The organism is Ruegeria sp. CF3 (assembly GCF_056537365.1).
Map to the genome: position 1 here is coordinate 169,841 of NZ_JBQFRK010000006.1, position 52,220 is coordinate 222,060.

Annotated in this window: 70 protein-coding genes (2 of these 70 running past the window's edge); 39 read left to right on the plus strand and 31 right to left on the minus strand. The window is 59.9% G+C overall.

Annotated features, from left to right (window positions below):
* Together ACR0KC_RS18455 and ACR0KC_RS18460 are read left to right on the plus strand one after the other, a co-directional pair.
* Window positions 1-1,396 carry the 3' portion of an MFS transporter gene (locus ACR0KC_RS18455; RefSeq protein ID WP_170392671.1) on the plus strand. The gene continues 194 nt to the left of window position 1, outside the view, so the window shows 1,396 of its 1,590 coding nt (coding positions 195-1,590); its start codon lies beyond the left edge, outside the window; the stop codon is at window positions 1,394-1,396.
* A 51-nt stretch (window positions 1,397-1,447) separates the two neighbouring features.
* Window positions 1,448-2,125: an SOS response-associated peptidase gene (locus tag ACR0KC_RS18460; RefSeq protein ID WP_480772114.1), complete on the plus strand. Its 678-nt coding sequence runs from the start codon at window positions 1,448-1,450 to the stop codon at window positions 2,123-2,125.
* Between the two features lie 85 nt (window positions 2,126-2,210).
* On the opposite strand, the gene rpmE is transcribed toward ACR0KC_RS18460, so the two are convergent.
* Window positions 2,211-2,432, minus strand: coding sequence for a 50S ribosomal protein L31 (gene rpmE, locus ACR0KC_RS18465; protein ID WP_170392669.1), 222 nt, complete (start codon window positions 2,430-2,432; stop codon window positions 2,211-2,213).
* A gap of 11 nt (window positions 2,433-2,443) precedes the next feature.
* Window positions 2,444-2,827 (minus strand): 50S ribosomal protein L19, encoded by a 384-nt coding sequence (rplS, locus tag ACR0KC_RS18470; protein ID WP_170328369.1) that lies wholly within the window; start codon window positions 2,825-2,827, stop codon window positions 2,444-2,446.
* Window positions 2,828-3,197: 370 nt separating this feature from the next.
* Here rplS and ACR0KC_RS18475 point away from each other — a divergent pair, with 370 nt between their 5' ends.
* Entirely contained in the window at window positions 3,198-3,998 is an 801-nt protein-coding gene (locus ACR0KC_RS18475; RefSeq protein WP_170402409.1) for a glycoside hydrolase family 25 protein, read from the plus strand.
* Between the two features lie 2 nt (window positions 3,999-4,000).
* On the opposite strand, the gene trmD is transcribed toward ACR0KC_RS18475, so the two are convergent.
* From trmD to ACR0KC_RS18535, 12 genes are all read right to left on the minus strand, one after another.
* On the minus strand, window positions 4,001-4,804 hold the full coding sequence (gene trmD, locus ACR0KC_RS18480) for a tRNA (guanosine(37)-N1)-methyltransferase TrmD (protein ID WP_170392667.1): 804 nt from the start codon (window positions 4,802-4,804) through the stop codon (window positions 4,001-4,003).
* Window positions 4,801-5,616 carry a hypothetical protein gene (locus tag ACR0KC_RS18485; protein ID WP_170425117.1) on the minus strand — a complete coding sequence of 272 codons (816 nt, stop codon included), beginning with the start codon at window positions 5,614-5,616 and terminating at the stop codon, window positions 4,801-4,803. The genes trmD and ACR0KC_RS18485 overlap by 4 nt, the downstream gene beginning before the upstream one ends.
* Window positions 5,616-6,119, minus strand: coding sequence for a ribosome maturation factor RimM (gene rimM / locus ACR0KC_RS18490; RefSeq protein WP_480772115.1), 504 nt, complete (start codon window positions 6,117-6,119; stop codon window positions 5,616-5,618). The genes ACR0KC_RS18485 and rimM overlap by 1 nt, the downstream gene beginning before the upstream one ends.
* Complete coding sequence (locus ACR0KC_RS18495) at window positions 6,112-6,258, minus strand: hypothetical protein (protein WP_170392664.1); 147 nt, start codon at window positions 6,256-6,258, stop codon at window positions 6,112-6,114. Before ACR0KC_RS18495 ends, rimM begins: the two co-directional genes overlap by 8 nt.
* Window positions 6,259-6,260: 2 nt before the next feature.
* Window positions 6,261-6,896, minus strand: a complete 636-nt coding sequence (bluB, locus tag ACR0KC_RS18500) for a 5,6-dimethylbenzimidazole synthase (RefSeq protein ID WP_170402403.1) — start codon at window positions 6,894-6,896, stop codon at window positions 6,261-6,263.
* A gap of 12 nt (window positions 6,897-6,908) precedes the next feature.
* Window positions 6,909-7,298: a 30S ribosomal protein S16 gene (gene rpsP, locus ACR0KC_RS18505; protein ID WP_010437590.1), complete on the minus strand. Its 390-nt coding sequence runs from the start codon at window positions 7,296-7,298 to the stop codon at window positions 6,909-6,911.
* A 42-nt stretch (window positions 7,299-7,340) separates the two neighbouring features.
* Window positions 7,341-7,637 (minus strand): chorismate mutase, encoded by a 297-nt coding sequence (locus ACR0KC_RS18510; RefSeq protein ID WP_170392662.1) that lies wholly within the window; start codon window positions 7,635-7,637, stop codon window positions 7,341-7,343.
* A complete protein-coding gene (locus ACR0KC_RS18515; RefSeq protein WP_480772116.1) occupies window positions 7,634-8,173 on the minus strand; it encodes a GNAT family N-acetyltransferase in 540 nt (179 codons plus the stop codon). Before ACR0KC_RS18515 ends, ACR0KC_RS18510 begins: the two co-directional genes overlap by 4 nt.
* Entirely contained in the window at window positions 8,170-8,721 is a 552-nt protein-coding gene (locus ACR0KC_RS18520) for a GNAT family N-acetyltransferase (RefSeq protein ID WP_480772117.1), read from the minus strand. The genes ACR0KC_RS18515 and ACR0KC_RS18520 overlap by 4 nt, the downstream gene beginning before the upstream one ends.
* Window positions 8,718-9,230, minus strand: coding sequence for a GNAT family N-acetyltransferase (locus tag ACR0KC_RS18525; protein ID WP_170818882.1), 513 nt, complete (start codon window positions 9,228-9,230; stop codon window positions 8,718-8,720). The genes ACR0KC_RS18520 and ACR0KC_RS18525 overlap by 4 nt, the downstream gene beginning before the upstream one ends.
* 41 nt (window positions 9,231-9,271) lie before the next feature.
* Window positions 9,272-10,780, minus strand: coding sequence for a signal recognition particle protein (gene ffh / locus ACR0KC_RS18530; RefSeq protein WP_170392658.1), 1,509 nt, complete (start codon window positions 10,778-10,780; stop codon window positions 9,272-9,274).
* Window positions 10,781-10,940: 160 nt separating this feature from the next.
* Complete coding sequence (locus ACR0KC_RS18535) at window positions 10,941-11,459, minus strand: hypothetical protein (protein ID WP_170802233.1); 519 nt, start codon at window positions 11,457-11,459, stop codon at window positions 10,941-10,943.
* Window positions 11,460-11,548: 89 nt separating this feature from the next.
* On the opposite strand from ACR0KC_RS18535, the gene ACR0KC_RS18540 reads away from it, so the two are divergent.
* Window positions 11,549-12,079 (plus strand): prolyl-tRNA synthetase associated domain-containing protein, encoded by a 531-nt coding sequence (locus tag ACR0KC_RS18540; protein ID WP_480707377.1) that lies wholly within the window; start codon window positions 11,549-11,551, stop codon window positions 12,077-12,079.
* Here the strand turns inward: ACR0KC_RS18540 and ACR0KC_RS18545 are convergent, their stop codons facing one another.
* A complete protein-coding gene (locus ACR0KC_RS18545; RefSeq protein WP_480772118.1) occupies window positions 12,080-12,820 on the minus strand; it encodes an aspartate/glutamate racemase family protein in 741 nt (246 codons plus the stop codon).
* 64 nt (window positions 12,821-12,884) lie between these two features.
* Window positions 12,885-13,466: an NAD(P)H-dependent oxidoreductase gene (locus ACR0KC_RS18550; RefSeq protein ID WP_170648517.1), complete on the minus strand. Its 582-nt coding sequence runs from the start codon at window positions 13,464-13,466 to the stop codon at window positions 12,885-12,887.
* A 120-nt stretch (window positions 13,467-13,586) separates the two neighbouring features.
* Between ACR0KC_RS18550 and ACR0KC_RS18555 the strand changes: the two genes are divergently transcribed.
* The 4 genes from ACR0KC_RS18555 to ACR0KC_RS18570 all read left to right on the plus strand — a co-directional run bounded on the left by ACR0KC_RS18555 (window position 13,587) and on the right by ACR0KC_RS18570 (window position 16,204).
* Window positions 13,587-14,465 carry a LysR family transcriptional regulator gene (locus tag ACR0KC_RS18555; RefSeq protein ID WP_170609772.1) on the plus strand — a complete coding sequence of 293 codons (879 nt, stop codon included), beginning with the start codon at window positions 13,587-13,589 and terminating at the stop codon, window positions 14,463-14,465.
* Window positions 14,462-15,373 carry a DMT family transporter gene (locus ACR0KC_RS18560; RefSeq protein WP_480707378.1) on the plus strand — a complete coding sequence of 304 codons (912 nt, stop codon included), beginning with the start codon at window positions 14,462-14,464 and terminating at the stop codon, window positions 15,371-15,373. The genes ACR0KC_RS18555 and ACR0KC_RS18560 overlap by 4 nt, the downstream gene beginning before the upstream one ends.
* 57 nt (window positions 15,374-15,430) lie before the next feature.
* Window positions 15,431-15,709, plus strand: coding sequence for a hypothetical protein (locus ACR0KC_RS18565; RefSeq protein WP_170425150.1), 279 nt, complete (start codon window positions 15,431-15,433; stop codon window positions 15,707-15,709).
* An 81-nt stretch (window positions 15,710-15,790) separates the two neighbouring features.
* Window positions 15,791-16,204 (plus strand): universal stress protein, encoded by a 414-nt coding sequence (locus ACR0KC_RS18570; protein WP_170565112.1) that lies wholly within the window; start codon window positions 15,791-15,793, stop codon window positions 16,202-16,204.
* Here the strand turns inward: ACR0KC_RS18570 and ACR0KC_RS18575 are convergent.
* Window positions 16,201-16,533 (minus strand): ArsR/SmtB family transcription factor, encoded by a 333-nt coding sequence (locus tag ACR0KC_RS18575; protein WP_170392649.1) that lies wholly within the window; start codon window positions 16,531-16,533, stop codon window positions 16,201-16,203. The two genes, ACR0KC_RS18570 and ACR0KC_RS18575, sit on opposite strands and share 4 nt — an antisense overlap.
* Before the next feature lie 231 nt (window positions 16,534-16,764).
* On the opposite strand from ACR0KC_RS18575, the gene ACR0KC_RS18580 reads away from it, so the two are divergent.
* From ACR0KC_RS18580 to ACR0KC_RS18600, 5 genes are all read left to right on the plus strand, one after another.
* Entirely contained in the window at window positions 16,765-17,097 is a 333-nt protein-coding gene (locus ACR0KC_RS18580; protein WP_170392648.1) for an AtpZ/AtpI family protein, read from the plus strand.
* Window positions 17,098-17,099: 2 nt separating this feature from the next.
* Entirely contained in the window at window positions 17,100-17,858 is a 759-nt protein-coding gene (locus ACR0KC_RS18585) for a F0F1 ATP synthase subunit A (RefSeq protein ID WP_170392647.1), read from the plus strand.
* Window positions 17,859-17,906: 48 nt separating this feature from the next.
* Entirely contained in the window at window positions 17,907-18,131 is a 225-nt protein-coding gene (locus ACR0KC_RS18590; RefSeq protein ID WP_005981269.1) for a F0F1 ATP synthase subunit C, read from the plus strand.
* An 86-nt stretch (window positions 18,132-18,217) separates the two neighbouring features.
* Complete coding sequence (locus ACR0KC_RS18595) at window positions 18,218-18,769, plus strand: F0F1 ATP synthase subunit B' (protein WP_170392646.1); 552 nt, start codon at window positions 18,218-18,220, stop codon at window positions 18,767-18,769.
* A gap of 5 nt (window positions 18,770-18,774) precedes the next feature.
* Window positions 18,775-19,335 carry a F0F1 ATP synthase subunit B gene (locus ACR0KC_RS18600; protein WP_170609767.1) on the plus strand — a complete coding sequence of 187 codons (561 nt, stop codon included), beginning with the start codon at window positions 18,775-18,777 and terminating at the stop codon, window positions 19,333-19,335.
* 81 nt (window positions 19,336-19,416) lie between these two features.
* On the opposite strand, the gene ACR0KC_RS18605 is transcribed toward ACR0KC_RS18600, so the two are convergent.
* A complete protein-coding gene (locus ACR0KC_RS18605; protein WP_170733729.1) occupies window positions 19,417-20,187 on the minus strand; it encodes an FCD domain-containing protein in 771 nt (256 codons plus the stop codon).
* 151 nt (window positions 20,188-20,338) lie between these two features.
* Here ACR0KC_RS18605 and ACR0KC_RS18610 point away from each other — a divergent pair, with 151 nt between their 5' ends.
* From ACR0KC_RS18610 to ACR0KC_RS18630, 5 genes are all read left to right on the plus strand, one after another.
* Entirely contained in the window at window positions 20,339-21,532 is a 1,194-nt protein-coding gene (locus ACR0KC_RS18610; RefSeq protein ID WP_480772119.1) for an aminotransferase-like domain-containing protein, read from the plus strand.
* Between the two features lie 45 nt (window positions 21,533-21,577).
* A complete protein-coding gene (locus ACR0KC_RS18615) occupies window positions 21,578-21,973 on the plus strand; it encodes a hypothetical protein (protein ID WP_480772120.1) in 396 nt (131 codons plus the stop codon).
* Window positions 21,974-22,114: 141 nt separating this feature from the next.
* A complete protein-coding gene (locus ACR0KC_RS18620; protein WP_170609763.1) occupies window positions 22,115-25,570 on the plus strand; it encodes an AAA family ATPase in 3,456 nt (1,151 codons plus the stop codon).
* 53 nt (window positions 25,571-25,623) lie between these two features.
* The gene (locus ACR0KC_RS18625) at window positions 25,624-25,977 is read left to right on the plus strand and encodes a hypothetical protein (RefSeq protein ID WP_170625094.1); all 354 of its coding nucleotides are present in this window, start codon (window positions 25,624-25,626) and stop codon (window positions 25,975-25,977) included.
* A gap of 125 nt (window positions 25,978-26,102) precedes the next feature.
* Window positions 26,103-26,900 carry a class II glutamine amidotransferase gene (locus ACR0KC_RS18630; protein WP_170425170.1) on the plus strand — a complete coding sequence of 266 codons (798 nt, stop codon included), beginning with the start codon at window positions 26,103-26,105 and terminating at the stop codon, window positions 26,898-26,900.
* Window positions 26,901-26,910: 10 nt separating this feature from the next.
* Here the strand turns inward: ACR0KC_RS18630 and ACR0KC_RS18635 are convergent, their stop codons facing one another.
* The 3 genes from ACR0KC_RS18635 to ACR0KC_RS18645 are packed head-to-tail and all read right to left on the minus strand — an operon-like array spanning window position 26,911 to window position 29,969.
* On the minus strand, window positions 26,911-28,074 hold the full coding sequence (locus tag ACR0KC_RS18635; protein WP_480707382.1) for a lytic murein transglycosylase: 1,164 nt from the start codon (window positions 28,072-28,074) through the stop codon (window positions 26,911-26,913).
* A gap of 12 nt (window positions 28,075-28,086) precedes the next feature.
* A complete protein-coding gene (gene cbiB, locus ACR0KC_RS18640) occupies window positions 28,087-29,007 on the minus strand; it encodes an adenosylcobinamide-phosphate synthase CbiB (RefSeq protein WP_170565089.1) in 921 nt (306 codons plus the stop codon).
* Window positions 29,004-29,969 carry a threonine-phosphate decarboxylase gene (locus tag ACR0KC_RS18645; RefSeq protein ID WP_170610037.1) on the minus strand — a complete coding sequence of 322 codons (966 nt, stop codon included), beginning with the start codon at window positions 29,967-29,969 and terminating at the stop codon, window positions 29,004-29,006. Before ACR0KC_RS18645 ends, cbiB begins: the two co-directional genes overlap by 4 nt.
* Before the next feature lie 181 nt (window positions 29,970-30,150).
* On the opposite strand from ACR0KC_RS18645, the gene ACR0KC_RS18650 reads away from it, so the two are divergent.
* Window positions 30,151-30,513, plus strand: a complete 363-nt coding sequence (locus ACR0KC_RS18650) for a response regulator transcription factor (RefSeq protein ID WP_008756687.1) — start codon at window positions 30,151-30,153, stop codon at window positions 30,511-30,513.
* On the opposite strand, the gene ACR0KC_RS18655 is transcribed toward ACR0KC_RS18650, so the two are convergent.
* Complete coding sequence (locus ACR0KC_RS18655) at window positions 30,495-31,484, minus strand: glutathione S-transferase family protein (RefSeq protein WP_170392636.1); 990 nt, start codon at window positions 31,482-31,484, stop codon at window positions 30,495-30,497. The two genes, ACR0KC_RS18650 and ACR0KC_RS18655, sit on opposite strands and share 19 nt — an antisense overlap.
* A gap of 212 nt (window positions 31,485-31,696) precedes the next feature.
* Here ACR0KC_RS18655 and ACR0KC_RS18660 point away from each other — a divergent pair, with 212 nt between their 5' ends.
* Window positions 31,697-32,050: a hypothetical protein gene (locus tag ACR0KC_RS18660; protein ID WP_170513411.1), complete on the plus strand. Its 354-nt coding sequence runs from the start codon at window positions 31,697-31,699 to the stop codon at window positions 32,048-32,050.
* Window positions 32,051-32,141: 91 nt separating this feature from the next.
* Here the strand turns inward: ACR0KC_RS18660 and ACR0KC_RS18665 are convergent, their stop codons facing one another.
* Together ACR0KC_RS18665 and ACR0KC_RS18670 are read right to left on the minus strand one after the other, a co-directional pair.
* Complete coding sequence (locus ACR0KC_RS18665) at window positions 32,142-32,840, minus strand: fumarylacetoacetate hydrolase family protein (protein ID WP_170733734.1); 699 nt, start codon at window positions 32,838-32,840, stop codon at window positions 32,142-32,144.
* A gap of 30 nt (window positions 32,841-32,870) precedes the next feature.
* The gene (locus tag ACR0KC_RS18670; protein ID WP_170508492.1) at window positions 32,871-34,043 is read right to left on the minus strand and encodes a MalY/PatB family protein; all 1,173 of its coding nucleotides are present in this window, start codon (window positions 34,041-34,043) and stop codon (window positions 32,871-32,873) included.
* A 93-nt stretch (window positions 34,044-34,136) separates the two neighbouring features.
* On the opposite strand from ACR0KC_RS18670, the gene def (ACR0KC_RS18675) reads away from it, so the two are divergent.
* The 6 genes from def (ACR0KC_RS18675) (at window position 34,137) to speB (ending at window position 37,449) form a co-directional block, all read left to right on the plus strand.
* Window positions 34,137-34,655, plus strand: a complete 519-nt coding sequence (gene def / locus ACR0KC_RS18675; RefSeq protein WP_480772121.1) for a peptide deformylase — start codon at window positions 34,137-34,139, stop codon at window positions 34,653-34,655.
* Window positions 34,652-35,146, plus strand: a complete 495-nt coding sequence (def, locus tag ACR0KC_RS18680; RefSeq protein ID WP_170402334.1) for a peptide deformylase — start codon at window positions 34,652-34,654, stop codon at window positions 35,144-35,146. Before def (ACR0KC_RS18675) ends, def (ACR0KC_RS18680) begins: the two co-directional genes overlap by 4 nt.
* Window positions 35,147-35,169: 23 nt before the next feature.
* The gene (gene fmt / locus ACR0KC_RS18685) at window positions 35,170-36,084 is read left to right on the plus strand and encodes a methionyl-tRNA formyltransferase (RefSeq protein WP_480772122.1); all 915 of its coding nucleotides are present in this window, start codon (window positions 35,170-35,172) and stop codon (window positions 36,082-36,084) included.
* Window positions 36,085-36,090: 6 nt separating this feature from the next.
* Window positions 36,091-36,327 carry a hypothetical protein gene (locus tag ACR0KC_RS18690; RefSeq protein ID WP_170392629.1) on the plus strand — a complete coding sequence of 79 codons (237 nt, stop codon included), beginning with the start codon at window positions 36,091-36,093 and terminating at the stop codon, window positions 36,325-36,327.
* 1 nt (window position 36,328) lies between these two features.
* Window positions 36,329-36,565, plus strand: a complete 237-nt coding sequence (locus ACR0KC_RS18695; protein WP_170392628.1) for a GlsB/YeaQ/YmgE family stress response membrane protein — start codon at window positions 36,329-36,331, stop codon at window positions 36,563-36,565.
* Window positions 36,566-36,627: 62 nt separating this feature from the next.
* Window positions 36,628-37,449 carry an agmatinase gene (speB, locus tag ACR0KC_RS18700; RefSeq protein ID WP_170392627.1) on the plus strand — a complete coding sequence of 274 codons (822 nt, stop codon included), beginning with the start codon at window positions 36,628-36,630 and terminating at the stop codon, window positions 37,447-37,449.
* Here the strand turns inward: speB and ACR0KC_RS18705 are convergent.
* From ACR0KC_RS18705 to ACR0KC_RS18735, 7 genes are all read right to left on the minus strand, one after another.
* Window positions 37,446-38,045 (minus strand): COG3904 family protein, encoded by a 600-nt coding sequence (locus tag ACR0KC_RS18705; protein WP_170392626.1) that lies wholly within the window; start codon window positions 38,043-38,045, stop codon window positions 37,446-37,448. The two genes, speB and ACR0KC_RS18705, sit on opposite strands and share 4 nt — an antisense overlap.
* Window positions 38,046-38,069: 24 nt before the next feature.
* Complete coding sequence (locus tag ACR0KC_RS18710) at window positions 38,070-38,693, minus strand: trimeric intracellular cation channel family protein (RefSeq protein WP_170392625.1); 624 nt, start codon at window positions 38,691-38,693, stop codon at window positions 38,070-38,072.
* Entirely contained in the window at window positions 38,690-39,157 is a 468-nt protein-coding gene (rnhA, locus tag ACR0KC_RS18715; RefSeq protein WP_170733738.1) for a ribonuclease HI, read from the minus strand. Before rnhA ends, ACR0KC_RS18710 begins: the two co-directional genes overlap by 4 nt.
* On the minus strand, window positions 39,150-39,737 hold the full coding sequence (locus ACR0KC_RS18720; protein ID WP_170565069.1) for a class I SAM-dependent methyltransferase: 588 nt from the start codon (window positions 39,735-39,737) through the stop codon (window positions 39,150-39,152). Before ACR0KC_RS18720 ends, rnhA begins: the two co-directional genes overlap by 8 nt.
* The gene (locus ACR0KC_RS18725) at window positions 39,734-40,186 is read right to left on the minus strand and encodes a DUF3429 domain-containing protein (RefSeq protein ID WP_480734725.1); all 453 of its coding nucleotides are present in this window, start codon (window positions 40,184-40,186) and stop codon (window positions 39,734-39,736) included. The genes ACR0KC_RS18720 and ACR0KC_RS18725 overlap by 4 nt, the downstream gene beginning before the upstream one ends.
* Entirely contained in the window at window positions 40,183-41,133 is a 951-nt protein-coding gene (ispH, locus tag ACR0KC_RS18730; protein ID WP_480772123.1) for a 4-hydroxy-3-methylbut-2-enyl diphosphate reductase, read from the minus strand. Before ispH ends, ACR0KC_RS18725 begins: the two co-directional genes overlap by 4 nt.
* 218 nt (window positions 41,134-41,351) lie before the next feature.
* Window positions 41,352-41,930, minus strand: coding sequence for a LabA-like NYN domain-containing protein (locus tag ACR0KC_RS18735; RefSeq protein WP_480772124.1), 579 nt, complete (start codon window positions 41,928-41,930; stop codon window positions 41,352-41,354).
* A 126-nt stretch (window positions 41,931-42,056) separates the two neighbouring features.
* Here ACR0KC_RS18735 and folK point away from each other — a divergent pair, with 126 nt between their 5' ends.
* The 13 genes from folK to era form a co-directional block, all read left to right on the plus strand.
* The gene (gene folK / locus ACR0KC_RS18740; RefSeq protein WP_480772125.1) at window positions 42,057-42,638 is read left to right on the plus strand and encodes a 2-amino-4-hydroxy-6-hydroxymethyldihydropteridine diphosphokinase; all 582 of its coding nucleotides are present in this window, start codon (window positions 42,057-42,059) and stop codon (window positions 42,636-42,638) included.
* Between the two features lie 94 nt (window positions 42,639-42,732).
* Window positions 42,733-43,086 carry a DNA-directed RNA polymerase subunit omega gene (gene rpoZ / locus ACR0KC_RS18745; protein ID WP_010437681.1) on the plus strand — a complete coding sequence of 118 codons (354 nt, stop codon included), beginning with the start codon at window positions 42,733-42,735 and terminating at the stop codon, window positions 43,084-43,086.
* Between the two features lie 25 nt (window positions 43,087-43,111).
* On the plus strand, window positions 43,112-45,244 hold the full coding sequence (locus ACR0KC_RS18750; RefSeq protein ID WP_170392619.1) for a RelA/SpoT family protein: 2,133 nt from the start codon (window positions 43,112-43,114) through the stop codon (window positions 45,242-45,244).
* A 16-nt stretch (window positions 45,245-45,260) separates the two neighbouring features.
* A complete protein-coding gene (locus ACR0KC_RS18755; RefSeq protein WP_170392618.1) occupies window positions 45,261-45,959 on the plus strand; it encodes a DUF2062 domain-containing protein in 699 nt (232 codons plus the stop codon).
* Entirely contained in the window at window positions 45,952-46,698 is a 747-nt protein-coding gene (locus ACR0KC_RS18760; RefSeq protein ID WP_170392617.1) for a pyridoxine 5'-phosphate synthase, read from the plus strand. Before ACR0KC_RS18755 ends, ACR0KC_RS18760 begins: the two co-directional genes overlap by 8 nt.
* Window positions 46,695-47,318, plus strand: coding sequence for a LysE family translocator (locus ACR0KC_RS18765; RefSeq protein WP_170425202.1), 624 nt, complete (start codon window positions 46,695-46,697; stop codon window positions 47,316-47,318). The genes ACR0KC_RS18760 and ACR0KC_RS18765 overlap by 4 nt, the downstream gene beginning before the upstream one ends.
* Window positions 47,319-47,334: 16 nt before the next feature.
* Complete coding sequence (locus ACR0KC_RS18770; protein WP_480772126.1) at window positions 47,335-47,661, plus strand: Dabb family protein; 327 nt, start codon at window positions 47,335-47,337, stop codon at window positions 47,659-47,661.
* Between the two features lie 27 nt (window positions 47,662-47,688).
* Window positions 47,689-48,666: an NADPH:quinone reductase gene (locus tag ACR0KC_RS18775; RefSeq protein ID WP_170662883.1), complete on the plus strand. Its 978-nt coding sequence runs from the start codon at window positions 47,689-47,691 to the stop codon at window positions 48,664-48,666.
* 1 nt (window position 48,667) lies between these two features.
* Window positions 48,668-49,087 (plus strand): holo-ACP synthase, encoded by a 420-nt coding sequence (gene acpS, locus ACR0KC_RS18780; RefSeq protein ID WP_170425211.1) that lies wholly within the window; start codon window positions 48,668-48,670, stop codon window positions 49,085-49,087.
* A 59-nt stretch (window positions 49,088-49,146) separates the two neighbouring features.
* On the plus strand, window positions 49,147-49,986 hold the full coding sequence (lepB, locus tag ACR0KC_RS18785; protein WP_170636241.1) for a signal peptidase I: 840 nt from the start codon (window positions 49,147-49,149) through the stop codon (window positions 49,984-49,986).
* A complete protein-coding gene (gene rnc / locus ACR0KC_RS18790) occupies window positions 49,983-50,660 on the plus strand; it encodes a ribonuclease III (protein WP_170392611.1) in 678 nt (225 codons plus the stop codon). The genes lepB and rnc overlap by 4 nt, the downstream gene beginning before the upstream one ends.
* A 19-nt stretch (window positions 50,661-50,679) precedes the next feature.
* A complete protein-coding gene (locus tag ACR0KC_RS18795; RefSeq protein WP_480772127.1) occupies window positions 50,680-51,192 on the plus strand; it encodes an N-acetyltransferase family protein in 513 nt (170 codons plus the stop codon).
* A gap of 168 nt (window positions 51,193-51,360) precedes the next feature.
* Window positions 51,361-52,220 carry the 5' portion of a GTPase Era gene (era, locus tag ACR0KC_RS18800; RefSeq protein WP_170392609.1) on the plus strand. The gene runs 49 nt beyond the window's last position, so the window shows 860 of its 909 coding nt (coding positions 1-860); the start codon lies at window positions 51,361-51,363; its stop codon lies beyond the right edge, outside the window.

Below are 52,220 nucleotides of genomic sequence, written 5' to 3' on the forward strand. Positions count from 1 at the left end.
CGCGACCCTCGTCACCATCGTCAGCCGACTTGGCGATATCACCGGCAAGATGGGCGTCTTCTTTGCCGGAATGATCGTGTTCGGTCTTGGCTCGGCCCTTGTATTGTTTTCGCAGGATGCAGCCATGTTGCTGGCAGGCCGCGGGGCCCAAGGTGCCGGGGCGGCAGCGCTGTTTGGCACCTCGCTTTCGCTGCTAACTGCCGCCACGCCCGAGGAACAACGGGCCAGCGTCACCGGTGCCTGGGGCGCAATCGTCGGGCTGGCAATCGGCGTTGGTCCGATTGTTGGCGGCGCGTTTGCACATTACCTCAGCTGGCGCGGCGTATTTGCCACCGATCTTGCGCTGCTGATCGTGGCGTTTGCGGTCGGGTTGCGGGTCAGCAAAGAGCATTACGTCCCCGACACCCGTCTTGCAGGCGCAAAGTTCGATCTTGCGGGTGCAGTCGCATTGGTCCTGCTGCTTGGCCCGCTATCCTTCGCGCTCAGCAACGGGGAAAGCCACGGATGGGCCACAAGATCGACCCTGATCCCGCTTGCCGTGTCGGCTGTAGCGGTGATTGCACTGATCATCACCTCGCGCCGCAGCGCGGACCCTCTGATCGAGCTGCGCTACTTCCGCCACCCCCGTTATTTCATGGCGGCGGCAGGGATGTTCATTACCGGCTTCGCGCTGTTCAGCTTTTTCGTCTATTTCAACGTCTTCGTGCAATCGCCAGATGCGTTTGGCCTGTCCGCTGTTGGGGCGGGGGTGGCGATCCTGCCGTTGAGCCTCAGTATGTTCGTCGTGTCTGTGGTGGCTCCGCGTTTTCTTGCACCTTACAGTTTTCGATGGCCGGTGATCCTGGGCATGGGGTTCATGACCTGTGGGTTCATGCTGTTGACGACAACGACGAACACAACAGGCATGGGTGCGATTTGGTGGAAGCTGGTGATTATCGGGATCGGGCTTGGCATCGGTTTTTCGTTATTGCCGCGTCTCGGGCTGCGCTTGTTGCCGGAAGAACATATGGGGCAGGGCTCGGGCGTAGTGAATGCGTTCCTTTATTTTGGGGCCACGCTTGGTGCGGTTGTCGGCGGGTTGGCTGAAGCGATCACCACCCGGCGCGGCCTGACCGAAGTGATCAACGCCTTGCCCACCGGGTCCGAGCAACGGGCCGACCTGGCCCATGCACTGACACATGGCACCGCCAGTCAGGTGCAGCAGCTTATAGCGGCGCTTGATCCGACCACGGGCGAAGCGTTGGCGCGCGCCTTACGAGATCTGCAGGATGATGCATTTAACAGTGCCATGCTTGTCGCCGCTATCGCTGCGCTTTTGGGGATGATCCTGGCTGCCGTAATGCTGCGAGGCCCCGTGCCTCCACCGCACAGCGCGGTTGATCTGACAAGGGACTGATCGTCGGTGGGGCCACTTGTGACCGGCACCCAATCGGCCTAGGCTTTTGCCATGTGTGGAAAATTTGCAGCCGGTCACCTGACACAGCGGGAAATGCTGGCAATTACCGAGTATTTTCTCTACGGCAAGGTCTCGCCTGATCTGCCCGAACAGCTGCCTTCGGGTGGGTACAATGTGTCTCCGACCAATCGGGTTGGCATGGTCCGTTGGGACGGCGACCGGGCCGAGCTGGCGACGGCGCGCTGGCAGATCAAGGACCCGCGCAGCAAGAAGCCGATGATCAATTCGAAGATCGAAAATGTCAGCTTCTGGCAGCAATACTGGAACAAGGGGCGCTGTCTTATTCCGGCGCTGGGATATTACGAGTGGCCCAAGGACCAGGGCCATGATTGCCCGGTCTACATCACGGTTCAGCGCAATGCCCCGGTGATGTTTTTTGCGGGGTTTTACAGGACTGATGACAGCAGCCATAGCTGCACTATCCTGACCCGGACACCCAGCCCGCAGATCGCGCATATTCACAACCGCATGCCAGTGATCCTGACCCCGGATGAGATCGAAAACTGGCTATCAGGCGTCACGACCGCGCAAGAGGCGCAGCAGTCGTTGGGCACGCAGTACGAAGGCCGGTTTGAATATCACACCGTCAAACCCATCAAACGCGGAGCTGAGGGCGAAGATATGATTGAGCCTTACGCGCCCCCGGTCCAGACCGGGTTTGATTTCTGAAACAGCCGCAAAGTGCAGTGGCGCAATTCCAAAACAAAAAAGGCCGCCCAAATGGACGGCCTTTCGCATTTCAACCAGGTCGGGATTAGAAGCCCAGACCTTCGTATTTCTTCTTGAACTTCGACACGCGGCCGCCTGCGTCCATCAGGCGCGACGAACCACCGGTCCATGCGGGGTGCACGGAAGGGTCGATTTCCAGAGCCAACTGGTCGCCTTCGCTGCCCCAGGTGGATTTCATCTGAACCACAGAGCCATCGGTCATTTTGACGTTGATGACGTGATAATCGGGATGGATGTCTTTTTTCATCTTTCCGCTCCTTACGCCTCGGCGCCAGCCTTGGGCTTGTAGTTGGTGACTTCTGCGATACGCGCGGATTTACCACGGCGCGAGCGCAGGTAGTAAAGTTTGGCGCGACGAACGCGGCCACGGCGGACAACGGTGATGCTGTCGATATTGGTCGAATGCAGCGGGAACACACGCTCCACGCCTTCGCCAAACGAAATCTTGCGAACGGTGAACGAACCGGCGATGCCGCTGCCACCTTTGCGCGCGATGCAGACGCCTTCATAGTTCTGCACACGGGTACGCGACCCTTCGGTCACTTTAAAGCCGACACGGATGGTGTCACCGGCTTTGAAATCGGGGATGTCTTTCCCCAGGGCGGCAATCTGTTCCGCCTCAAGCTGTGCGATTAGGTCCATCGCAGTTACTCCTATATGCTCGCGGTTGGTCCACGAAGTTTGGGCACGGCCTGAGAGCTCTTGGTCTTCACCGGGTCCTGCGTACAGCCCGCCAGAGGTCAGATCGAATGTTCCTTTTGGTCCGGTCCGCCCTGTCGCGCCGTGGCCGAAGAAAGCCGGGCGTCACGTCAGGATGCAAACCAAAAAGCCGGAGTCGCGTAACGCCACACCGGATTGGGCTGCTTTACGGGCTTTGTGGGCGGGGATCAAGCCTTATTCTTGGTGAAACAGGTGAGTTTTTGCCACCCGTCAAATCCACCGTTGCCTTGTTCACCAGATCAGGCATTCTGGGGTTAATTATAAGAGCAGATATTTGATACAGGATCATAAGATGCGCAAAGCACTTCTGCTGGCCGTTATGGCGCTTGCACTTGTCTCATGTGGTCGCCGCGGCCCGCAACCTCAGGCGGTTGAGCCGCAGGCCTTCGCGGACACGACCCCGCCTTCGATCATCTACCCCGCCTTTGGTGACGCTGACCCGCACCCTTGGGAAGGTCGCCACCCCGGCCAGTACCCCGTGCACGGGCTGGATGTCTCGCGTTGGCAGGGGCCGATTGATTGGCGCACCGCGCAGAAGAACGGTGTCAGCTTTGCCTTCATCAAAGCCACCGAGGGCGGAGATTTTACCGACCCGATGTTCGACGAGCACCGACGCGGCGCACAAGCTGCCGGAGTGCCGTGGGGGGCCTATCACTATTACTATTTCTGCCGACCGGCCCAAGAACAGGCGCGTTGGTTCATCCAGAACGTGCCCAAAGGGGCCGACCTGCCGCATGTGCTGGATATGGAATGGACGCCCCATTCCAAAACCTGCACCCTGCGCCCTGATGGCCGAACCGTTCGGGCCGAGGCGCAGCGGTTCCTTGATATTCTCGAGCGCCACTATGGCCGACGCCCGATTGTCTACACGACGGTAGATTTCTACGGCGACACCGATATCGGACGACTTCCCAAAACTGAGTTCTGGCTGCGCTCGGTCGCGGGCCACCCGCGCAACGTTTATCCAGGCTCGGTCTGGCGGTTCTGGCAATACACCGGCACCGGGCTGGTGCCGGGGGTTCAGGGTAAGGTGGACATCAACACCTTCAACGGCACACCGGAAACCTGGGCGTTGTGGAAGGCAACCCGTTAGTCTTAGCCCTTATCTTCTGATTTTCGATAGGCGTCCCACAGATCCGGCCGCCGTTCGCGGGTGATCTGTTCCGACATTTCATGACGCCAATCCGCAATGCGTCCATGGTGGCCTGACATCAGGATCTCGGGGATCGGGCGGCCTTTCCAGTCGGCGGGGCGGGTGTATTGCGGATGCTCCAATAAGCCAGAGGAAAAGCTCTCCTCCTCGGCTGAGGCCTGATTGCCCAGAACGCCCGGGATCAGCCGCACGGTGGCGTCGATCAGGGCCTGCGCGGCGATTTCACCCCCGGTCATGACAAAATCACCCAAGCTGATCTCTTGCACGCCGTAATGTTCCAGCACCCGCTCATCGACGCCTTCGAAACGACCACATAGCAGTGTCATGCCATCGCAGCGAGCCAGGTTTTGCATCATTTTCTGATCCATCCGACGCCCACGTGGGCTGAGGTAGATCAACGGCCAGTTGCCCCGGATGCCCGCCATCGTATGCTCAATGGCCTCACCCAGCACATCGGCACGCAGCACCATGCCCGCACCGCCGCCCGCAGGGGTGTCATCCACATTGCGGTGCTTGCCGATCCCGAATTGGCGCAAATCCACAGTTTCCAACTGCCATAGCCCTTCTTGCAGGGCCTTGCCGGTCAGGCTTTCGCCCAGAACACCGGGGAAGGCAGATGGGAACAACGTGATGATCTTGGCCTTCCACACCCCGTGCAGATCGGGCGTCGGCGTCATCAACTCGCGCGGCTTCAACGTTGGACGGATGGCTTTGCGGCCATGGGACTTTCCGGGTTTATCTGTCATCTCGAGCCGATCAGATCGTTCTGGGTGCTTTGAACCAAAGCCGTCTTTTGATCGATCAGCGCAGCATCGTCCAGATCGGATCGGTTCATTTCCAGCATCTGCTGCAAGACATCCTCGGGCAGGCGTGGGTTTGATCGGGTCGGGCCTACCAATTCGGCGGCTTTGTCCGCAGGCAGGTCAAGGAATTCAGCAAAAGTGCTTCCAAGCCCATGTCGCTGGCCCTGCAGGTCTTCCAGCCATTCGGTGCGGACCGAGACCGAGGGCAAACGGTCGCGCACAGCCGCAGCAGCAATCTGAGGCGACGGCACCGGTTCAAGCCGGGCGCGAAAGGTCTCAAAATCCTGAATCAGGCGCGATCGTTGCAGATCATGCGCCCACAGGCTGCGTAGCCAGCTTCCCCGTTGGCGCAGCGAGTAGTAGATCGTGATATGCACCTCTTCCCCGGCAAACCGGTCGCGGATCAGGCCGACAAGGCACGAGGCAAGCTCGGGCGCGGCCTCATATCCCACCGCGACATTGCGGCTAGGGCGCAGGCCCGAGAAATTCTCTTCGCTCAGAACCAGCCCGCGCTTCTGGCCGAATTCCAGTGAATTCAGGAAGTGCCGCATCTGATCCTTGAAATCGCTCATCGCGCCGGGGGTGCCGTAGACGGAATAGCGTGTGGCTGCTTCGGACAAGCCGGTTTTGCGGGTCCGATAGGGCAGGACCAACGCATGGTGCGGCCAGATCAGTGAGCGGTTTTCGAACAGAAAGGACTGTGCCGCCGTTGTCCCGGTCTTGTGCAGACCCAGATGCAGCAACACGCGGCGCATTACAGCAGGCCCTCGGGCGGGTCGGCGATGATGCGGCCTTTTTCCAGATCAACGGTCGGAACGGATTCGAGTGTAAACGGCAGCAGCACGGTGGCCTTTAAGCCCGGACCGTGCAGTTCCAACAGATCCGCCGCGCCGTGATTTTGAACCGATTTCACCCGGCCCAGCAGCGTGCCGCCGGTATCATAAACCTCAAGCCCGATAAGGTCGGTGTGGTAAAACTCATCATCCGGCAGCGACGGCAATTGATCGCGCCGCGCATAAAGGCGCAGACCGTTCAGCGCATCCGCCGCTTCCTTCGTCTCAATGCCACCCAGCCGGGCGGAAAAGCCGTTCTTGATCGCGCGGGTCAGGACTACGGGATAGCGCTCTTTACCTTCTTCGTCTGTCAGCGGCGAATAGCCTTCGATATCCTCGGGGACGGCACAGAAACTTTTCAGCCGCACCTCGCCGCGCACCCCATACGAGCCCGCGATGCTGCCTACGCAGATCAGATCACTCATTTCGACCATCCGTCACACATAGCCCGTCCCGCCATTGTCCGATCACCTCGCACGCCTCGCGCTGGTTCGAGCGTTCGAAGAATACGCCCACAATAAATGCGATCGCCAGCAGGATGGGAAGACGTAACAATCCGAACATGTCTAGCGCACCTCGATGGGCAGAGAGGTGTCTCTGCATTCCCAGCCGACCTGCTCCAGTTCCGGCGTATCGGATTGGGCCTCGGGCCAGCCCAAGCAGAAATATCCGATCAACCGCCAGTCCTCGGGGACATCCAGATCGCGCACCATCTGGTCCGGGTCGAGGATCGAGACCCAACCCAGCCCCAGCCCTTCTGCCCGTAAGGCAAGCCAGAACAGGGTGATGGCAGAGACCACAGAATAGCGCCGCATCTCGGGCATAGTACCTGCGCCCAGACCTTGACCCTTGTCGGTGGCATCGTCGCAGAACACGGCCAGCTGCACCGGAGCTTCTTTCATCCCGGACAGTTTCAGCTGGCTGTACAGCTGCGCCTTTTCGCCGGAATACCCGCTCAGCGCCCGCTCGTTGGCCGCTTGGAAATTCTTCAGCGCCGCGTCGCGCGCGGCCTGACTTTCGATGCGGATCACGCGCCAGGGTTCGCTGAGCCCAACAGAAGGGGCCAGTCGAAACGCGTCGAGGCAGCGCGTGAGCACTGCCTCGTCAATTGCATCGGTGCGAAACCGGCGCACATCACGCCGGAGCCGCATCAACAGATCGAACTGCGTGCGAAAATCGTCGGAAAAGGCCTGATCCTGCACGCGCCCGACTGCTTATTCTTCTGCAGCAGCTTCTTCAGCCGGTGCAGCAGCCGCTTCGGCAGCTTCAGCAGCCTTGGCAGCTTTCTCTTCCGCGCGTTCCTGAGCTTTCTTGCCCGGAGTGCCCTTGTTGGGGTTGTTGCGCTCGGCCTTGTCACGGGCGCCGGCAGCTTCCAGCATGCGTGCGATCCGGTCGGTGGGCTGTGCGCCCTGATCCAGCCAGTACTGGATGCGCTCCATGTTCATTTTCACGCGCTCTTCGCTGTCTTTCGGCAGCAGCGGGTTGTAGGTGCCCAGTTTTTCGATGAAACGACCATCGCGCGGCATACGGCTATCAGCCGCAACAATGCGATAGAAGGGACGCTTTTTCGAGCCGCCGCGGGCGAGACGAATTTTCATTGCCATGGTGGTATCTCCTTTGAATGGCGTATCCGGTGCTAGACCGGCTTAGTTCTGGTGTTTCTTGTGGTGTCGGATGACTTCCTGAATGATGAAATTCAGAAAAGCCTTGGCGAAATCGGGGTCCAGATCGGCCTCTTTCGCCAGGTCTTCTAACCGTGCGATCTGCGCAGCCTCGCGCGACGGATCGGACGGGGGAAGGTCGTGTGCGGCCTTGAGCTTGCCAACGGCCTGCGTGTGCTTGAACCGCTCGCCCAGCGTATAGACCAGGATCGCATCCAGCCGGTCGATGCTTTCTCGATGGTCTTTCAACAGCGCAGCAGCCTGTGTCACGGGGTTGTTCATTGGCCGGTCCTTTCGGTGGTCAAATCAATCTGCGGATGACGCCAGATCTGAGCGTGCTTGCCCAAAAGCTCGGCTCTCTCAATCTCCAGCGTTGCGCCGAGGCGTTCGGCCAAAGCGCGCGAGCGGTCATTGGCATGGGCGATGTAGGAAATCACACCGTTCAGCCCCTGATGCCGAGCTGCATAGTCGCGTGCAGCCGCGGCGGCCTCAAAGCCCAGACCTTTGCCTTCGGCCTCTGCCATCAGCGTCCAGCCCAGCTCGGGCTCGGCCCAGCCGGGTACGTAGATCATGCCTGCCCATCCCACGAATGCGCCGCTGGCCTTTTCAGTCAAATGCCACAGACCATAACCGCGCAGCGCCCAATGACCCAATCTGTTCGAAAGAGAGCTCCAGCTTCCAAGAGCGTCCTTGGGACCACCAACCATATGGCTGCGCTCGGTCGCGTAGAACACGGTCATCGCAGGCAGATCGTCCAGATGCGGCGCGCGAAGGATCAGGCGATCGGTTTCGACGGTGGGTATAGTGAACGAGGTCATGCGTATGCCTCCACGCCACCATTTATCAGATCGGCAGGCGCAGAATGACGCCAGACCTGCATCGCCCCGAAAGCCGGGTGTTCGAACATATATTCAAACTGCGCGCCCAGCCGTTCCGCGACAGCCTTGCTGCCCAGGTTATCCGGATCGATCAGCGAGATTGCGGTTTCCCAGCCCAGCACGTCATAGGCATGCGCGCGCGCGGCCAGCGCCGCTTCGGTCGCATAGCCCTTGCCGGTCGCGTGGTTCATCAGGGTCCAGCCAATTTCGGGCTCGGGCCAGCTATGCGGGTTCCACAAGCCAACATGGCCTACATAGGTGCCCGTGTCTTTTTCCTCGACACCCCAGAAGCCATATCCCCGCATCGCCCAGTGGCCTAACAGCATCGCAACAGCGCGCCATGTCTCATCCGGGCGTTTCGGGCCGCCGACGAATTTCGAGGCGTCGCTGGCAAAAAACTCTGCCTCAGCCTCAAAATCGGCCTCGCAGGGGGCCCGCATGATCAGGCGTTCGGTTTCCAGCGTTGGTATGGCCATGGCAAGTGTCATGCCTGCACCTCGCCGTATCGCCAGACATGCTGGGTTGGACCAAAGGCGCTTTCGGCAACGGCGTCGCGCGTTGCACCCAGACGCTGAGCCAAAGCGTTCGAACGAGCGTTGGACTGCGAAACGTAGCTTACGAACTGGCCGGACCCGAGCAGATCGAAGCCAAAATCGCGAACGGCGCTGCACGCTTCGGTCGCGTAACCTTGCATGCGGAACTTGCTATCGAACATATAGCCAAGCTCGGGCTCGTGATCGTCCCATTCGAGGCCCAGAATGACGAAGCCAATGACCTGATCATCGTCTTTAAACGTGACGGTGAACAAGCCGTGACCATGCAAAAGCCAGCCTGATGTGTAGTAGGAAAACTCAGTCCAGGCGTCTTGCTCGGTATCGCCAAAGCTGTCCTTGCAGATCGATGTCCACACCGGCAGGTCGTCCAGAGTGGGTGCACGCAGAACCAGCCGCCGGGTCTCAATGACCGGCAGGGCCGCGCGATACTGCGCTGCTGCCATCGCCGCCTTTCCGGACGGGGGCTGGGTGCAGCGTGCTGACGTCACTTTTTCTTTCCAAAACCGCTCAACCCCGGGGGCAGGCCCATGCCGCCACCCAGTCCGGGCAGACCGCCGGGCATCTTACCGCCCATCGCTTTGGCGGCTTGTTCCAGCGCCTTGGGGTCCATGCCCGCAGCCATTTCCTCAGGCGAGGGGCTGCCTTTGCCGAACATGCCTTTCATGGCCTGTTTCAGCATCTTGCCTTTGCCCATCTTGCCCATCTTTTTCATCATGTCGGACATCTGCCGGTGCATCTTGAGCAGCTTGTTGAGGTCGCTGACCTCCATACCCGAACCGGCGGCGATGCGTTTCTTGCGGCTGGCTTGCAGCAGTTGCGGGTTGGCGCGTTCGCGTTTGGTCATCGACTGGATCAGCGCGATTTGCTGGCGCAGGATTTTATCGTCCAGACCGGCCTGATCCATCTGCTTGGCCATCTTGTTCATGCCCGGCATCATGCCCATCATGCCCTGCATGCCGCCCATCTGGATCATCTGCTCCAGCTGCATTTTCAGGTCGTTCATGTTGAACTGACCTTTGACCATGCGCTTCATCATGCGCTCGGTCTGTTCCATCTCCATCGTTTCCTGGGCTTTTTCGACCAGAGCAACGATGTCGCCCATGCCCAGAATACGACCGGCGATCCGGTCCGGCTCGAAGGTTTCGAGCGCGTCCATCTTCTCGCCCAGACCAACAAAGCGGATCGGCTTGCCGGTGACCGCGCGCATCGACAGCGCCGCACCGCCGCGCCCGTCACCGTCCATACGGGTCAGGACCACGCCCGAGATGCCGACCTTGGCATCAAACTCTTCGGCCACTTCAACAGCGACCTGACCGGTCAGGCCGTCGACCACCAGCAGCGTCTCACGCGGGTCGACCACGTTACGAACCTGCTCGACCTCGTCCATCAGGACTTCGTCGATATGCAGACGGCCCGCGGTGTCGAGCATGTAGACGTCATAGCCGCCCAGCGTTGCCTGTTGCTTGGCGCGCTTGGCGATATCAACCGGCGTCTGGCCGGGAACGATCGGCAGCGTATCTACACCAACCTGCGTGCCCAGGACCGCAAGCTGATCCATCGCCGCCGGGCGATAGACGTCCAGCGAGGCCATCAGGACCTTCTTGCCCTCTTTCTCTTTCAGGCGTTTCGCCAGCTTACCGGTGGTGGTTGTCTTACCGGAACCCTGCAGGCCGACCATCAGGATCGGGGCAGGCGGGTTGTCGATCTTCAGCGCGCCGGGGTCTTCTTCGCCACGCAGTGTATCAACCAACGCGTCGTGCACGATCTTTACGACCTGCTGGCCGGGCGTGATCGATTTGGTGACAGCTTGACCGGTCGCCTGTTCCTGTACTTTCTTGACGAACTCGCGCGCCACCGGCAGCGAGACGTCGGCCTCAAGCAGGGCAACGCGGACTTCGCGCAGGGCGGTTTTCACGTCTTCTTCAGACAGGGCACCCTGTTTGGTCAGCCGGTCAAAGACGCCGGAAAGGCGTTCGGATAGATTTTCAAACATGCCTTCGGCCTCCTTAGCCGATTATCTGGTGGCGTGCCCTAGATAGGACGCGTCGGTTAAATGCACAAACGCCCCCACGGGCGAAACTCGCTGGTGGGGGGCGATCCCTGAACGACTCAAGGGACCGGAAGATCAAACGCTTCCGGATGTTGGCGGCGATTTAGGCCGATTGGCTGGCAGAGTCAACCTTGCGCGCCGGAAGCCAGTCATTGATCGCATCAACCAGCCGATGCGCGCCGCGCCCGCTGGAATAAGCCTCGACAATGGGATGCCGCCCGGCGCTCATGCCTTCATCCAGTATTAGGACAGGGCGATAGAGGGTCGATGTGCCATTGTCGCTACGCGAGGTCGTGCTTTCGGTTTCCGCGTGCGAGAGGTGCGAGAGCTCATGTTCCACCGCATCATATCCAAAGACTGACTGTCTGCGGATCAGGATGCTGTTTTTATTGCGATCCAGTATGACCTGCACGCGGCGGACAAAGGCGCAAAATGCACCAAAACCCATGCCTCCGCCGAATAGTGCGAAGAAAATGCCGAACAAGATACCCTCGCCACCTTCACTGGCCAAGAAGACGCCCGCGCCTACAAATGCCAGAATGAAGAAAACCAGCGTGATGCCGATGAACCATGGCGTATTGGACAGGATCAGTTGGCTCGGAGTGTTACGCGTGACTTTCATGGCGGCACGCTAGCACCGAATGCCGCGCCTGTCGTGGCTTGAATTTACCTGTCGGTTGGGCGATGAGCGCGCCATACGAGGAGGTTCCCATGGACGCATCATCTGCCTTTCAGGATACGTTGCCGATCAGCTCGGATGCGCTTTTGGCGCAGTTGGATGAATGGGGGCTGCCCTATCGGTTGCATACTCATATCCCGCTGCGCACCGTTGAGGATGCCATGGGGGTCGAGGGCCAGTTCATGGTGCCGGGTGAAAACACATTGCGGCTTAAGAACCTGTATCTGCGCGACAAGAAAAAGCGGAACTATCTGGTGACGCTGGAACAGAGCCGCGAGATCGACCTCAAGGCGCTGGGCGCGGAGTTGGGGGTTGGCAACCTGTCCTTCGGCTCGGCGGATCGGCTGTTCCAGAACCTCGGCATCCGCCCTGGCGCGGTCAGTCCGCTGGCGATGATCAACGGCGTTGAGAACAACGTTAAGTTCTTCATGGACGCCGCCGCGCAACAGGCCGATGTCATCAACATGCACCCTTTGGTCAACGACCGAACCGTCGTTTTGTCGCGCGAAGAACTGATGGTGTTCTTTGATAAGATCGGGTGCGAGATAAACTGGCTGCCGTGATCACCCTTCAAGCGCTTCGTTCAAAGCGGCAGCGACATGGGCGGCGGAGGGGTTGACGAACAGGTGACCGTCCGCCTCGAACACCGGATCGTCCAGATGATCGGGGAAAGCCAGAGGCAACTCGGTACAGGCCAGCAAGATCGCGGTTCCGGGTGTGGCGTGTTTGTTGCAGAAGGCCAGCAGGCGCGCATGTGCGGTGTCGGATGCGCCGCCGTAGAAATCACTGTCGATCATCGCCTGCATCTCGGCGATCTCAGGCTCGGGCAGGCGTGTGTTTGCCGTGATACCCTCGGCGGCCAGCCGGTCGGCATAGTTTGTGGCCTGCATGGTGACTGCGGTTCCAAGGACCAAAGCATTGGTGGCGCCGGTCGAGGCGGTCGCGTCGGCGGTTGCGTCAAAAATGCTGAGAATAGGCATGGAGACGCCTTCGCGGATCGCGTGAAGCCGCGCGTGTGGCGTATTGGAGGCGATGATGCCGAAATCGCAGCCTGCGTGTTCCAAAGTCAGCAGTGCTTCGCGGAACACCGCGTCGAAAGCGGCCCAGCTGTCTTCGTCACCGGCCACGCCGCGCAAGGCGCGGGTTTTGGCTTGGGTGACGGATTCGATGGTCATGGGTGGGATGGGCAGCGGCGATCCGTGGCCGCGTTCAGCAAAATACCGACCCCCGCCTTCAGCGATCGCCCGGTAGTAGTCGACAGTTGAGGCCCAGCCAACACCGCCCAATATTCCAATCTTTTTCATGTGAAATGCCCAGTCTGCCGATTTGCCTCGGCGCAGACTGGACGGTTCAAGGGGGGCAGGTCAATCAGGCTGCCAGTTTGGTGACAGCTTTCTGCGCATTGGACAGGGTTGTTTCGGGGTCCAGTGCCATGCGATCTGCGGCGATGACTTCGACATCATGGATGCCGATGAAGCCCAGAACATGGCGCGCATAGGTGGTGGCAAAGTCGATCTCGGAGCCCACCGCCGTACCGCCTGATGCAACAGCAAGGATGGCGCGTTTGCCTTCCAGCAGACCTTTCGGTCCTTCTTCGGAATAGGAGAATGTCAGACCGGCACGGGCGACCAGATCAATCCAGGCCTTGAACGCGGCGGGAACTGAGAAGTTGTAGATCGGCAGGCCGATGACGATCGTGTCGGCCTTTTGCAACTCGGACACCAATTCGTCCGACAGGGCCAGCAGGTCTTTCTGTACCGCGTCACGCTGTTCGGCGGGGGTGAAATTGGCGCCGATCCAGTCTTCGGTCAGCAGGGGCAGGGGGGTGGCCAGATCGCGGCGGATGATGCGGCTGGCGTTCAGGTGGCGAACCACGCGGTCGGACAGATCGCGGGTGGCAGATCCAGTGCGGCGGGCCGAGGCGTCGATATGCAGGATGGTTTTGGTCATTTCGGGGCGTCCTTTGTTGCGGAATTAGCTTCTGTTGCCCCAATATGGCTGTTGCGTGCATGAACAAAACTCGGATATATCAACAAGCATTGTTAGAATTTGCACATTGGATCAGATGCAATGGACAATTGGGATGAAGTGAGAACCGCCTATCAGGTGGCGCGCATGGGAACGGTCAGCGGCGCGGCGGATGTGCTGGGTGTGCACCACGCCACCGTGATCCGCCATATCGATGCGATCGAGGCACGGTTGGGCGTCAAACTATTCCAGCGTCACGCGCGTGGGTACACACCAACCGAAGCGGGTGAGGACCTGTTGCGGGTCGCGCAGGCAACCGAAGATCAGTTCAACCAGTTGGTCGGTCGCATGAAGGGGCGCGGAGACGATGTCTCGGGCGAGATCGTGGTCACCTCACTGGCCTCACTGGCCCCGCTCATCGTACCGACGCTGACCGAGTTCCAGCAGACCCACCCGGGATTGATCGTGCGCTATCTGACCGGCGACCGCCTGTTCCGGTTGGAATATGGCGAGGCGCATGTGGCGATCCGCGCCGGGGCCGCGCCGGATCAACCGGACAATGTGGTGCAGCCGTTCATTCCACAAGAGGTCGGACTATTCGCTAGCAAGGCCTATCTCGCGCGCCACGGCAAACCTGCAAACGTTGCAGATTTCGCCAATCACTACTTCGTGGGCAATGATGATGAAAACAGCCGCGCGCCGTTTTCCCGCTGGCTGCGTGCCAACGCGCCGGAGCAGGCGATCACTTTCCGCTGCACCAATAATTTCTGTATGCGAGAGGCTGTTCTGGCCGGTGCAGGCATCGGCTTTATGGCCCGTTGGGAGGCCGCGCGCGATCCCGATCTGGTCGAGGTGATGGCACCGTTGCCCGAGTGGTCTGGCAAGCTGTGGTTGGTGACTCATGTGGATCTGCACCGGACCACTAAGGTGCAGGCCTTCCTATCCTTCCTGAAAGATCAATCCAAGGGCTGGCTGCCGTGACACCGCAGGCGCGCGGCCATCTGGCCATGCTAACATTCTCGGCTTTGGTGGCGGGCAGTTTCTCGCTTGGCTCAATGGCGGCAAATGAGATCGCACCGTCGGCGATCACGGCAGCGCGCTTTGCGATTGCGGCGGTTGTGATCGGCATCGCTGCGATTGCCACAACGGGCATTCCGCGCAGCGCGGCTCGGGCACCATGGCGCTATCTGGTGCTTGGCGGATTGTTCGGAGCCTACTTTGTCCTGATGTTCTACGGATTGAAAACCGCTCCCCCGGTCAGCGCGGCGGCGGTCTTTACGCTGACCCCGGTCATGTCGGCGCTGGCCGGGTGGGTGCTGCTGCGCCAGATCACCACCCCACGCATGGCGCTGGCCCTGACGGTCGGTGCGGTCGGTGCGCTGTGGGTGATCTTCAGAGCGGATTGGCAAGCCTTTCAGGTCTTCGAGATCGGAGGCGGCGAGATCATCTATTTCTGGGGTTGCGCCGCGCACGCCGTCTATACGCCGATGATACGGCGATTGAACCGGGGCGAGCCTGCGGTGGTGTTCACCTTCGGTACGTTGGTTGCGGGGTGTTTGATCCTGACGGTCTGGGGCTGGTCCGATATCCGTGCAGTAGATTGGGGCAACCTTCCCGGGATTGTCTGGGTGACGCTGCTTTATATCTCGTTGTTTGCGACCGCCGCCAGTTTTGTACTGGTTCAGTTTGCAGCCCTGCGTTTGCCCGCGGCAAAGGTCATGGCTTACACTTACCTGACGCCCACCTGGGTGATCCTGTGGGAAATCGCCCTGGGACGTCCTGCGCCGACGGCATTGGTGTTGGTTGGTGCCGGGCTCACCGCTGTTGCGCTGTTGTTGCTGCTGAAAGGAGAAGACGCGCCTGCAAACACTCCGGTGCGCTCGAATTGAAGCTTGTGATATCTACCTGATGTGGCAGCCTGCCTGTCACCACCAAGGAGCTGGGCCATGAAAACAATGTCACTTATTCCCGCATTGCTGGCGCTGTCCGCCTGTGCCCCCGGTGGCGCGAAAGACGCTGCAGAGGCGGACCTGCAAGCCAGCTGCGAAGCTCTGGTGGGCGCCGAAACCGGCACAGGGCCTGATGGTGTCAAAGCGATGTCTACCCAGTCCAGCCCGACAGGCTCGGTCACCAGCGTATTCGTGGCAGGGGCCGAGGCTCCGTGGCTCTGTCGTGCCGACCCAACGGGGGTTGTGACCGGGGTGGAATATAGCCGCGAGGGCTGAGCCTGCCGTTTGGATCGTCCCGACGGGTCAGACTGGCGAACTGCCCGGGTCGACATATCTCAGGATCAGGAGGACGCCAATATGTTCAAACACATCATGGTCCCGGTCGACCTGCACTTGCCGCCCGAGGTCAAGAAAGCCACCGAGGTTGCCGCGCATTTGGCCAAATGGCAGGGCGCCAAAGTGACCATCGTCAGCGTCACCGGCCCACAGCCTGGGGATAGCCAACTGACAACAGACGCGATCAAACAAGAATTGCTGACCTGCGCCAATGAAATCGCGATGCAAAGCGGGGCGCAGGTGGACACACGCAACATTCATTCGGTTGATGTCGCGGTCGAGATCGACAAGGACCTGACCCACGCAGCAGAGGAAATGGGGGCCGATCTGATTGTTGTGGGAACCCATGCACCCCGGATCACAGACTATATCCTGTCCAGCCACGCGGGATATCTGGCCAAACACGCCAGCATGTCGGTCTTAGTTGTGCGTTAGGCCTCATCCGGGGGCAGTTCAACTTCAAGAAACCGCTCGAACGCATCCAGATTGACCGGTTCGAACTGTCCGAACCCCTGCATCCAAACCGAGGCCGCACGAAGCGCGTCGGGTTCAAGTTTGCACCACTTCACCCGTCCGCGTTTTTCCTGAGAAATCAGACCTGCTTTGGTCAGGATCACCAGATGCTTTGAAATCGCGGCCAGCGACATTTCGAACGGTTCGGCCACGTCGGTGACGGCCATGTCATCTTCCAGCAGCATCGCTAAGATGGCACGGCGGGTGGGATCGGCGAGGGCTGCGAAGACAGTGTCGAGGTCGTTGGACATGGTTCCGCTGAACCATAGCCTGCGAGTTTGGTCAACCATTTGGTTGAATATGCGGATTCAGGCTTATCCGCCCGGTCAGCGAATTATACGCCATCGGCAGGTTTCGCGTGGTCTGTAATATTATTATAAAAATCATATACTTAGCGACGTTCATGCTGCGGCTTCATTGCCGTTGACTCTGCGCCTTCAGCCCCTTAGCACCCTACCCAAGACTGTGCGAGGGAAACGCCCGTGACCGAAGATGACCAAAAGCAGCGTATGGCGCAGCTGGAGGCCAAGATCGAAGCGGCGAAAAAGGCCAAAGCGCCGAAACCTCGTGCGGATGCTGACGTATCCGGAGGCGAGCTTGCCTGGAGGATGGTCATCGAAATGGTTTCCGGTCTGGGGATCGGATTTGGCATCGGATACGGGCTGGACAGCCTGCTCGGGACGATCCCGATCTTTCTGGTGCTGTTCACATTGCTGGGCCTTGTCGCGGGCGTGAAGGTTATGCTCCGCAGCGCGAAAGAGGTTCAAGAGAAACAAGCGGCCGCAAGCGCGACCGAGAAGGACGAGAGGGACTGAACGTGGCAACCGAGACCACCGCAGAAAAAGGCAGCAGCCTGGCTTTCCATCCAATGGACCAGTTTATCGTCAAGCCGTTGTTCGGCGACGGTGCGATTGCCTGGTACACGCCCACAAACGTGACCCTGTGGCTGTTCCTGGCGATTGCGGCGATCTTTGCCCTGCTGGTTCTCAGCACGTCCAAGCGCGCCATTGTTCCGACGCGGATGCAGTCGGTGGCCGAGCTGGCCTATGGTTTCATCTACAAGATGCTGGAAGACATCTGCGGCAAGGAAGGCGTCAAGTACTTCCCCTATGTCATGACCCTTTTCATGTTCATCGTCTGCGCGAACTTCCTGGGCATGTTGCCCATGTCCTTCACCACCACATCGCATTTCGCCGTGACCATCCCGCTGGCGCTGGCCGTGTTCCTGACCGTGACCGTTTTGGGTTTCGTCAAGAACGGCGCTGCGTTCTTGGGCTTGTTCTGGGTCTCCAGCGCGCCGCTGGCGCTGCGCCCTGTTCTGGCGATTATCGAGCTGATCTCGTACTTCGTACGCCCGGTCAGCCACTCCATTCGTCTTGCCGGTAACGTCATGGCAGGCCACGCGGTTATCAAGGTGTTCGCAGGCTTTGCCGCGATTGCCGTGATCTCGCCTGTGTCGGTTCTGGCGATCACCGCAATGTATGGCCTTGAGGTCCTCGTGTCCTTCATTCAGGCCTACGTCTTCACCATTCTGACCTGTGTGTATCTGAAAGATGCGCTGCATCCGTCGCACTAAGGTCCGAACCCCCAACATCGAAACTTCCAAATCGTAAGGAGAATTCTCATGGAAGGCGATCTCGCACACATCGGCGCAGGCCTGGCAGCAATCGGTTCCGGCGCAGCCGCAATCGGGGTGGGCAACGTTGCAGGCAACTTCCTGGCAGGCGCCCTGCGCAACCCTTCGGCGGCTGCTTCGCAGACCGCAACCCTGTTCATCGGTATCGCGTTCGCAGAAGCGCTGGGCATCTTCGCATTCCTGGTCTCGCTGCTGCTGATGTTCGCCGTATAATCTGCGGAACCTGATCCTTACGCGCAGATGGGCCCAAGCCATAGCGGCCCATCTGTTGTAAAGACAACGTTCCGACGGAGGACATCATGGCGACTGAACCCATTGCTGAAGAAGTAGTAGGCACATGCGTTGATTCCAGCGGCTACGCCGTCGGGATGCCGCAGCTCTGCTTCGATTGGTTCCCCAACCAGATTTTCTGGCTGGTCATCACGCTGGTCGTCATCTTTCTGGTCCTGTCCCGCGTGGCTCTGCCCCGCATCGCGGCAATCCTGGCTGAACGCCAGGGGACCATTACAAATGACCTGGCTGCGGCCGAAGATCTGAAGGCCAAAGCGGTCGAGGCCGAAGAGGCCTATAACAAAGCGCTGGCCGATGCCCGTTCTGAGGCTCAGCGTATCGCAGCGGAAGCCCGCGCCGAAATCCAGTCTGGTCTGGATGACGCGATTGCCAAGGCGGATGCGGAAATCGCTGCAAAGGCGGCTGAATCGGAAAAGGCAATTGCCGAAATCCGTGCCGGTGCGCTGGAAAGCATTCAAGTGGTTGCCAAGGATACGGCGGCTGAACTGGTCACAGCACTGGGCGGCGAGGCGGATGCCAAAGCCATCAACAGTGCAGTAGATGCGCAGACGAAAGGATAAGTGACATGCGGAACACTCTTGCCCTTATCCTGACCGTTGGTGCCGCCAGCCCCGCGCTGGCCGCAAGCGGCCCGTTCTTCTCGCTTGCCAACACTGACTTTGTCGTCACTCTGGGCTTCATCGTCTTTATCGCGGTCCTGTTCTACTTCAAGGTCCCCGGTATGATTGGTGGTGCGCTGGACAATCGCGCCGAAGGTATTCAAGCCGAGCTGGACGAAGCCCGCGCCCTGCATGAAGAAGCACGCAGCCTGTTGGCCTCGTACGAGCGCAAGCAGCGTGAAGTGCAGTCTCAGGCAGACGCCATCGTAGCCGCAGCCAAAGAAGATGCGGCTTTGGCGGCAGAGCAGGCCAAGGTTGATCTGGAAAAATCCATCGCGCGCCGTTTGGCCGCGGCGCAGGATCAGATCGCATCGGCCGAGGCTTCTGCAGTTAAAGAAGTTCGCGATCAGGCCATCACCGTAGCGGTTTCGGCAGCCAACGCCGTGCTGGCCAAACAGATGACCGCAACGCAGGCGAATAAGTTGATCGATGCATCCATCGCGGATGTGGGTGAAAAGCTACACTGATCGCCTGGATCATATGATTTGAAAAACCCGAGGGCCTCAGGCTCTCGGGTTTTTTCTTTTTGTGGCTCCCAGTTTGAAGGATCAGACCTCTCCAGTCTCGTGCTTCAAACGCTGTTGCGCGATCTCTTCATTGCGCAGGGCCTTCTGCTGATCGGCCATGCAGCTTTTGACAAAGTTCAGATGATCTTCGACCGCCTTCCGTGCCCCTCTCGGGTCGCGGTCCTGCAGGGCTGTGTTGATGGCGCGGTGCTGGTCCAGAATTGCGTCGCGGGTGGTGCGTTGCTGGAACATGATCTGTCGGTTGTAGAATACGCCCTGCCGCAGCAGATCGAACATCGACCGCATCATATGCAGCATCACCACGTTATGACTGGCCTCGATGATCGCCATATGGAACTGGGCGTCCAGATGCGCCTCTTCTTCGGCTGCATTGCGGGCGTGGGCGTCTTCCATCTTGTCCAGTATGGTCTGCACCACCTTCAGATCGCTGCCCGAGCCCATGCGGGCGGCACGCTCAGCCGCTAGACCCTCCATGTCACGCCGGAATGAGAGATAGTCGAACACTGCCTCGTCGTGATTGCCGAACAACCGGATCAAAGCTGGCGCGAAGGCCGAGCCCAGAACCTCGGCCACATAGATGCCCGATCCGGCCTTGGCAGTCAGCAATCCCTGCTCCTGGAGGTCCGAGATTGCCTCGCGCAGCGACGGGCGCGACACGCCCATCCGCTCGGCCAGCTCCCGTTCTGAGGGCAGGCGTTCTCCGGGGCGCAGAATGCCGCGCAGGATCAGCAGTTCGATCTGGCGCACAACAGCCAGTGACAGTTTTTCGGTTTGAACTTTTTGAAAAGGCATGTGGCTACCACTTGGAATTGGTCAAATCACTTGACCACGTTTGTAAGGGGCGTTCAAGTCGCTCACAGAGGTTGAAACATTAGGTCAGAATTATTGACATAAGAGGCGCGTTGCCTAATCTGCGACCCAAGGGCGGAGGAGGCCCCCTACGATGGATCAGCTCTACGCCACCCGAACCGCTCGGATGAAGGCTTCCGAAATCCGCGAATTGCTGAAACTGCTGGGCGAGCCCGGTATCATTTCCTTCGCAGGCGGTATTCCCGACCCCGCTTTGTTTCCAGCAGAGGCTTTCGCCGAAGCGTTTCAAAATGCGCTTGGCCCAGATCAACAGGCGCAGGCGCTGCAATATTCGGTCAGCGAGGGCTATGCCCCGCTGCGTGAATGGCTGGCCGACCATATGCGTGGGATCGGCGTTACGTGCGGAATCGACAACATCCTGATCACCTCAGGCTCGCAGCAAGCGCTGGATTACTTGGGTAAGTTGTTCTTGTCACCGGGTGATACTGCGTTGGTTGGGTGGCCCACATATCTGGGCGCGCTCAATGCGTTTGACGCTTATGAGCCACGCTTTGACCAGCTTAGCATCAATGGCAATCGCGGGGCTGCCGAATACCAGGCCGCCGCCGGCAATAGCCCGATCAAATTCGCTTATCTCTCCGCCGATTTTGCAAATCCGACTGGTGAGACGGTCGATCTGCGGGGCAGGGAGGCGCTGCTCGATCTGGCAGATGAATTGGATTGCGCAGTGATCGAGGACGGAGCCTATCAGGCGCTGTGCTATGACGGCGATCCGATCCCTCCGATCCTCGCGTTAGAACAGGCGCGCAAGGGATCGATCGAGAACTGCCGGACGATCTATTGCGGCAGCTTCTCGAAAACTCTTTCACCGGGGTTGCGGCTGGGTTGGGTGGTTGCAGCAAAACCGGTGATCTCGCAATTGGTGCTGCTGAAACAGGCGGCTGATCTGCATTCTTCTACGATCAACCAGATGGCGGTGTATCAGGTGGCACGGGATCGCTTTGACACTCATGTCCCCATGCTGCGCCAGACCTATGCCGCGCGCCGCGATGCGATGCTTGAGGCGCTCAAAGAGCACATGCCCAATGGCGTCGACTGGACCCGACCCGAGGGCGGCATGTTCATTTGGGTCACTCTGCCCAAGGGAATGAACGGCGCCGACCTGCTGGCGAGGGCGCTGGAAACGGTTAAGTTGGCCTTTGTCCCCGGTCAGGCCTTCTATCCCGACGACACCGGGTCGAATACCATTCGACTGAGTTTCTCCAACTCGGATGAGGACACGATCCGCGAGGGTATACGCCGGTTAGGAGAAGTGTTGCGCGCCTGAACCGGGGAAAGGTTTCATTAACCATATTATCGCTAATAAAGCAGCATGATCCGCGTGCTCGCTTTCCTTTGCCTCGCCGCCTGCTCGGGTGGTACACCCTATTTTCGCGACTTGCCCGCAACGCGCGTCGCGGTGAATGGCAGTATCTTCGACGTCCGCGTCCGCAATGAACTGGCCGAGGCCGTCCGCGTGAACCCGCAATACGCGCCGCGTCTGGGTCCGATCCGTGACCGGGCCGCGCTGGCCATGGCGCAGGTCTCGGGCTGTCCGCTTCTGGACGTTCTTGGCGATGCGGCCGTCACTGTGGGCGTGCTGGGCTGCGACCAGGAACTGGGGGAAAAACTGATTTTCGGCGCACTCCTTCGCCGTCCCTATGAATGCGTTGATTACGGATATTACGTAGACTACGGATATCAGGTCTTTGAATGCTCGCCTTACTGAGATACGCGGGACTCCGCGTAGTTTTGCCAAGATGTTGTGGATAACTTGGTCCAATCTCCCATATCCTGCGCAATCACGTTGACACCTCCCCCATCCGTTGCGCAGACTTCTTACCCATAGGAATCATACCAAGAGCAGCCATTGCGCTTTAGCAAACTCAAACTGACCGGCTTCAAAAGCTTCGTGGACCCGACCGATCTGATCATCGCGGACGGGCTGACCGGAGTGGTTGGTCCGAACGGCTGCGGCAAGTCCAATCTGCTGGAAGCGTTGCGCTGGGTGATGGGTGAAAACCGTCCCAAATCCATGCGCGGTGGCGCGATGGAAGATGTGATCTTTGCGGGCGCTGCCACTCGGCCTGCGCGCAACTTTGCCGAGGTGGTCCTGACGATGGACAACTCGGAACGTTTGGCGCCATCCGGCTTCAACGACAGCGACCAGTTGGAGATCGTCCGCCGCATCACCCGCGATGTGGGCAGCGCCTACAAGACCAACGGCAAGGACGTGCGCGCCCGCGACGTTCAGATGCTGTTCGCGGACGCCTCGACCGGCGCGCATTCGCCAGCACTGGTGGGGCAAAACCGCATTGCCGAGCTGATCAACGCCAAACCTCGCGCCCGCCGCCGCATTCTGGAAGAGGCCGCCGGCATCTCCGGGCTTTACCAGCGCCGCCACGAGGCTGAACTGAAACTGAAAGGCACCGAGGCCAACCTGACCCGTGTGGATGACGTTTTGGAACAGTTGGGCGGGCAGTTGGCGCAACTCGCCCGTCAGGCCCGTCAGGCGGCGCGGTATCGCGAGATCGGCGAGTTGTTGCGTCAGGCCGAAGGGATGCTGCTCTATCGCCGCTGGAAAGAGGCCGACATGGCCCGTCAGGCGGCCGAGGAAAAGCTACGCGACCGGATCACCGAAGCCTCCCGCGCCGAGGCATCCGCGCGCGAATCCGCCGCCAAACGCGCCGAGATCGAGGAAACCCTGCCGCCCTTGCGTGAGGAAGAGGCCATCGCCGCAGCCGTCCTGCAGCGCCAGCAGGTGCAGCGCGATCAGCTGTCGGATCAGGAAACCCGCGCACGCCAGACGATCGAGACTCTGACCAACCGTATCCAGCAATTGGGCAACGACATCGAACGCGAATCCGGTCTGAACCGGGACGCGGGTGAGATGATCGAACGGCTCGAATGGGAGGCCCGCGAGCTTGCAAAAGCCGCCGATGGCTATGACGAAAAGGTCGCTGAAGCTGCAGAAGTTGCGCGCGAGGCCGCGTCGGTGTTGCAGGATCGCGAAGATCACCTGTCGCAGGAAACCGAAGACATGGCCCGTCTGGTGGCCCGCCACCAATCGGCGCAACGACTGGTTGAAGATAGCCGCAAGACACTGGCTCGTTCCGAGGGCGAGGAAGAAAAGGCCCGCGCCGCTGTGGACGAGGCGCGCAATGCCCTTTCCCGCGCCAGCGAGGCGTTCGAGACCGCGCAAGAGGGTGAGGAAGAAGCCCGCGAAGCTGCTGAAGCAGCGGAAGAAGCGCTGGCCGCCGCCGACGAACTGCGCAACGACACGCAGGCGCGTGAGGCCGAGGCCCGCGCCAAACGCTCCGAGGCCGAGGGTGAACTGGGCGCGATAAGGGCCGAGACCACCGCGCTGGCCAAGCTGGTCGAACGCGACACGGCTGAGGGTGGGCAAGTGCTCGACATGCTGCGGGTGGCAACGGGCTTTGAAAAGGCATTGGGGGCTGCGCTGGCGGATGACCTGCGTGCACCATTGGTCGAGGGCGACGGACCTTCAGGTTGGGTGCAGGTAGCGGGCTATGACAGCGACCAGCCCTTGCCCGACGGGGCCGAGCCGCTGGCGTTGCATGTGTCCGGCCCTGACCGCCTAAGTCGCCGTATTGCGCAGATCGGTCTGGTCGATGCGGATCAGGGCGCGCGCCTGCAGGCGTCGTTGAAACCGGGTCAACGCTTGGTCTCACGCTCGGGAGATTTGTGGCGCTGGGACGGATTCCGCGCCTGGGCCGAGGATGCACCAAGCGCTGCCGCCCTGCGTTTGGAACAGCTCAACAAGCTTGAGGCGCTGAAACAGGAACTGACCCGCACCGAGGCGCAGGCCGAAGGTGCACGCGCCGCGCATGAAGCGCTGTCACAGCAACTGGCCAATGTAACCGAGGCTGACCGCCGCGCCCGCGAGGCCCGCCGTGCCGCGGATCAGCGTATGGCGGAAACCGCGCGGATGCTCAGCCGGGCTGAGGCGGATCGAAATCTGGCGCAGGGCAAGCTGGAAACACTGACCCTCGCGGTCGACCGTCACAAGGAAGACGCCATGTCCGCCCGCGCACAACTGCGTGAGGCTGAAGGCGCGTTGACTGGCCTGGGCGATCTCGACAGCGCCCGCGCGCAGGTCGAGGACATCAAGCAGACGGTCGAGGCGGCGCGGATCACCATGCTGACCCACCGCTCGACGCATGATGAATTGCGCCGCGAGGGCGAGGCGCGCACCCGGCGCACGCAGGAGGTGACTAAGGACCTCAGCGGTTGGCGGCATCGTCTGGAAACGGCGGAAAAGCGGATATCGGAACTGGCCGAACGCAAGGAAAGCTCGGAAGAAGAACTGACCGAGGCGATGGCGGCCCCCAGCGAAATCGCCGAGGCACGGGAAGAACTGAACGAGCTGATCGAAACCGCTGAGGCTCGGCGCGCCGAAGCCGCCGACAAGTTGGCCGAGGCCGAGACCCAGCAGCGCGAGGTGGTTCTTGCCGAGCGCGAAGCCGAACGTCTGGCCTCGGAGGCGCGCGAAAGCCGCGCGGCGGCTGAGGCGCGTTGCGACGCCGCCAAGGAAAGCGTAGTCGCCGCAGCAGAACGCATTGCCGAGGATCAGCAACTGACGCCGAACCAGCTGCTGAACCAACTGGACGTGAACCCTGATCAGATGCCCGCCGCCGACGCACTTGAAGCCGAAGTGAACCGCCACAAGCGTCAGCGCGACGCCATGGGCGCAGTGAACCTACGGGCTGAAGAGGACAGCAAAGAAGTTCAGGAAGAATTCGACACGCTGAACGGCGAAAAGGCCGATCTGGAGGAGGCGATCAAGGCCCTGCGCAGCGGCATCGCCAGCCTCAACCGCGAGGGTCGCGAACGCCTGCTGACCGCGTTCGAGCAGGTGAATTCCAACTTCGCCATGCTGTTCAAGCACCTGTTTGGTGGCGGTGAGGCCAATCTGGTCATGGTCGAAAGCGACGATCCGCTGGATGCGGGCCTTGAGATCATGTGCCAGCCGCCGGGCAAAAAGCTCTCGACTCTCAGCCTGCTTTCGGGCGGCGAACAGACCCTGACCGCGACGGCGTTGATCTTTGGCGTGTTCCTTGCCAACCCCGCCCCGATCTGTGTGCTGGATGAGGTCGACGCCCCGCTGGACGATGCCAACGTCACCCGCTTCTGCGACTTGCTGGACGAGATGTGCCGCCAGACCGATACGCGTTTCCTGATCATCACCCACCACGCGGTGACCATGGCGCGGATGGACCGTCTGTTTGGCGTGACGATGCAGGAACAGGGCGTCAGCCAGCTGGTCTCGGTCGACCTGAAAAAGGCCGAGCAGATGGTCGCCTGAGCGATCACCGCAACGTTATGACCCATTCCCGGCTTGCCGGGTTAGGGTAGCGTATGACCCGATCACTGATCTTTTTTCTGCTATGCGCCACCCCACTTGCGGCCGCCGAATGGGCCACTAAACCCGGAGACCAGCCGCTTTCTCCGCAAGAGCTTGAGGCTTTGGCGGGCCAGACTCTGACATTCTATGATGACGGTCAGTCCAAATACTCGGCCGGAGGGGCCTATTCCTATACCTATGCCAGCGGAGAATCCGCCTTTGGCACCTATTCCATCGCCGGGGACGGCAGTGTTTGCATCGCGTATCGCAATGGGTTCAGTCGATGCGACCTATATGTCCGCAGTGGTGAGCGGTTGATCCTGATCGACGAGAAAGGCGATCGCTATCCGGTCAGAGCGAGTAATTGATCTGTTATTCCCGATCTATTGGTAAATTTGATAGAGGCTTTGAGTAAAAACGGAAGAAAACGGGATAATCATCGTCAAATCAAGTTGTAGAATGCCCTGGATCGAAAAACTGATGGGGATGCCAAATGTGCCGTTTTTTGGCTTGGGTTGGGGAGCAGCGATATCTGGATGAATTGATTCAGGAGCAAGAGCAATCGCTTGTCATTCAAAGCCGCAACGCGTTGATTGGGAAGACACCAATCAATGCCGATGGGTTTGGACTGGCCTGGTATTCTGATCGCGAAACGCCCTGTTTCTACAAGGACACTCATCCCGCGTGGTCCGATGCAAATCTCAAACAACTGGCTCATCACACACGATCACGACTGTTTTTGGCCCATGTAAGAGCGTCGACAGGCACTGCGACCTCGCGCAACAACTGTCACCCATTTGGATTTGGCAAATGGAGCTTCATGCACAATGGCCAGGCTGGAGGGCATGACCAAATCCGGCAGCAGCTCGATGCTATGATCCCGGCACATTTATACGGGCACCGAATGGGTGCGACAGAAAGTGAAGCGATCTTTTTGATTGCTCATGGCGAAGGTCTGGATTCAAATCCGATCGACGCAATGGCACGGGCCGTGGGGCGGGTGGAAGCGCTGTCCCGACAATGCGGATCGTCGCCTTATATGCGGTTCGCTGCGTGCTGGTCAGATGGCAGCCGTGTATTTGCGGCGCGCTATGCGTCTGATCGTTATGCACCCAGTTTGCATTACCGGGCCTCTGAAGACGGGATAGTGATATCTTCCGAGCCGCTTGATGCAGACAGTGACGGCTGGGTTGAAATACAGCCCAATACCGCCATCGTCACAGAAGGCTCGCTGGTATCTATCCATGCGTTTGATCCGTCAGTGAAACGTGAACCTGCAAAGGTTGCCTAGGCGCTGACCCTTATAGCTGCTTCAGCAGCTGTGTCGTTGGCCACGCATCCGCTGGCAAACCCAGACGCAATTGTTCAGCCTGCACAGCCGCACGCGTTCCGGCCCCAAGGATGCCGTCGATCTTGCCCACGTCGTGCCCGCGCGCCTGCAGTTTGCTCTGCAACTGTTTCATTTGCGCGCCCGTCAGCCCCGGCGCTGGATTACCTGCATCGTAAATCTGCGCGCCTTCCAACCGTGTGCCGAAATAGGCGGCGGTCAGGACGTAAACGAAGCTCTGGTTCCATTCGAAATAGACATCGAAATTCGGGTAAGCCAGAAAGGCGGGTCCTTTATGCCCTTGTGGCAGGATCAGCGAGGCAGGCAGATTTGCCAACGACCCACTGCGCGCCTGCACGCCCATCGCCTGCCATTCGGACACCGAGCGGGGCTTGCCGGGGCCAGAGAGAGACCAGTCCATCTGCGCGGGGACGGTGACCTCTTGCAACCATGGCTGACCCGGTTGCCAACCCAGATGCGACAGCATCTTGGCCCCGGACATCAGTGCATCCGGCGCCGATGTTTTTAGCGAAATCTTGCCGTCTCCGTCCCCATCCACGCCGTTTTCCAGAATGTCGCGGGGCAGCATCTGGACCATGCCGATTTCACCGGCCCAGGCTCCGGTGGTGCGGGCGGGGTCAAAATTGCCCTGGCTGTACAGCTCGATCGCGGCGAAAATCTGCGGGCGGAACAACTCGGGGCGGCGGCAGTCGTGGGCCAGCGTCACCAGCGCGTTGCGGGTGTTGAAATCGCCCTGAAAGGACCCGTAGTCGGTCTCGAACGCCCAAAATGCCAGTAGCACACCGCGCGAAATGCCGTATTCCTGCTCAATCCGGTCAAACACCGCGTCGTATTTGCCCGACATGGCCTTGCCCCGGTCGATCCGGTTCTGTGAAATCAGGCGCCGCGAGAAGTCGATGAATGGTTTCTGGAATACGCCCTGCGCGCGGTCGGCTTTCAGAACGGCTCCGTCCTGCTGCACGCCCTTGAAAAAGCTGTTGACGGTGGATTTGTCGTAACCCTGCTGAATGGCTTCGGCTTTCAGCCCTTTGACGAAGGTATTGAACCCACCGCCGCATTGGGCGAGTGCAGGCGAGGCGAAGAGGGCGGCGGCAATAAGGCCGGAAAGGAAACGCATAAGGCTGATCCGTCAGAATATGAAGTTGAACCCAACCCACACCGACACGAGCCCAAGCGCAAGCCCCCATACCTGCCAGAGCATGTCTGATGCGCGAAAAACCTCCGCCGCGTCGATTTCTTGCCGGGCATTCCCGTTCACCCAGGCGAGATCCCGCATCTGGCCATCATAGCTGCGCGGTCCGGCCAGCGCGATATCAAGCGCACGTGCCATCGCGGCCTCGGGCCAGCCTGCGTTGGGTGAGATATGGCGGCGTGCATCCTCAACCATCTCTCCCCAGCGCGACCATTGGCTGGACAGCGCGACGATCATTACGAAGGTCAGGCGCGCCGGGACAAGGTTCAGCACATCATCCAGCCGCGCCGCTGCCCAGCCGAAGGCGCGGTATTTGTCGTTGCGATAACCGATCATACTGTCGGCGGTGTTGACGACCTTGTAAACCAGAAGCCCCGGCAGACCTGCGACCAGAAACCAGAAGGCTGGGGCAATCACCCCGTCGCTCAAGTTTTCGGCGGCGCTTTCGATGGCCGAGCGCGCCACCTGCGCCTCGGTCATATCTCGCGTATCGCGCGAGACAATCATGGCGACCTGCGCGCGCCCTTCGGCAAGCGAGGTCAACAGGCCTTCGCCAACTGCGCGAACATGGGTGATCAGGGATTTCTGGGCCAGAAGGATGGCGCAGACCACGATCTCGACGATCGGACCAAGCAGCTCCAGCAACCGGCCAAGGATGAGTGCCACCGCAACCAGGATGAGTACCGTCGCAACCCCTTTGAGGCGGCGATACGCCCCATGGTTCAGCCGGTTGTCCAGCCAGCCAATCGCGTTGCCCATCAGTACGGCAGGGTGGCGAATACGTGACCACAGCCAATCCGGCTCACCCAATGCTGCGTCCAGACACATAGCGCAGACCAATAGGAACGCGGTGCTCACAGCGCTGCTTCCAACCGGGCCCAACCATCTGCTGGCGGTAATCCAAGGCGCAGGTAGGTCCGGGAATAGGGGAAAATACGGCTCCAGATATGCGCCCGCGCCAATCGGTCTTGCCAGGCGGTCGCGTTATCAACGTCGTAGAGGCGGAACAGGCTGGTGCCGCCAATCAGCCGCGCATCCTTGGCCGTTACAAGCTGATCCAACCGTGTTGCTTCATTTGCCAGACGCATGCGCGTTTCATCAGCCCATTTTACATCGTGCAACGCTTGCGCGCCGATCCGCAGTGCCGGGCCGGATACGGCCCATGGTCCGGTCAGGTCGTTCAATCGTGCAATCAGATCGGGATGGCCAATTGCAAAACCCAGTCGCAACCCGGCCAACCCCCAAAATTTGCCAAAGCTCTTCAGCACCACGATGCCGGGCCGCTGGGCCAGATGAATCAGCGAGGCTTCGGGCGTTACGTCGCAGAAGCTTTCATCGATCACCGTCAGCGGCGCGTCGACATCCGCGTCCTGCCAGATGCGCCCATCGGGATTGTTGGGGTGTACGATGACACGTGCCTGAGCCGGGCCGCTCTCGTGCACCGTCCACCCCTGAGCGGTGAATGCAGCGGCATGTTCGTTATAAGTGGGCATCGTGATCTGCACGCGACCGGCTTTGGTCAGCGCGGGCACGCGGGCAATCACCGCAGAGGCACCAGGCGATGGCAGAATCTCGGCCCCATCAGGCACGTTCCAAAACACCCGCGCCGCGTCCGAGAGGCGTTCGAACGCGCCATGATCCGGCAGTTCCTTCCAGTCCGGAGGCTGCAGGCCCGAGACCTCATAAGCATGCGGATTGATCCCCGTGGACAGATCGATCCAGTCTGCGCGCGTGCCCCCAAACCGCGTCATCGCGCCATCCAGCCCTCCGCCATGATCGCGCGCAGCCCGAGGGTTCAATCTGTCATCCTGTCCAACCATCTGCCCCAGCCGGAATCGCCTATTTCTCATGCTTCAAGCGGATTTTTGCCGTTCTTACAAGCGAATCCGCCCGATCACGGCGCTGTGCGGGCCTTGTTAACACTTTGTTAAGGAAATCGCGTGATCACGGACAACAGGGGTCGGCACCACTCACCCATATCACGTGCCGAGGTTGTTGCAAATGAAAGTACTGATTGTTGAGAGTAACCCCGATCTAGGTCGGGTCTGGCAGCGGCATCTGCAAAGGCAGGAGGCCGAAGTCACGCTGGTCGAAACGCAAGAGGCCGCGATCCTGGCACTGTATGGTACCGCATTCGATATCATCGTGCTGGATCTGGTTCTGGAAACCGGCAGCGCCTTGGCGGTTGCCGATTTCGCAAGCTATCGCAGGCCCGAGGCGCGAGTGATCTTCGTCACCAACACCACATTCTTCTCGGACGGATCAATCTTTGCCCATAGCGCCAATGCCTGCGCCTATGTCCAAAGCTCGACCCCGCCCGAGGATCTGGCGGCCATGGTCGAACACTACGCGGCGGGGCGCTGATCCCGCCCATGGGGTTCTGAATAGTCCAACGTTGGATTCACCGGAATAATTCGGTGCGGATTGATGCTGTCATGGCTGAAGTGATAGTGGCGCACGATGTGGTTCATGTTCACAGACTGCGCCACGCCGGGCCATTGATATAGCTCCCGCGTAAAGGCCCAGAGGTTCGGGTAGTCCACCAACCGACGCTTGTTGCACTTGAAATGTAAATGATAAACCGGGTCGAACCGGATCAATGTGGTGAACAGGCGCCAGTCGGCCTCGGTCACGCGGTCACCCATAAGATAGCGGTTCCGGGCCAGACGATCCTCAAGCCAGTCCAGCGTGTCGAACAGAGGGCCAACCGCGGCGTCATAAGCTTCTTGCGAGGTGGCAAAGCCGGATTTGTAGACCCCGTTATTGACATCGGAATAGATGCGCGCGTTGACCTCTTCGATCTCGTCCCGCATTGCCTCGGGCCAGTAGTCGTCTGTGTTGCCGGTGATCCCGTTGAAAGCCGAGTTGAACATGCGGATGATTTCCGAGCTTTCGTTCGACACGATCGTTTTCTCAACTTTGTCCCACAGGATCGGAACCGTAACGCGGCCCGAATAGTGAGGGTCGGCACGGGTGTAGATTTGATGGGCAAATTCTGATCCGAACAGTTTGTCGCCGGTCGCGCCATGGTCGTCGGTCTCAAAGGTCCAACCTTTATCCAGCATATCCGGATGCACGACCGAGACCGAGATGTGGTCGCTCAGCCCTTTCAACTCACGAAAGATCAGTGTGCGGTGCGCCCAAGGGCAGGCGTGCGAGACATAAAGGTGATAGCGCCCAGATTCCGCCTCGAACCCGCCGCGCCCCGAGGGGCCGGGCGCGCCATCGGCGGTGATCCAGTTGCGAAACTGTGCGGCCGAGCGTTTGAACGCCCCGCCTGTGGATTTGGTGTCATACCAGGTGTCATGCCATTCGCCGTCGACAAGCAGGCCCATCGTTATTCCTTTCGCATTGCGATTGGGTCAAAGATAGGCCGTCTTGCGCCCCGATCCTATTTCACCGGGCGCGCATCAGGCCTGCATGCGCGCACAGGTGGGATGCGGTGTCTGGGCACCAGAACCGCAATGCCAAAACTTATGTGACGCCGTTCACTGGATTTTTACAGGAATCGCGTCAGACTAATGAGTGTTAAGGGGGGAAGTTTATTATGAGTACCTATGTTTCAAAGGAAATTCGCGCCGAATTGGATGCGGCCCGAATCGCCACCCTCAAGAAATCCAGCCGTTTGCGGGTGGAGGTTGGCGACAATAGCTTCAAAATTTTGACATTGTGGAAGGATGGTTTCACCGTCGAGGCCGAAACCACGCCACGCCTGCGCGGGCTCGTCGATATCTATGACGGTGCCAATCACATGTATCAGTGCCTGATCATCGCAGATGAAGAAGCGGTGGGTGAGATGCGCTATGAGTTCAAGCGCAGCACCGTGGCAGCCGACAAGGCTCCACTGGATTTCTACCGCGCCCCGGATGCACCGATCGCATTGCTTGAAAACCGCGACTGACGCGCGCACCGTTTGATCTTTGGCACCGACGCGCCACCGGCGCTCGGGCGGTAATGGGGCCTCAAGATTCTCAGGGATCAGGCCGGACGGTTTAGTCGGAGGCTGTCAGGGTCAGGTGCACAGGAGCCAAACCATCGATGCCGCCTTCAATTCGGTCTCCGGCGACCACAGGCCCGACCCCGGCGGGTGTGCCGGTCAGGATCAGATCGCCGGGGCGCAAATGGTAGAAACCCGATAGATGGGAGATCAGTTCATCGATCTTCCAGACCAGCTCTGACAATGTGGCGTCTTGTACGACCCGCTCATTGACGCTCAGATAGATGCGCTTGTCATCAGATGGGCTCCAGTCATCGGCGCGGGTCAGCGGAGCGAAGACCGCGCCGTTTTCCACATCCTTGCCCAGATCCCAGGGGCGCTGTTTGTTGCGCTCGCGGATCTGCAGGTCGCGGCGCGTCATGTCCAGCGCACAGCCATAGCCAAAAATCGCGTTGCGGGCCTCAGTGGCTGTGGCCTGAAAAACCGGCTTGCCGATGGCAACGGCCAGTTCCATTTCATGATGATAATCCTCGGTCCCTGCCGGATACGGCACATGCGCTCTGGTCAAAACCGCGTTGGGCGCGGATTTGGTGAAGTAAAACGGCGCCTGACGATCCACCTCATGCCCCATCTCGGCAGCGTGGGCCGCATAGTTGCGGCCCACGCAGAAAATCCGCCCGATCGGATAGGTCGCCTGTTCCCCCTGCACCGGGATGCTCGGGATGTCCGGAAGCGTAAAAAGGTGGTTGGGCATGACGTGCCTCCGTTTATTTTTGAACGGGGTTCATTGCAAATCGCCAAAGGCTGCTTTCAATCGCGCACAGGCTTCTTCAACCCGCTCGCGTTGGGTGGCCAGATTGAAGCGCTCGAAGGTTTCTCCACCGGTGCCGAAACCGGGGCCAGAGGATGTCGCGATCCGCGCATCTTCGCGTAGGCGGCGGACAAACTCATCGTGGCTCATACCCGTGCCCGAAAAATCGACCCATGCCAGATAGGTCGCCTGAAGCGGCATCGACCACAGGCCCGGTATCTCGGCTATGGTAGCATCAAACAGCTTCCGGTTCGCGTCCAGGTGGGCAATTTGTTCATCGACCCATTTTGCACCTTCCGGCGAATAGGCGGCAGTGATCATCGCCACACCCAACGCACTGGGGTCATAGTCCAGCGTGGTGATCCGGTGCCGCATCTCGGCCCGCAGCTTGGCGTCGGGAATGATCATGTTGCCGGTACGCTGACCGGCGATGTTGAATGTTTTCGACGCCGCGGTCAGTGTCACCGTCCACGGGCGCGCATCGGGGGCGGCCGTATCCATCGGTACGAAGGTATTGCCCGGATAAACCAGATCATGGTGAATCTCGTCCGACACAAGGATCAGCCCGTTGCGCTCTGCAAACGCCGCCACAGCGCGCAGTTCATCCGGCGTCCAGACCCGACCTGACGGGTTCTGCGGAGAGCACCACAGCAGCAGCTTTTCTGATCCGTCCAACCGCGACTGCGCATCGTCCAGATCAAGCCCATAGCTGTCGCCATCGCGTACCAGCGGGCATTCCACCACGCGGCGGCCGGATTTGTTCACCTTATGGGCAAACTCATGGTAGACGGGTGTGAAGATCACGACGCCATCTCCCGGTTCACTCCAAACATCCAGACACAGGGCAATCGCATTGCCCAACCCTTGTGAGGTCAGAATCCAATCGGTATCGATCTCCCAGTTGTGGCGTGTCTTCATCCACCACTGGATTGCATTCAGATAATCCGGGTGCATCCATGAATATCCAAACGCGCCATGATCGGCCGCTTCCCGCACCGCCTCGATCACGCAAGGGGCCGTGGCATAGTCGGAATCAGCCGTCCACATGGCCAGCCCATCCTCGGGGGCGACACCGTAAAGCTGCTCCATCTTGTCCCATTTTGAAGAGTTGGTGCCCCGGCGGTCGATCAGGTCGTTGAAAGTCATGTCATCTCCATCTGTCGAGGCGAAGCTAACCTCAAATCCGCCATGTGCAAGGGGGCCGTTGCGGTGGCGGGCGCGATGGCCTAAATCAGCCTCATGAAACGCAATATCCTGATCCATCCCGATCCCCGCCTGAAAAAGGTCTGCGCGCCGGTGGCCGACATCACCGACGAACTGCGCAAACTGGCTGATGACATGCTGGAGACGATGTATGACGCGCCCGGTATTGGCCTTGCGGCACCGCAGATCGGCGTGTTGGACCGGTTGATCGTGGTGGATTGCGTCAAGGAAGAAGGCGAAGCCCCGCGCCCGCTGGTGATGTTCAACCCCGAGGTCATTGCGTCTTCGGACGAAACGAACGTCTACGAAGAAGGCTGCCTGTCGATCCCCGAGCAATATGCCGAAGTGACCCGCCCCAAGACTGTGGATGTCACCTGGCTGGATCGCGATGGCAATCTGCAGCAGGAAACCTTTGATGATCTCTGGGCGACCTGTGTCCAGCACGAGATTGATCACCTGAACGGTAAGCTCTTCATCGATTATCTCAAACCGCTCAAGCGTCAGATGATCACGCGCAAGATGCAGAAGCTCAAACGCGAAAAGGCCCGTACATGACCGTGCGAACCTGCCTGCCATGGCCCGACAAGCGCCTGCGCACCAAGGCCGAGGATGTCACCGAGATCACCGACGACATTCGCACCATCTGGGATGACATGATCGATACGATGGAGGCGATGCCGGGCGTTGGCCTCGCTGCGCCGCAGATCGGAGTGATGCTGCGGCTGGCTGTCGTGGATGGCTCGACCCAGCGGGGCAAAGCTGTGCGACTGGCCAATCCCGAGATTCTGCACAGCTCGGTTGAGCTGCGTGAACATGACGAGGCCAGCCCGAACTTGCCCGGCGTGTCCGCCAAGGTGAAGCGACCGCGCGCAGTGACCGTGAAATTTCTCAACGAACAGGGCCAGATCGACCGCCGTGATTTTGTCGGCATCGAGGCCACCAGCGTGCAGCATCAGATCGACCACCTGAACGGGCGGATGTATTTCGACCGGCTCAGCAAGGTCAAACGCGACATGCTGCTGCGCAAAGCACAGAAGATGGGGTGAAACCCCATCCTACGGAGGGACGGATGCGTATCATCTTCATGGGAACGCCAGATTTCTCGGTGCCGGTGCTGGATGCGCTGGTCCGTGCCGGGCACGAAATCGCCGCCGTCTATTGCCAACCGCCACGCCCCGCCGGTCGCGGTAAAAAAGACCGTCCAACCCCGGTGCACGCGCGTGCCTTGGCGCTGGGCTTGGACGTTCGCCACCCCACCTCGCTGAAATCGCCCGAAGAACAGGCCAGCTTTGCCGCGCTGAACGCCGATATCGCGGTGGTCGTCGCCTATGGCCTGATCCTGCCACAACCTATTCTGGACGCGCCAACCCATGGCTGCCTGAACATTCACGCCAGCCTGCTGCCACGCTGGCGTGGGGCCGCGCCTATACACCGCGCGATCATGGCAGGCGATGTGCAAACCGGTGTTTGTATCATGCAGATGGAGGCGGGGTTGGATACAGGCCCCGTTCTGCTGCGCGAAGCCACCGATATCGGCATCGAGGAAACCACGGCGCAACTCCATGACCGCCTGTCGGGCATGGGTGCGGCGCTGATCGTTGAGGCGCTGAACACGCTGCCGAGCCTGACCCCCGAACCGCAGCCCGAGGTCGGCGTAACCTACGCCGCCAAGATCGACAAATCCGAGGCGCGGATCGACTGGTCGGCCCTCGCGTCCGAAGTCGACAGAAAAATCCGCGGTCTCTCCCCGTTCCCCGGCGCATGGACCGAGGTCGAGGGTCACCGGATCAAGCTGCTCGCCTCGCGGCTGGCCGAAGGGCAGGGCACGCCCGGCGAGGTACTGGATGACCACCTGTGCGTGGCCTGTGGCGAAGGCGCGGTTGAGCTGCTGCGCTTGCAACGGGCAGGCAAGGGCGCGCAGGATAGGGAAACTTTTCTGCGGGGATGGCCCATGCCGGCCGGGACCCGCCTGTCATCGGAGTAGGCGTACATGATCATGATCATGATGGGCACGGTCGTGATTGCCGGGATCGTAGGCTATCTGTCTGAACAGACTGGCTTTACCCATAACGGCTATCTGCAGTCGATCATCATCTGCGTGGGTGGTGCTTTCCTGTTCTATTTCGTGCGCATCATGTTCGGCATCAGCTTTGGCCCGCCGGGGTTGGACGCGGTGCTGTCCTCGATCGGTGCGCTGATCATCGTCCCCACGCATTGGAGGAAATGATATGCCGATCATCGCCCTGATCATCGTCGGAGCCGCTGCAGGTTTCCTCGCCACCCGCCTAATGCGGATCGAGGCCGATATTCCAACCACCATGCTGATCGGCATTGTCGGCGCTTTGGTGGGCGGTTTGGTACTGCGCACGCTCATCACTGTGATGGGCTGGCTCTCAGGGTTTATCGGCGCCGTTCTGGGGGCGCTCTTGGTGATCTGGATCTGGCAGACATATATCCGCCGCTGATCGCTTGACCCGACCGTGATCTGCGACCAATGTCCCGTCAATTCTTTGTTGAAAGGCCTCTCATGTCGCATGATCTGACCGCCGGAGACGTCGCGCTGATGGGTGTGCCGTTGGACCTGCATTCCTCATTCCTGCAAGGCCCCGCGTTTGCCCCGGGTCGCATCCGCGAGGCGTTGCATTCCGGCGCGGCCAACCTGACCGCCGAGGATGGCACTGATCTGGGCGCAGCCGACCGTTTCAAAGACACCGGCGATCTGGATGTGTTCGAGATGATGGGGCAGGAACCCATCGACCGGATCGAGGCAGGGGCCGCCGCCCGGATTGAAACCGGCGCACGGCTGCTGTCATTGGGCGGTGATCACTCGGTGGCCTTTCCGCTGATCAAGGCGCATGCCGACCGGTATGAGGGGCTGAATATTCTGCATATCGACTCACATCCCGACCTCTATGACAGTCAGCAGATCGGCCCGCTGGGCCATGGCTGCCCGTTTGCCCGCGTGATGGAGACAGGCAAGATCAACCGTCTGGTGCAGGTCGGGATCCGCACCATGAACAAGCACCAACAGGAACAGGCCGACAAGTTCGGGGTCGAGGTGATCGACATGCGCAACTGGAGCCCCGATCTTGAGATCAGCTTTGACGGCCCGGTCTATCTGTCACTGGACCTTGACGCGCTGGACCCCGCCTTTGCCCCCGGGGTGTCGCATCACGAACCCGGTGGCCTCAGCACGCGTGAGGTGATCGACCTGATCCACCGGTTCAAGGGCCAGTTGATTGGCGCGGACATTGTCGAGCTGAACCCGCATCGCGATCCCTATGGCATGACCGCCATGGTGGCGGCGAAATTCGTCAAGGAAATTGGCGCGCGGCTGCTCAGTCGCTAACGTTCGTCGCAGATTGCGGCAGTGCCAAGGCGAGGGGCGGACCGTGTAGTCATGTCGAACCGGTTCGCCTCGGACGCCGTCATCCAGTGCATCTCTTCCTCGGATGCTGCATCCAGCGTGAACCAGTAGAAGTCGGGATCGACGCCGATATCTTCGAAATAGTTCAAATACCGGTCATGCTCGGGGTGATCTTCGGGTAGCTCCGCAGCGACATAGCCGCCGCCGCCCCAGCTGTGGACCCCCACGCAGGCGCCGGGTTCCAGCACGCGTCGGTTACCCGCTAGAAACAAATCGGTGCCGCCCGAGGCCACCAGCCCGTTTGACGGAACCACCGTGTCGAACCCTTCCTCACGCACTACGCGACTGAAGACCACATTCGAGTCATCATCGACCGAACCTTCGATATTTTGCAGCACCAGCGTCTTAATCTCGGGGTTCTCGTCCATCACTTCTTCAAACGCGCTGAGCGTTGTATGGTCGATCGTTCCGGACGCGACGATCTGATTGCCCACTGCCGTGAAGCTGACCGGGGCGTATTGCTCTGCACATGCCGTTAGCAGCAGTGCCGTGGCCAGAAACGAAAGTCTGTAGGTCATCGCGATCTCTTGTCCGTTTCTACCCTATTGCCGAGGCGGTCGGGCCTTGTAAACCGGCAACTGCCAACCGAACAGCAGAGATCCGGCGCGCAACGCCCAGCAAATCAATGCACATAAGCCCAATGCCAGCAGGCCTTCCAGCCCGAGGCGGGTGGCAAACACAGCGGTCAAGGCTCCGATAAAGGCGCAGGATACATAAAGCTCACCCTGTTTCAGTACCAGCGGCACCTCGTTGCACACCACGTCACGCATCAAGCCGCCCAAACAGCCCGTGGTCACCCCCATCAGCACTACGATGATACCGGATTGATCCAGTGACAACGCTGCACCCGTGCCAGCAGCGACCGCGATGGACAGGGCGAAACTGTCCAACCAGACCAGCCAATTATACCGGCTTTCGACCAGATGAGCGGTAAAAAATACCAGCACCGCAGCGCCGCAAGCGATCAGGATATAAGCGGGCTGACCGACCCAGAAGATCGGATGTCGGTCCAGCAGCAAGTCGCGTACGGTACCACCGCCCACTGCCGTCAGACAGGCGATGAAGGCAAACCCGACCAGATCAAGCTGCGCTCGGCTGGCCACCAGCGCACCGGTCAGCGCAAAGACCAAAACCGAGGCGTAATCCAGCAGGGCAAGCCCGCTCACGCCTGCGCCTTCTTAGGTTTGAATGGGGCCATGCCGGCGCGCGCCAGTTCGTCGGCCTTTTCATTCTCCGGGTGGCCCGCATGGCCCTTGACCCATTCCCAGGTCACCTGATGCCGCTCTTGCGCCTCATCCAGCCGCTGCCACAAATCGACATTTTTGACCGGCTTCTTGTTCGACGTCTTCCAGCCGTTCCGCTTCCACCCGAAAATCCATCCCGTAACGCCGTTCTTCACATAAGCGCTGTCGGTGACGATAGTCAGTTTCGAGGGCCGCTCCAGCGTCTCCAAAGCACTGATTGCAGCCAGCAGTTCCATCCGGTTGTTGGTTGTCTCGGCTTCGCCTCCGCTCAGCTCGCGTTCTTTCAGGATGGTCTCGCCATCCATCGCGCGCAGCAGTACGCCCCAGCCGCCGGGGCCGGGATTTCCGGAACAGGCACCATCGGTATAGGCAAAGAGATCAGGCATGAGCGAATACCAGAATGAATCCGTCGTAAGACCCGGCCAAACCTTTCCCCATTCCCTGCATGGTACGATCAATGGTGAAACCTGCCGAGGTCAGGGCGTCCTTGATCTGGGTCTCTGAATAATAGGTATAGTAACGGTCCAAATCATCGCGATGCTCGCCCGTGCCCAGCTTCATTCCTAGAAACAGCTGCCCGCCCGGCTTCAGTGCGGTGTGGATCGCGTTCAGATGACGCGGGAAATCGGCGCGCGGGGCGTGCAGCAGGCAGAAACTGGCATAGACGCCGTCATACTCTGCCACCTCGGTGACGTCATCGAAGGTGCCAAGGTGGGCGTCAACACCGTTGCTCCGCGCATGTTCAACAAAGGCAGGGGTTGCATCCAGCGCCCGTACCTTCAGCCCTTGCCGCATCAGAAACGCGCTGTCTGATCCGGGACCCGAGCCCAGATCCAGCACATATCCACCCTCGCGGACCGCATCTACAAAAGCCTGACGCGCCTCTAGCTGCTCGGCGGGCAGGGGGATCCTTAGGTAATCCGCAACGCGATCCGTGTAGGCCTTGATGGTCCGTTCATCACTCACAGGTAAACTCCCATAGCAAGACAGGTCAGCACGACAGCAGTTAGCAGGACGCGCAGCCGCATCCACCAGACCGGGGTCAACCGCCAATATGAGAACATGGCGTCCAGCAAAAGCAAGCCCGCAAACCCATACATCAGGTTGGTGCCCGCATTCACCGGACCGCCGCCGGTCGTGAAAAATGCCCAAAGTGCAGGTAACACCGACAAGGTGTAACAGGCCGCAGCTTTGCTGCCTGAGGTTTTGGTGGCGAAGCCCCACAACACGCCCGACATGAAACTCAGGATTACCGAGCCATAAAATAGCTGAATATACGGCCCCACGAAGCGCGACCCCAGCGTCTGCCGACCCCAATCGTTCAAATCACCGTTCAGATAAGTCAGCGCGCCCCAGACAAACGGGATCAGCCCAGTCAAACCAAGGAATAACGGCGCGCGGGGGATGCCGCTCATGCTGGTTCCCGCAATACGCGGGGAACTTTGAACTCGACATTCTCGATGGCCGTCTCGACCAGCTCGACCGTGACATCGTAGTGTTCCCGGAACGCATCGATCACCTCGTTCACCAGCACCTCGGGCGCAGAAGCTCCGGCGCTGACAGCAATGCTGGAAATCCCTTCCAGCGCGCGCCAGTCGATCTCGGTCGCGCGCTGCACCAGCTGTGCGTAACTGCACCCGGCGCGCGAGGCAACCTCGACCAGACGGCGCGAGTTAGATGAGTTCGGCGCACCCACCACCAGCAAGGCATCGGCTTTCGGCGCAACCGCCTTCACTGCTTCTTGCCGGTTGGTGGTGGCATAGCAGATGTCTTCCTTGTGCGGCCCGACGATGGCGGGGAACCGCGCTTCAAGCGCTGCGATGATGTCCTTGGTGTCATCCACCGACAGGGTTGTCTGCGTCACAAAGGCCAATTTCTCAGGATTACGTACGGCGACCTGCGCCACGTCCTCGACCGTTTCAACCAGCAGCACCTCGCCCTCGGGCAGTTGTCCCATGGTGCCGATAGTCTCGGGGTGGCCCTTGTGGCCGATCATGATCATTTGCAACCCGGCATCCGCATGGCGCTGCGCCTCGACATGTACCTTGGACACTAGCGGGCAGGTGGCGTCGACATAGATCATCTCGCGCTGTTCCGCCGTGGCGGGCACTGATTTTGGCACCCCATGGGCCGAGAAGATCACCGGACGGTCATTAGGGCATTCATCCAGCTCCTCGACAAAGACAGCACCCTTGGCGCGCAGCCCGTCGACGACGAATTTGTTGTGCACGATCTCATGGCGCACAAAGACCGGCGCGCCCCACTTTTGTAGCGCCATTTCCACGATTTTGATCGCCCGGTCGACACCGGCGCAGAACCCACGCGGGGCGGCAAGATACAATGTCAGGGGCGGCTTGGTCATGTGGTGGTCTCCTTGCCTCAGACAAGTAGGTCTTTTCATTGCCATGGTCCAGACAGCAGAGCGTCATTTACCTGACATGAATCACTGTTAGCCAAAGGGTGTTTTCAGCACCTATCCCTTTAAAAGAGCGCGGCCAGAGCTTTTGGCCCTGGCCGCGCATATTCTTTCTGCAAGCCCCGTTGTTGAGTGAGTGGTGGGGTTTGGAGATTTAAGTGTTCTTATTGTCCGCCGGCGGCAGCTGCAACGCTGCGCGGCTCAACCGGCATTTCGCGCGGAGGGCGGCCGATCACATCGCGCAGGTCCTCCAGCTCGATGAAGTTATCGGCCTGGCGCCGCAGTTCGTCCGAAATCATCGGCGGCTGGCTGCGGATGGTCGAGACGACGGAAACGCGCACGCCCTGACGCTGCAGGCTGGCAATCAGCGGGCGGAAATCCCCATCGCCCGAAAACAGCACGATATGATCGACGCGCGGCGCCAGTTCCATGGCATCGACGGTCAGTTCGATATCCATATTTCCTTTGACCTTCCGACGCCCCATGCTGTCGGTGTATTCCTTGGCCGGTTTGGTGACCATGGTGAAGCCGTTGTAATGCAGCCAGTCCACCAGAGGCCGGATCGGGGAATACTCGTCATTTTCCAGTAGCGCTGTGTAATAGAAAGCTCTAAGGAGTTTGCCTCTGCGCATGAATTCCTGACGCAGCAACTTGTAGTCGATGTCAAACCCCAGTGCTTTTGCGGCCGCATAAAGATTCGAGCCGTCGATGAACAGCGCTAGCCGTTCGTCCTTGTAAAACATAAAAATGGTCCTTCCGGTATAAGCCACCGCACCGTGAGCTCCGTGAGTGAAAAGTAATTGGTCAGTGCAATGGTGTGCTTAAAATAGGTCTTTTTGCTTATATCGCAAGCATTCTCTGGTCCGAATATGGGGTCTAAAGTGGACAAATTCTTGTCAAAAGCGGTCATCGCACTGGGCGCAAATCTCAGTCTGAGAGGTCATGGGCCCAAGGTGACACTTGAGCAGTCGCTGGCCGCGATGGCCGGCGCCGGTTTAGTGATTCGCGCCACAAGCCGTTTTTTTGCCACCCCGTGCTTTCCGGCGGGCGCAGGGCCAGACTATGTCAATGCAGCGGTTCTGATCGAAACGGACCTTGCGCCGCAGGGCGTTCTGGACCTGTTACACAGCATCGAACATGATTTCGAACGCGCCCGCGAACAACGCTGGGGCATGCGCACACTGGACCTTGATCTGGTCTGTTGGGGCGATCGTGTGTTACCCGATGACGCCGAATACCAGCGCTGGCTGACCCTTGCGCCCGAAGATCAGGCCAAATGCGCGCCTGAACAGCTGATCTTGCCGCATCCCCGCCTGCAGGACCGCGCCTTTGTGCTAGTCCCGATGACAGATGTCGCCCCTGATTGGCGCCATCCCGTGCTGGATCGGACAGTGATGCAGATGGTTGCCGCTCTGCCGCCCGAAGATGTGGCAGAGGTCAAGCCTCTGTGATCCTCGCATTTGCGGCATTTCCTGCTTGTCAAGGCGGGGATTCGCGCTTAGATAAACCCCTTCCTGCCACGGATTCATTTACGGAGAGCGCCCCATGGCCCGCGTTACGGTCGAAGATTGTGTAGACAAGGTCCCGAACCGGTTCGAACTGGTGATGCTTGCAGCCCACCGGGCGCGCGAGATTTCTGCCGGTGGCCCGATCACCGTTGATCGCGACAACGATAAGAACCCCGTCGTCTCGCTGCGCGAAATCGCCGACGAAACCCAAAGCGCCGATGAGCTGCGCGAGCGCCTGATCGAAGCCAACCAGACCCAGATCGAGGTTGATGAGCCCGAAGAAGATCAGATGGCCCTGCTGATGGGTGCGGAATCTGACAAGCCTGCGGATGACGACATGTCGGAAGAAAAGCTCCTGCGCGCTCTGATGGAGGCCCAGGGCCAGGGGTAACCCAAGCGACAAAGGTGCGGACCGGATGATTTCAGAAGAAGACCTGATTGCGCTGGTCCGCAATTACAATCCCAAGACAAATGCCGACCGCATCGAAAGGGCCTATGAATTTGGGCAACAGATGCATGAAGGCCAGTTCCGCCATTCCGGCGAGCCCTATTTCTCTCATCCCGTTGCAGTTGCCGCCATCCTGACTGAACAGCGTCTGGATGATGCAACCATTATAACGGCCCTGTTGCACGACACGATCGAAGACACCAAAGCCAGTTATGGCAAGGTCACCGAACTGTTCGGGGATGAGGTCGCCAAGTTGGTCGATGGCGTCACCAAGCTGACCAACCTGCAGCTGTCCAGCCGTGAGACCAAACAGGCCGAGAATTTCCGCAAGCTGTTCATGGCCATGTCCAAGGACCTTCGGGTTATTCTGGTCAAACTCGCCGACCGCCTGCACAACATGCGCACGATCAAGGCGATGCGCCCTGAAAAGCAGGTGCAAAAAGCGCGTGAGACAATGGATATTTACGCGCCGCTTGCGGGCCGGATGGGGATGCAATGGATGCGCGAGGAACTTGAAGACCTTGCCTTCCGCGTCCTGAACCCCGAAGGCCGCCAGTCGATCATCCGCCGCTTTATCACTCTGCAACGCGAAACCGGCGACGTGATCCATCGCATCACCGGCGACATGCGGCACGAATTGGAAAAGGCGGGCATTGAAGCCGAAGTCTTTGGCCGTGCCAAGAAACCCTATTCGATCTGGCGCAAGATGCAGGAAAAGGATCAGGGTTTCTCACGTTTGTCCGACATCTACGGGTTCCGCATCATCACCCAGACCGAGGAAGACTGCTATCGCACACTCGGTGCCATCCACCAGCGCTGGCGCGCGGTGCCAGGGCGATTCAAGGACTATATCAGCCAACCGAAATCGAACGGTTATCGCTCGATCCACACAACAGTTTCGGGGCGCGACGGCAAACGGGTCGAGGTCCAGATCCGCACCCGCCAGATGCACGATGTGGCCGAAACCGGCGTTGCAGCGCACTGGTCCTATCGCGACGGTGTGCGGTCCGAAAACCCCTTTGCGGTCGACCCGGCAAAGTGGATCGCAAACCTGACCGAGCAATTCGACAGCGAGGATGATCATGAGGATTTCCTCGAAGCTGTGAAGCTCGAGATGTATTCGGACCAGGTGTTCTGCTTCACCCCCAAGGGCGATGTGGTGAAACTGCCGCGTGGGGCGACGCCGATTGATTTTGCTTACGCAATCCACACCCGCATTGGTCATGCCTGCGTGGGGGCCAAGGTTGATGGCATTCGTGTGCCGCTTTGGACCCGGCTCAAGAACGGGCAGTCGGTGGACATCATCACCGCCGATGGCCAGAGCCCGCAGGTCACTTGGCTTGAGATCGCAGTCACCGGCAAAGCCCGCACCTCGATCCGCCGCGCGTTGCGCGAGGTCGACCGGGAACGCTTCATCAAGCTGGGTAAGGAACTGGCCCGCGCCGGGTTCGAAAACCTGGGCCGCAAAGCCACCGACAAGGCGCTGGAAACCGCTGCCAAACACCTGCGTTTAAAAGATCGGGACGAGTTGCTGGCCCGTCTGGGCAGTGCCGAGTTGACCGCCCATGAGGTGGTCGAAGCGGTATATCCCGAACTCACCAAGGATGATGGCGACGCGATCTCGCCCCGTCGTGCTGTGATCGGGCTTGAACCGGGCCAGAAATTCGATCGTGCCCCCTGTTGCCAGCCACTGCCAGGCGAGCGCATCGTCGGAATTACATATCGCGGCAAGGGTGTTGTCGTGCACGCCATCGACTGCGATCGCCTGACCGAGTTTGAAAATGAACCCGAGCGCTGGGTTGATCTGCACTGGCATTCGGGCACCCACCCCGCCGTCTATGGCGCGACGCTGGATTTGACCATCGGCAATGATGCCGGGGTGCTGGGGCGTATTTGCACATTGATCGGCGAGAAAAAGGCCAATATCTCGAACCTCGAATTTGTCGACCGCAAACCGGATTTTTATCGGCTGATGATCAATGTCGAACTTCGCGACCTTGAACAGTTGCATTCGCTGATGCTGATGCTCGAGGCTGAAAGCGACGTTGCTGCGGTCGAACGGTACCGGGAAAGTGCGAAACCCGCCGTTGCGGCTGGCTGAGAAGGGGTGATCACGAGTGGTTTTCAAGCGCCGAGATCGCCGCTCGCCTGTCCAAGTCGCGTCAGAGTTCGTCTATCCGCGCGGCGGATGGACCCGTGCCTTTCACTATGTCAAACATCGGGTTCGGCGCCTGCCTGACAGCCCGGAACGCATCGCGCGTGGCATCGGGGCAGGGGTGTTTGCCTCGTTCACGCCTTTTTATGGCTTGCATTTCCTGGTCGCCGCTGTGCTGGCGCGCCTGCTGAACGGCAACATTCTTGCCGCGCTCAGCGGCACGTTCTTTGGCAATCCCCTGACCTACGTGCCGATCGCGGTCATCAGCCTGCAAACCGGGCATTTCCTGCTGGGGACCAAGTTCCGCAAAGACGATACCGATGGGTTGATGGGGAAATTTGCGGATGCGATGGGCGATCTCAAGGACAATTGCATCGCCATGTTCACCCATCGCGAGGCGGACTGGCACGGGCTTAGCCGGTTCTATGACGATGTGTTCTTTCCTTATATGATCGGCGGGGTCATTCCAGGCATCGTGGCCGGAGTGATCTGCGCCTATCTTAGCCTGCCGCTTATCCGTACTTATCAGCAACGCCGCCGCGCCAGAATCAAAGCGAAGTTTGAACAAATCAAACGCCTTGCTCAGGCAGAGGCTGACGTTCCCCCGACAAAACCACTAGGCTCGACCTCAGGGACAATGAAGGATTCGAAAGATGTCTGACAACCGTTTGCGTCTGGGCGTGAATATCGACCACGTAGCTACCGTGCGGAATGCGCGCGGCGGGGCCTATCCCGACCCACTGCGCGCCGCCCGGATCGCGGAAGAGGCCGGGGCCGACGGCATCACAGCACATCTGCGCGAAGATCGCCGCCACATCTCGGACGCCGATATCGACGGGTTGATGGAGATCCTGTCGGTGCCGCTCAACTTCGAGATGGCCGCAACGGACGAGATGCAGAAAATCGCTCTGCGCCACAAGCCGCACGCCGTCTGCATCGTTCCCGAAAAGCGCGAGGAACGCACAACCGAAGGGGGGTTAGAAGTCGCGCGCGAGGAAAATAAGCTGGCCCATTTCATTGCGCCCTTGCGCGATGTGGGCTGCCGCGTGTCCATCTTCATCGCCGCCGACCAGCGCCAGATCGACGCCGCCCACCGCATCGGGGCCGAGGTGATCGAACTGCACACCGGTGCCTATTGCGATTTCCACGCCGAAGGCAAACTGGACGACGCCGCGCGCGAACTGGAAGCCCTGCGCGAGATGTCCGCCTATGCCCATTCGCTGGGTCTTGAAGTTCATGCGGGTCACGGGCTGACTTACGACACCGTGCAACCGGTGGCGGCCTTCCCTGAAGTGCGAGAGCTGAATATCGGCCACTTCCTGATCGGCGAGGCCATCTTTCGCGGCCTCACCCCGGCGGTTCACGAAATGCGCCGCCTGATGGACGAGGCGCGGGCATGATCACACCCGGTTTTGTGGCGATCTGGTTTGCATGGCTCATGGCCGGGGGCTCTCCGGGCCCTGCCACCATGGGCATCGCCGGAACCGCCATGAACGAAGGCCGCACCGCCGGTCTGGCCTTTGCGCTGGGCATCTGCGCCGGGTCCGCCGCGTGGGGCATCGCCGCCGCACTGGGGCTGTCGGCGATTATGCTGGCCAATGTCTGGGTGTTCGAGGTGATCCGCTATATCGGCGTCGCTTATCTGGGCTGGCTGGCGCTCAAGGCGCTGCGCCGCGCGCTGACTTCGGATGAGGTCGCGCTGGGCAATCCAGTCACCGGCTCATTGGGTACGATATTTGCCAAAGGTGCGGCGATCCACCTGACCAACCCCAAGGCGATCCTCAGCTGGGGCTCGATCTACGCCATCGTTGCGCCAAATGACGCCAGCCTTGCTATGCTGCTGGGTTATTTCGCCATGCTCTATGCGGGTTCACTGCTGATCTTCATCGGCTACGCCTTCCTGTTTTCGTCTGCGCGCATGGTCAACGCCTATCGCCGCGCCCGCCGCTGGTTTGATTTTGCCTTCGCGGGTTTCTTTGGCGTGGCCAGCTACAAGATTCTCACGGTGCGCCTGTCATGACCTCTGAGGTGCAATGATGATCCGCCATTGCGTGATGCTGCGACTCAAGCCCGATCACGACACCGCAGAGCTTGACGCTGTGATGGATGGGCTGGGCGCGGTCGCAGACCGTTTGTCGGGCTGCGGTGGCTTCATCCACGGCCCCAACCGCGATTTTGAGGCAAAATCCCCAAGCTATCCCTACGGCTTCACACTGGATTTCGCGGCTCAGGCCGACCTACAGCGCTATGCCAGTGACGAAACCCACCAGCAACTTGGCGCACGGCTTGTCGCGCTGTGCGTGGATGGGGCCGAGGGCGTCTTGGTGTTCGATCTGGAAACGCCCGACGCGGCTGACCAATAGCTGACCAATAGGAGACGAGGGACTGTCATGAAAGCAATCACCTATCGCGGATTTGGTGCGGCGGCGGATGTCCTTGAGTTGGTCGACCTGCCCACGCCCAACCCCGGCCCAGGCGACGTTCTTGTCCGGGTCCACGCCAGCGGCATAAACCCCTCAGACGTCAAGCTGCGCGGCGGCGCGCGCCCTGGTGCTGTGATGCAATACCCGATGGTTGTTCCCCACTCGGACGGGGCCGGAGTGATTGAGGCCGTAGGCGAAGGGGTCGATCCCGCGCGCGTTGGCGAACGTGTCTGGATCTGGAACGGCCAATGGCAACGCGCTTTTGGCACTGGGGCCGAATACATTGCGCTACCCTCCGAACAGGCCGTATTCCTTCCAGATACGACCGGCTTCGCCGAGGGCGCGTGTTTTGGTATCCCAGCCTTGACTGCATGGTATGCGCTCTATTGTGACGGACCGATCAATGACCAGACTGTGCTTGTGACCGGTGGTGCAGGAACGGTTGGGCGCTACGCCTGCCAGATGGCCGCGTTGGGTGGCGCGCGCGTTATCACAACGGTCAGTTCAGATGAAAAAGCCGCCCATTCCGGCGCGTCCGAATGGATCAACTACCGCACGCAAGACGTGGCCGAGGCGGCGATGGACATGACCAACGGCGCAGGCATAGACCGCATTGTCGAGGTTGATTTCGCCGCCAACCAACCCGCTTCCCTTTCTATGATCCGCCCCGGTGGCACCATCGCCAGCTATGCCTCGGCTTCACAAATGAAGCCCGAACTGGATTTCTATGGCTTCATGTTCAAGAACATCCGCCTGCATATGCTGATCGTCTACCAACTCGACGCCGCGGCCCGCCGTCGCGGCGAGGCGCAGTTGGGCCAGTGGCTGGAACAAGGCGCACTGTCCCACGCCGTCGTCCCTGGCGGAGGGCTGATGGATGCGGCAAATGCACACGTAATGGTCGAGGCGGGGCAAAAGCTCGGGACCGTTGTGTTGGAGGTCTGACATGATCCTCGGCATCGGCACCGACCTCGCAAATATTGATCGCATTCAGGGCACGCTCGACCGGTTCGGCGACCGCTTCCGTAACCGTGTCTTCACTGAAACCGAACAGCGCAAGGCTGAGCGTCGCGCCGATACTGCGGGCACCTACGCCAAACGCTGGGCCGCGAAAGAGGCGTGCTCGAAGGCGTTAGGCACCGGCCTGCGGATGGGGATCGCGTGGAAGGACATGGCGGTGACCAACCTGCGCACCGGCCAGCCCGTTATGCATGTCACCGGCTGGGCCGCCGAGCGTCTGAAAGAAATGACTCCCGAAGGCCACGAGGCGATCATCCACGTCACCCTGACCGATGATCATCCCTGGGCGCAGGCCTTTGTGGTGATCGAGGCCCGCCCGCTTCAAGAAGCGCCCGAGCAGCCTTGACTTGCCTCCACCCGACACGCATGTAGCACCCCAACCACGCATAGACTGGAGAGAGCAGTATGGCCGAGGAAGCCAAATCCGGAAACGCCGTCTGGGAGACGATCAAAACTATCGTCTACGCCCTGCTGATCGCGGGCGTTTTCCGCACGCTTTTCTTTCAGCCGTTCTGGATTCCCTCAGGCTCCATGAAGCAGACGCTGCTGATCGGTGATTTCCTCTTCGTCAATAAGATGGCCTATGGCTATTCCTACGCGTCCTGCCCAAGCCTGATCATCCCCAGCGTCGGCCTGAACATCGATGCCGAGGATGTGTGCGGTTGGATGCAGGGTGATGACAACTCCCGTCTGCTGGGTGGCGATCCCGAGCGGGGCGATGTCATCGTCTTCCGCCATCCGGTGACAGGGCGCGACTATATCAAGCGACTGATCGGCCTGCCGGGTGATCGTATCCAGATTCGTGGAGGCCAAATCATCCTCAACGACACTCCTGTGCCGCAGCAACCCGACGGTGTGTTCACCGAAGTTGCTGAACCGCAGGGCCCACAAGGCCTGCGCCCGCGCTGTTCCAACGGTCCCGTCGGGATCGGCGGTGTTTGCGAAAAGAACCGCCTGATTGAGACCTTGCCAAATGGCGTTTCCTACGACGTGCTGAACATCGGCAATCAGGGCTCCGACAATACCGGGGTCTATACCGTACCCGAGGGCCATTATTTCTTCATGGGCGACAACCGCGACAACTCGGCCGACAGCCGCTTGCCGCAATCCGCCGGTGGCGTGGGCTATGTTCCTTACGAAAACCTGATCGGTCGCGCCGACCGGATCATGTTCTCCTCCGCTGGCCGGTCCATGCTGTTCTTCTGGACATGGCGCGGTGACCGCTTCTTCAAGGCGGTCAATTGAAGCTATCGGCTGAGATAAAGGCGTTCCAGCAACGCTTGGGGTATGAGTTTTCCGACCCTGAACTGCTGGTGCGTGCGCTGACCCACGGCTCAGTGTCCTCTGCAACGCGCCCCGACAATCAGCGTCTTGAATTTCTGGGCGACCGCGTCCTGGGCCTCGTCATGGCCACTGCTTTGCTTGAGGCCGACAAGAAAGCTTCCGAAGGCCAACTGGCCCCCCGTTTCAACGCGCTGGTGCGCAAGGAAGCCTGCGCCGATGTGGCCCGCCAGATTGATCTGGGTGCGGTGCTGAAACTGGGCCGGTCCGAAATGCTGTCCGGAGGTCGTCGCAAGCAGGCCTTGCTGGGCGACGCGATGGAGGCGGTCATCGCGGCCATCTACCGCGACGCAGGATTCGAGGCTGCCCGAGACGTGATCCTCGCCCTCTGGGGCGATCGCATCCACAAGGTCGAGGCCGACGCCCGCGATGCAAAAACCGCCCTGCAGGAATGGGCACAGGCCCGCGGCCAGAAACCACCCAGCTATGTCGAGGTCAAACGCACCGGCCCTGACCATGCCCCGATCTTCACGATCGCCGCTCGTCTGCAAAATGGTACCGAAGCTCAGGCCACCGCAGGCTCCAAGCGACAGGCCGAACAGGCAGCGGCAAAGGCTCTGTTGGAACAGTTGTCTTGATCCGTTTTGCGGCCAGATCATGAAGATCAGACCCGCCCAAAAAACCGACGCCGCCAGCCTTGCGGCCCTGTCGATTGAGGTCTGGATCGGAACCTATCTAAAGCGAGGTGTGAACGCCTTCTTTGCCGAGTTCGCTCTGTCCGAGTTCACGACCGCCCGGTTCGAAGCCATATTGGAGGACGGCCAAGACCTTTTGATGGTCTCTGAAAACGAAGAGGGGATCGACGGCTATATTCGGCTTGCAGAAAATCGCATCGCACCCGTGGACGGGCTTTCTGACCTAGAAATCGTAACGTTCTACGTCCAGCCCCGCCATCATGGTAAAGGCATCGGCTCAGCGCTGCTGGACGTCGCGGTCGACTACATGCATGAAAAAGGGCGCCCGTCGATTTGGCTGACAACCAATTCCGAGAACACGCCCGCAATCGACTTCTATCTAGCCAAAGGGTTCCGGCAGGTCGGAGTCACAGATTTTCGGATCGGGGACCAAGCCTATCCGAACCAAGTTCTGGCGTTGAACACTACAACCTGATCGCGCGATCAAGCCCGGCCAATGCCGGCACCGGCCGACCGGGCAGCGTCGCCCTATGGGCCGCAGACTGGCCTTCGCTCACAGATATCCGCGATGCGACAAATCCCTCTGGCCCGTCCGCGCATTCTGCTATAGGGGTGCGCACTTGCAAACAGGATCGCAGGACACATGAGCACACGCGCCGGATTTATCGCCCTGATCGGAGAGCCCAACGCAGGCAAATCCACCCTTCTGAACCGCATGGTCGGAGCCAAGGTCTCGATCGTGACGCATAAGGTGCAAACCACCCGTGCTCGTATCCGTGGCGTGGCGATGGAGGGCGATGCGCAACTGGTCTTTGTGGACACGCCGGGCCTCTTCAAACCGCGCCGCCGTCTGGACCGTGCCATGGTAGCCGCCGCTTGGGGCGGGGCTGCAGATGCGGATGTGGTCGTGCTGATGATCGAGGCGCATCGCGGTATCACCGAAGGTGTCGAACGCATCCTCGAAGGCCTGGAAGAGATCGGACAGGGCCGCACCATCGCACTTGCGATCAACAAGATCGACAAGGTGCCCTCGGAAAAGCTGCTGGCGCTGACCAGTGACCTGAATGCGCGTTATCCCTTTGCCGAGACCTTCATGATCTCGGCCGAAAAAGGCCATGGTGTCGACGACCTGCGCAAATGGCTCGCCTCGGAACTGCCCGAAGGACCGTGGCTCTACCCCGAAGATCAGATCGCCGATCTGCCCCTGCGCATGATCGCCGCCGAGATGACCCGCGAGAAACTGACACTGCGCCTGCATCAGGAACTGCCCTATCAGCTGACCGTCGAGACCGAGAACTGGGAAGAGCGCAAAGACGGCTCCGCTAAGATCGATCAGGTCATCTATGTCATGCGCGATGGCCACAAAGGGATTGTGCTGGGCAAACGTGGTGAGACCATAAAGGCCGTCAGTCAGGCGGCGCGTGCCGAGCTGGAAGAGTTTTTGGACCGCAAGATTCACCTGTTCTTGCAGGTGAAAGTCCGGCCAAACTGGCTGGAGGAGTC

Excerpts from the sequence above, each read along its gene's own strand:
- def (WP_480772121.1), top strand. The coding sequence starts at position 34,137 with ATGAAACGCAATATCCTGATCCATCCCGATCCCCGCCTGAAAAAGGTC.
- ACR0KC_RS18775 (WP_170662883.1), top strand. The coding sequence starts at position 47,689 with ATGAAAGCAATCACCTATCGCGGATTTGGTGCGGCGGCGGATGTCCTT.
- ACR0KC_RS18690 (WP_170392629.1), top strand. The coding sequence starts at position 36,091 with ATGATCATGATCATGATGGGCACGGTCGTGATTGCCGGGATCGTAGGC.
- ACR0KC_RS18590 (WP_005981269.1), top strand. The coding sequence starts at position 17,907 with ATGGAAGGCGATCTCGCACACATCGGCGCAGGCCTGGCAGCAATCGGT.
- ACR0KC_RS18540 (WP_480707377.1), top strand. The coding sequence starts at position 11,549 with ATGGACGCATCATCTGCCTTTCAGGATACGTTGCCGATCAGCTCGGAT.
- ispH (WP_480772123.1), bottom strand. The coding sequence starts at position 41,133 with ATGACCAAGCCGCCCCTGACATTGTATCTTGCCGCCCCGCGTGGGTTC.
- ACR0KC_RS18460 (WP_480772114.1), top strand. The coding sequence starts at position 1,448 with ATGTGTGGAAAATTTGCAGCCGGTCACCTGACACAGCGGGAAATGCTG.
- ACR0KC_RS18645 (WP_170610037.1), bottom strand. The coding sequence starts at position 29,969 with ATGGTTGGACAGGATGACAGATTGAACCCTCGGGCTGCGCGCGATCAT.
- ACR0KC_RS18510 (WP_170392662.1), bottom strand. The coding sequence starts at position 7,637 with ATGAACAACCCCGTGACACAGGCTGCTGCGCTGTTGAAAGACCATCGA.
- ffh (WP_170392658.1), bottom strand. The coding sequence starts at position 10,780 with ATGTTTGAAAATCTATCCGAACGCCTTTCCGGCGTCTTTGACCGGCTG.
- ACR0KC_RS18725 (WP_480734725.1), bottom strand. The coding sequence starts at position 40,186 with ATGAGCGGCATCCCCCGCGCGCCGTTATTCCTTGGTTTGACTGGGCTG.
- ACR0KC_RS18545 (WP_480772118.1), bottom strand. The coding sequence starts at position 12,820 with ATGAAAAAGATTGGAATATTGGGCGGTGTTGGCTGGGCCTCAACTGTC.
- ACR0KC_RS18610 (WP_480772119.1), top strand. The coding sequence starts at position 20,339 with ATGGATCAGCTCTACGCCACCCGAACCGCTCGGATGAAGGCTTCCGAA.
- def (WP_170402334.1), top strand. The coding sequence starts at position 34,652 with ATGACCGTGCGAACCTGCCTGCCATGGCCCGACAAGCGCCTGCGCACC.
- ACR0KC_RS18795 (WP_480772127.1), top strand. The coding sequence starts at position 50,680 with ATGAAGATCAGACCCGCCCAAAAAACCGACGCCGCCAGCCTTGCGGCC.
- ACR0KC_RS18635 (WP_480707382.1), bottom strand. The coding sequence starts at position 28,074 with ATGCGTTTCCTTTCCGGCCTTATTGCCGCCGCCCTCTTCGCCTCGCCT.
- ACR0KC_RS18520 (WP_480772117.1), bottom strand. The coding sequence starts at position 8,721 with ATGACACTTGCCATGGCCATACCAACGCTGGAAACCGAACGCCTGATC.
- ACR0KC_RS18695 (WP_170392628.1), top strand. The coding sequence starts at position 36,329 with ATGCCGATCATCGCCCTGATCATCGTCGGAGCCGCTGCAGGTTTCCTC.
- ACR0KC_RS18535 (WP_170802233.1), bottom strand. The coding sequence starts at position 11,459 with ATGAAAGTCACGCGTAACACTCCGAGCCAACTGATCCTGTCCAATACG.
- ACR0KC_RS18605 (WP_170733729.1), bottom strand. The coding sequence starts at position 20,187 with ATGCCTTTTCAAAAAGTTCAAACCGAAAAACTGTCACTGGCTGTTGTG.
- ACR0KC_RS18735 (WP_480772124.1), bottom strand. The coding sequence starts at position 41,930 with ATGTTTTACAAGGACGAACGGCTAGCGCTGTTCATCGACGGCTCGAAT.
- ACR0KC_RS18550 (WP_170648517.1), bottom strand. The coding sequence starts at position 13,466 with ATGACCAAAACCATCCTGCATATCGACGCCTCGGCCCGCCGCACTGGA.
- ACR0KC_RS18660 (WP_170513411.1), top strand. The coding sequence starts at position 31,697 with ATGAGTACCTATGTTTCAAAGGAAATTCGCGCCGAATTGGATGCGGCC.
- ACR0KC_RS18750 (WP_170392619.1), top strand. The coding sequence starts at position 43,112 with ATGATTTCAGAAGAAGACCTGATTGCGCTGGTCCGCAATTACAATCCC.
- rpmE (WP_170392669.1), bottom strand. The coding sequence starts at position 2,432 with ATGAAAAAAGACATCCATCCCGATTATCACGTCATCAACGTCAAAATG.
- ACR0KC_RS18595 (WP_170392646.1), top strand. The coding sequence starts at position 18,218 with ATGGCGACTGAACCCATTGCTGAAGAAGTAGTAGGCACATGCGTTGAT.
- ACR0KC_RS18630 (WP_170425170.1), top strand. The coding sequence starts at position 26,103 with ATGTGCCGTTTTTTGGCTTGGGTTGGGGAGCAGCGATATCTGGATGAA.
- rnhA (WP_170733738.1), bottom strand. The coding sequence starts at position 39,157 with ATGCCTGATCTCTTTGCCTATACCGATGGTGCCTGTTCCGGAAATCCC.
- rplS (WP_170328369.1), bottom strand. The coding sequence starts at position 2,827 with ATGGACCTAATCGCACAGCTTGAGGCGGAACAGATTGCCGCCCTGGGG.
- rimM (WP_480772115.1), bottom strand. The coding sequence starts at position 6,119 with ATGAGTGATCTGATCTGCGTAGGCAGCATCGCGGGCTCGTATGGGGTG.
- folK (WP_480772125.1), top strand. The coding sequence starts at position 42,057 with ATGGGGTCTAAAGTGGACAAATTCTTGTCAAAAGCGGTCATCGCACTG.
- speB (WP_170392627.1), top strand. The coding sequence starts at position 36,628 with ATGTCGCATGATCTGACCGCCGGAGACGTCGCGCTGATGGGTGTGCCG.
- ACR0KC_RS18495 (WP_170392664.1), bottom strand. The coding sequence starts at position 6,258 with ATGTTCGGATTGTTACGTCTTCCCATCCTGCTGGCGATCGCATTTATT.
- ACR0KC_RS18525 (WP_170818882.1), bottom strand. The coding sequence starts at position 9,230 with ATGGCAGCAGCGCAGTATCGCGCGGCCCTGCCGGTCATTGAGACCCGG.
- trmD (WP_170392667.1), bottom strand. The coding sequence starts at position 4,804 with ATGACAGATAAACCCGGAAAGTCCCATGGCCGCAAAGCCATCCGTCCA.
- ACR0KC_RS18515 (WP_480772116.1), bottom strand. The coding sequence starts at position 8,173 with ATGACCTCGTTCACTATACCCACCGTCGAAACCGATCGCCTGATCCTT.
- ACR0KC_RS18770 (WP_480772126.1), top strand. The coding sequence starts at position 47,335 with ATGATCCGCCATTGCGTGATGCTGCGACTCAAGCCCGATCACGACACC.
- ACR0KC_RS18760 (WP_170392617.1), top strand. The coding sequence starts at position 45,952 with ATGTCTGACAACCGTTTGCGTCTGGGCGTGAATATCGACCACGTAGCT.
- ACR0KC_RS18555 (WP_170609772.1), top strand. The coding sequence starts at position 13,587 with ATGGACAATTGGGATGAAGTGAGAACCGCCTATCAGGTGGCGCGCATG.
- ACR0KC_RS18650 (WP_008756687.1), top strand. The coding sequence starts at position 30,151 with ATGAAAGTACTGATTGTTGAGAGTAACCCCGATCTAGGTCGGGTCTGG.
- ACR0KC_RS18705 (WP_170392626.1), bottom strand. The coding sequence starts at position 38,045 with ATGACCTACAGACTTTCGTTTCTGGCCACGGCACTGCTGCTAACGGCA.
- ACR0KC_RS18665 (WP_170733734.1), bottom strand. The coding sequence starts at position 32,840 with ATGCCCAACCACCTTTTTACGCTTCCGGACATCCCGAGCATCCCGGTG.
- acpS (WP_170425211.1), top strand. The coding sequence starts at position 48,668 with ATGATCCTCGGCATCGGCACCGACCTCGCAAATATTGATCGCATTCAG.
- rpsP (WP_010437590.1), bottom strand. The coding sequence starts at position 7,298 with ATGGCAATGAAAATTCGTCTCGCCCGCGGCGGCTCGAAAAAGCGTCCC.
- rpoZ (WP_010437681.1), top strand. The coding sequence starts at position 42,733 with ATGGCCCGCGTTACGGTCGAAGATTGTGTAGACAAGGTCCCGAACCGG.
- fmt (WP_480772122.1), top strand. The coding sequence starts at position 35,170 with ATGCGTATCATCTTCATGGGAACGCCAGATTTCTCGGTGCCGGTGCTG.
- ACR0KC_RS18485 (WP_170425117.1), bottom strand. The coding sequence starts at position 5,616 with ATGCGCCGCGTGTTGCTGCATCTGGGTCTGCACAAGACCGGGACAACG.
- ACR0KC_RS18475 (WP_170402409.1), top strand. The coding sequence starts at position 3,198 with ATGCGCAAAGCACTTCTGCTGGCCGTTATGGCGCTTGCACTTGTCTCA.
- lepB (WP_170636241.1), top strand. The coding sequence starts at position 49,147 with ATGGCCGAGGAAGCCAAATCCGGAAACGCCGTCTGGGAGACGATCAAA.
- ACR0KC_RS18600 (WP_170609767.1), top strand. The coding sequence starts at position 18,775 with ATGCGGAACACTCTTGCCCTTATCCTGACCGTTGGTGCCGCCAGCCCC.
- ACR0KC_RS18625 (WP_170625094.1), top strand. The coding sequence starts at position 25,624 with ATGACCCGATCACTGATCTTTTTTCTGCTATGCGCCACCCCACTTGCG.
- ACR0KC_RS18575 (WP_170392649.1), bottom strand. The coding sequence starts at position 16,533 with ATGTCCAACGACCTCGACACTGTCTTCGCAGCCCTCGCCGATCCCACC.
- ACR0KC_RS18670 (WP_170508492.1), bottom strand. The coding sequence starts at position 34,043 with ATGACTTTCAACGACCTGATCGACCGCCGGGGCACCAACTCTTCAAAA.
- ACR0KC_RS18655 (WP_170392636.1), bottom strand. The coding sequence starts at position 31,484 with ATGGGCCTGCTTGTCGACGGCGAATGGCATGACACCTGGTATGACACC.
- ACR0KC_RS18765 (WP_170425202.1), top strand. The coding sequence starts at position 46,695 with ATGATCACACCCGGTTTTGTGGCGATCTGGTTTGCATGGCTCATGGCC.
- ACR0KC_RS18565 (WP_170425150.1), top strand. The coding sequence starts at position 15,431 with ATGAAAACAATGTCACTTATTCCCGCATTGCTGGCGCTGTCCGCCTGT.
- ACR0KC_RS18570 (WP_170565112.1), top strand. The coding sequence starts at position 15,791 with ATGTTCAAACACATCATGGTCCCGGTCGACCTGCACTTGCCGCCCGAG.
- ACR0KC_RS18615 (WP_480772120.1), top strand. The coding sequence starts at position 21,578 with ATGATCCGCGTGCTCGCTTTCCTTTGCCTCGCCGCCTGCTCGGGTGGT.